At 40.6% G+C, this 57,671-nt stretch carries 51 protein-coding genes and 5 tRNA genes (2 of these 56 cut by a window edge); 26 read left to right on the top strand and 30 right to left on the bottom strand.

The annotated features are described in order from the left end of the window. From R2Q66_RS13670 to R2Q66_RS13725, 12 genes are all read right to left on the bottom strand, one after another. Nucleotides 1-860, bottom strand: partial view of a cysteine desulfurase gene (locus R2Q66_RS13670; RefSeq protein WP_316749859.1) — the 5' portion only. 382 nt of this gene lie to the left of the window's left edge; the window shows 860 of its 1,242 coding nt (coding positions 1-860); its start codon is at nt 858-860; the stop codon falls past the left edge of the window. A gap of 1 nt (nt 861) precedes the next feature. After that, entirely contained in the window at nt 862-2,160 is a 1,299-nt protein-coding gene (gene sufD, locus R2Q66_RS13675) for a Fe-S cluster assembly protein SufD (protein ID WP_316749862.1), read from the bottom strand. Then, the gene (gene sufC, locus R2Q66_RS13680) at nt 2,153-2,914 is read right to left on the bottom strand and encodes a Fe-S cluster assembly ATPase SufC (RefSeq protein ID WP_316749991.1); all 762 of its coding nucleotides are present in this window, start codon (nt 2,912-2,914) and stop codon (nt 2,153-2,155) included. Before sufC ends, sufD begins: the two co-directional genes overlap by 8 nt. Nucleotides 2,915-2,941: 27 nt before the next feature. Next, entirely contained in the window at nt 2,942-4,387 is a 1,446-nt protein-coding gene (gene sufB / locus R2Q66_RS13685) for a Fe-S cluster assembly protein SufB (protein ID WP_316749864.1), read from the bottom strand. A gap of 277 nt (nt 4,388-4,664) precedes the next feature. Further along, nucleotides 4,665-6,347: a PNGase F N-terminal domain-containing protein gene (locus R2Q66_RS13690; protein ID WP_316749866.1), complete on the bottom strand. Its 1,683-nt coding sequence runs from the start codon at nt 6,345-6,347 to the stop codon at nt 4,665-4,667. 119 nt (nt 6,348-6,466) lie between these two features. Continuing rightward, nucleotides 6,467-6,551: transfer RNA gene (locus tag R2Q66_RS13695), tRNA-Leu, on the bottom strand. A 45-nt stretch (nt 6,552-6,596) separates the two neighbouring features. Continuing rightward, nucleotides 6,597-6,672 (bottom strand) — tRNA-Gly (locus R2Q66_RS13700). A 393-nt stretch (nt 6,673-7,065) separates the two neighbouring features. Then, nucleotides 7,066-7,138 (bottom strand) — tRNA-Gly (locus tag R2Q66_RS13705). A gap of 134 nt (nt 7,139-7,272) precedes the next feature. Further along, entirely contained in the window at nt 7,273-8,628 is a 1,356-nt protein-coding gene (locus R2Q66_RS13710) for a hypothetical protein (RefSeq protein ID WP_316749868.1), read from the bottom strand. Nucleotides 8,629-8,708: 80 nt separating this feature from the next. After that, nucleotides 8,709-8,793: transfer RNA gene (locus R2Q66_RS13715), tRNA-Leu, on the bottom strand. 50 nt (nt 8,794-8,843) lie between these two features. Continuing rightward, nucleotides 8,844-8,916, bottom strand: a tRNA-Gly gene (locus tag R2Q66_RS13720). A gap of 137 nt (nt 8,917-9,053) precedes the next feature. Beyond that, on the bottom strand, nt 9,054-9,542 hold the full coding sequence (locus R2Q66_RS13725) for a regulatory protein RecX (protein ID WP_316749871.1): 489 nt from the start codon (nt 9,540-9,542) through the stop codon (nt 9,054-9,056). A 279-nt stretch (nt 9,543-9,821) separates the two neighbouring features. Between R2Q66_RS13725 and R2Q66_RS13730 the strand changes: the two genes are divergently transcribed. Beyond that, the gene (locus R2Q66_RS13730; RefSeq protein ID WP_316749872.1) at nt 9,822-12,281 is read left to right on the top strand and encodes a bifunctional UDP-N-acetylmuramoyl-tripeptide:D-alanyl-D-alanine ligase/alanine racemase; all 2,460 of its coding nucleotides are present in this window, start codon (nt 9,822-9,824) and stop codon (nt 12,279-12,281) included. A gap of 9 nt (nt 12,282-12,290) precedes the next feature. Continuing rightward, nucleotides 12,291-12,881, top strand: coding sequence for a DUF502 domain-containing protein (locus R2Q66_RS13735; protein WP_316749873.1), 591 nt, complete (start codon nt 12,291-12,293; stop codon nt 12,879-12,881). Nucleotides 12,882-13,143: 262 nt separating this feature from the next. Here R2Q66_RS13735 and R2Q66_RS13740 read toward each other — a convergent pair whose 3' ends face one another. Beyond that, nucleotides 13,144-13,851 carry a TIGR00730 family Rossman fold protein gene (locus R2Q66_RS13740; RefSeq protein ID WP_316749875.1) on the bottom strand — a complete coding sequence of 236 codons (708 nt, stop codon included), beginning with the start codon at nt 13,849-13,851 and terminating at the stop codon, nt 13,144-13,146. An 18-nt stretch (nt 13,852-13,869) separates the two neighbouring features. Beyond that, nucleotides 13,870-15,378 (bottom strand): sodium:solute symporter, encoded by a 1,509-nt coding sequence (locus R2Q66_RS13745; RefSeq protein ID WP_316749877.1) that lies wholly within the window; start codon nt 15,376-15,378, stop codon nt 13,870-13,872. 78 nt (nt 15,379-15,456) lie between these two features. On the opposite strand from R2Q66_RS13745, the gene recR reads away from it, so the two are divergent. The 7 genes from recR to trpA all read left to right on the top strand — a co-directional run bounded on the left by recR (nt 15,457) and on the right by trpA (nt 21,765). Continuing rightward, nucleotides 15,457-16,074 carry a recombination mediator RecR gene (recR, locus tag R2Q66_RS13750; protein ID WP_316749879.1) on the top strand — a complete coding sequence of 206 codons (618 nt, stop codon included), beginning with the start codon at nt 15,457-15,459 and terminating at the stop codon, nt 16,072-16,074. Between the two features lie 5 nt (nt 16,075-16,079). After that, nucleotides 16,080-16,895, top strand: coding sequence for an SDR family oxidoreductase (locus tag R2Q66_RS13755; RefSeq protein WP_316749881.1), 816 nt, complete (start codon nt 16,080-16,082; stop codon nt 16,893-16,895). Between the two features lie 28 nt (nt 16,896-16,923). Beyond that, nucleotides 16,924-17,766: an alpha/beta hydrolase gene (locus tag R2Q66_RS13760; RefSeq protein WP_316749883.1), complete on the top strand. Its 843-nt coding sequence runs from the start codon at nt 16,924-16,926 to the stop codon at nt 17,764-17,766. Nucleotides 17,767-18,044: 278 nt separating this feature from the next. Next, nucleotides 18,045-19,031: an anthranilate phosphoribosyltransferase gene (trpD, locus tag R2Q66_RS13765; protein WP_316749885.1), complete on the top strand. Its 987-nt coding sequence runs from the start codon at nt 18,045-18,047 to the stop codon at nt 19,029-19,031. Further along, on the top strand, nt 19,031-19,675 hold the full coding sequence (locus R2Q66_RS13770) for a phosphoribosylanthranilate isomerase (protein ID WP_316749887.1): 645 nt from the start codon (nt 19,031-19,033) through the stop codon (nt 19,673-19,675). Before trpD ends, R2Q66_RS13770 begins: the two co-directional genes overlap by 1 nt. Nucleotides 19,676-19,807: 132 nt before the next feature. Then, on the top strand, nt 19,808-20,989 hold the full coding sequence (trpB, locus tag R2Q66_RS13775) for a tryptophan synthase subunit beta (protein ID WP_316749889.1): 1,182 nt from the start codon (nt 19,808-19,810) through the stop codon (nt 20,987-20,989). An 8-nt stretch (nt 20,990-20,997) separates the two neighbouring features. Next, nucleotides 20,998-21,765 carry a tryptophan synthase subunit alpha gene (trpA, locus tag R2Q66_RS13780; protein WP_316749891.1) on the top strand — a complete coding sequence of 256 codons (768 nt, stop codon included), beginning with the start codon at nt 20,998-21,000 and terminating at the stop codon, nt 21,763-21,765. Here the strand turns inward: trpA and nhaA are convergent. Together nhaA and R2Q66_RS13790 are read right to left on the bottom strand one after the other, a co-directional pair. Continuing rightward, nucleotides 21,755-22,936 carry a Na+/H+ antiporter NhaA gene (gene nhaA, locus R2Q66_RS13785; protein WP_316749893.1) on the bottom strand — a complete coding sequence of 394 codons (1,182 nt, stop codon included), beginning with the start codon at nt 22,934-22,936 and terminating at the stop codon, nt 21,755-21,757. The two genes, trpA and nhaA, sit on opposite strands and share 11 nt — an antisense overlap. A gap of 48 nt (nt 22,937-22,984) precedes the next feature. Continuing rightward, the gene (locus R2Q66_RS13790) at nt 22,985-23,605 is read right to left on the bottom strand and encodes an L-threonylcarbamoyladenylate synthase (protein WP_265841458.1); all 621 of its coding nucleotides are present in this window, start codon (nt 23,603-23,605) and stop codon (nt 22,985-22,987) included. 77 nt (nt 23,606-23,682) lie between these two features. Between R2Q66_RS13790 and R2Q66_RS13795 the strand changes: the two genes are divergently transcribed. Next, nucleotides 23,683-25,347, top strand: coding sequence for an FMN-binding glutamate synthase family protein (locus tag R2Q66_RS13795; protein ID WP_316749896.1), 1,665 nt, complete (start codon nt 23,683-23,685; stop codon nt 25,345-25,347). Nucleotides 25,348-25,493: 146 nt separating this feature from the next. Here the strand turns inward: R2Q66_RS13795 and asnS are convergent, their stop codons facing one another. Further along, entirely contained in the window at nt 25,494-26,942 is a 1,449-nt protein-coding gene (gene asnS / locus R2Q66_RS13800) for an asparagine--tRNA ligase (protein ID WP_316749898.1), read from the bottom strand. A 143-nt stretch (nt 26,943-27,085) separates the two neighbouring features. Between asnS and R2Q66_RS13805 the strand changes: the two genes are divergently transcribed. Then, on the top strand, nt 27,086-28,420 hold the full coding sequence (locus tag R2Q66_RS13805; RefSeq protein WP_316749900.1) for a HAMP domain-containing sensor histidine kinase: 1,335 nt from the start codon (nt 27,086-27,088) through the stop codon (nt 28,418-28,420). 440 nt (nt 28,421-28,860) lie between these two features. On the opposite strand, the gene sucC is transcribed toward R2Q66_RS13805, so the two are convergent. After that, nucleotides 28,861-30,054, bottom strand: a complete 1,194-nt coding sequence (gene sucC, locus R2Q66_RS13810; protein WP_316749903.1) for an ADP-forming succinate--CoA ligase subunit beta — start codon at nt 30,052-30,054, stop codon at nt 28,861-28,863. A gap of 65 nt (nt 30,055-30,119) precedes the next feature. On the opposite strand from sucC, the gene R2Q66_RS13815 reads away from it, so the two are divergent. The 5 genes from R2Q66_RS13815 to R2Q66_RS13835 all read left to right on the top strand — a co-directional run bounded on the left by R2Q66_RS13815 (nt 30,120) and on the right by R2Q66_RS13835 (nt 34,029). Beyond that, the gene (locus tag R2Q66_RS13815) at nt 30,120-30,770 is read left to right on the top strand and encodes an ABC transporter ATP-binding protein (RefSeq protein WP_316749904.1); all 651 of its coding nucleotides are present in this window, start codon (nt 30,120-30,122) and stop codon (nt 30,768-30,770) included. Between the two features lie 9 nt (nt 30,771-30,779). Beyond that, nucleotides 30,780-31,277, top strand: coding sequence for a hypothetical protein (locus tag R2Q66_RS13820; RefSeq protein WP_316749906.1), 498 nt, complete (start codon nt 30,780-30,782; stop codon nt 31,275-31,277). 4 nt (nt 31,278-31,281) lie between these two features. Beyond that, on the top strand, nt 31,282-31,890 hold the full coding sequence (locus R2Q66_RS13825) for an HAD hydrolase-like protein (protein WP_316749908.1): 609 nt from the start codon (nt 31,282-31,284) through the stop codon (nt 31,888-31,890). Nucleotides 31,891-31,969: 79 nt separating this feature from the next. Next, entirely contained in the window at nt 31,970-33,628 is a 1,659-nt protein-coding gene (locus tag R2Q66_RS13830; RefSeq protein WP_316749911.1) for a S41 family peptidase, read from the top strand. 134 nt (nt 33,629-33,762) lie between these two features. Continuing rightward, entirely contained in the window at nt 33,763-34,029 is a 267-nt protein-coding gene (locus R2Q66_RS13835) for a hypothetical protein (RefSeq protein ID WP_316749913.1), read from the top strand. 3 nt (nt 34,030-34,032) lie between these two features. On the opposite strand, the gene R2Q66_RS13840 is transcribed toward R2Q66_RS13835, so the two are convergent. From R2Q66_RS13840 to R2Q66_RS13865, 6 genes are all read right to left on the bottom strand, one after another. Beyond that, on the bottom strand, nt 34,033-35,001 hold the full coding sequence (locus R2Q66_RS13840; protein WP_316749915.1) for a M20/M25/M40 family metallo-hydrolase: 969 nt from the start codon (nt 34,999-35,001) through the stop codon (nt 34,033-34,035). Nucleotides 35,002-35,273: 272 nt separating this feature from the next. Then, on the bottom strand, nt 35,274-35,513 hold the full coding sequence (locus R2Q66_RS13845; protein WP_316749917.1) for a hypothetical protein: 240 nt from the start codon (nt 35,511-35,513) through the stop codon (nt 35,274-35,276). A gap of 31 nt (nt 35,514-35,544) precedes the next feature. Continuing rightward, nucleotides 35,545-35,874: a YegP family protein gene (locus R2Q66_RS13850; protein ID WP_316749919.1), complete on the bottom strand. Its 330-nt coding sequence runs from the start codon at nt 35,872-35,874 to the stop codon at nt 35,545-35,547. A gap of 13 nt (nt 35,875-35,887) precedes the next feature. Then, entirely contained in the window at nt 35,888-36,505 is a 618-nt protein-coding gene (locus tag R2Q66_RS13855) for a HEPN domain-containing protein (RefSeq protein ID WP_316749921.1), read from the bottom strand. A 370-nt stretch (nt 36,506-36,875) separates the two neighbouring features. Next, nucleotides 36,876-38,324, bottom strand: a complete 1,449-nt coding sequence (locus tag R2Q66_RS13860) for a glyceraldehyde-3-phosphate dehydrogenase (RefSeq protein WP_316749923.1) — start codon at nt 38,322-38,324, stop codon at nt 36,876-36,878. A 110-nt stretch (nt 38,325-38,434) separates the two neighbouring features. Next, entirely contained in the window at nt 38,435-39,295 is an 861-nt protein-coding gene (locus tag R2Q66_RS13865) for an RNA polymerase sigma factor RpoD/SigA (protein WP_037444054.1), read from the bottom strand. Between the two features lie 575 nt (nt 39,296-39,870). Between R2Q66_RS13865 and R2Q66_RS13870 the strand changes: the two genes are divergently transcribed. Further along, nucleotides 39,871-40,089 carry a helix-turn-helix transcriptional regulator gene (locus tag R2Q66_RS13870; protein ID WP_316749928.1) on the top strand — a complete coding sequence of 73 codons (219 nt, stop codon included), beginning with the start codon at nt 39,871-39,873 and terminating at the stop codon, nt 40,087-40,089. Nucleotides 40,090-40,211: 122 nt separating this feature from the next. Here R2Q66_RS13870 and R2Q66_RS13875 read toward each other — a convergent pair whose 3' ends face one another. Continuing rightward, nucleotides 40,212-40,544, bottom strand: a complete 333-nt coding sequence (locus R2Q66_RS13875) for a YegP family protein (RefSeq protein WP_410479431.1) — start codon at nt 40,542-40,544, stop codon at nt 40,212-40,214. 516 nt (nt 40,545-41,060) lie between these two features. Here R2Q66_RS13875 and R2Q66_RS13880 point away from each other — a divergent pair. Next, nucleotides 41,061-41,894, top strand: coding sequence for a DUF6266 family protein (locus R2Q66_RS13880; protein ID WP_316749932.1), 834 nt, complete (start codon nt 41,061-41,063; stop codon nt 41,892-41,894). Between the two features lie 156 nt (nt 41,895-42,050). Here the strand turns inward: R2Q66_RS13880 and R2Q66_RS13885 are convergent, their stop codons facing one another. Both R2Q66_RS13885 and lpdA read right to left on the bottom strand, forming a co-directional pair. Then, nucleotides 42,051-42,890 (bottom strand): MBL fold metallo-hydrolase, encoded by an 840-nt coding sequence (locus R2Q66_RS13885; RefSeq protein WP_316749934.1) that lies wholly within the window; start codon nt 42,888-42,890, stop codon nt 42,051-42,053. A gap of 140 nt (nt 42,891-43,030) precedes the next feature. Next, nucleotides 43,031-44,419, bottom strand: coding sequence for a dihydrolipoyl dehydrogenase (lpdA, locus tag R2Q66_RS13890; protein ID WP_316749935.1), 1,389 nt, complete (start codon nt 44,417-44,419; stop codon nt 43,031-43,033). Nucleotides 44,420-44,753: 334 nt separating this feature from the next. Between lpdA and R2Q66_RS13895 the strand changes: the two genes are divergently transcribed. Next, nucleotides 44,754-48,020, top strand: coding sequence for a carboxypeptidase regulatory-like domain-containing protein (locus tag R2Q66_RS13895; protein WP_316749936.1), 3,267 nt, complete (start codon nt 44,754-44,756; stop codon nt 48,018-48,020). Nucleotides 48,021-48,110: 90 nt separating this feature from the next. Here the strand turns inward: R2Q66_RS13895 and R2Q66_RS13900 are convergent, their stop codons facing one another. Next, the gene (locus tag R2Q66_RS13900) at nt 48,111-51,098 is read right to left on the bottom strand and encodes a glycoside hydrolase domain-containing protein (RefSeq protein ID WP_316749937.1); all 2,988 of its coding nucleotides are present in this window, start codon (nt 51,096-51,098) and stop codon (nt 48,111-48,113) included. A gap of 218 nt (nt 51,099-51,316) precedes the next feature. Between R2Q66_RS13900 and R2Q66_RS13905 the strand changes: the two genes are divergently transcribed. From R2Q66_RS13905 to R2Q66_RS13920, 4 genes are all read left to right on the top strand, one after another. Then, the gene (locus R2Q66_RS13905) at nt 51,317-51,553 is read left to right on the top strand and encodes a hypothetical protein (protein ID WP_316749939.1); all 237 of its coding nucleotides are present in this window, start codon (nt 51,317-51,319) and stop codon (nt 51,551-51,553) included. Nucleotides 51,554-51,657: 104 nt separating this feature from the next. Then, a complete protein-coding gene (locus R2Q66_RS13910) occupies nt 51,658-53,526 on the top strand; it encodes an NACHT domain-containing protein (RefSeq protein WP_316749941.1) in 1,869 nt (622 codons plus the stop codon). Between the two features lie 159 nt (nt 53,527-53,685). Further along, on the top strand, nt 53,686-53,904 hold the full coding sequence (locus tag R2Q66_RS13915) for an AAA family ATPase (protein WP_316749943.1): 219 nt from the start codon (nt 53,686-53,688) through the stop codon (nt 53,902-53,904). 7 nt (nt 53,905-53,911) lie between these two features. Then, nucleotides 53,912-54,343 carry a DUF4143 domain-containing protein gene (locus tag R2Q66_RS13920; RefSeq protein WP_316749944.1) on the top strand — a complete coding sequence of 144 codons (432 nt, stop codon included), beginning with the start codon at nt 53,912-53,914 and terminating at the stop codon, nt 54,341-54,343. Between the two features lie 46 nt (nt 54,344-54,389). On the opposite strand, the gene R2Q66_RS13925 is transcribed toward R2Q66_RS13920, so the two are convergent. Both R2Q66_RS13925 and R2Q66_RS13930 read right to left on the bottom strand, forming a co-directional pair. Continuing rightward, complete coding sequence (locus tag R2Q66_RS13925) at nt 54,390-54,974, bottom strand: DUF417 family protein (RefSeq protein WP_316749946.1); 585 nt, start codon at nt 54,972-54,974, stop codon at nt 54,390-54,392. A 67-nt stretch (nt 54,975-55,041) separates the two neighbouring features. Continuing rightward, complete coding sequence (locus tag R2Q66_RS13930; protein ID WP_316749948.1) at nt 55,042-55,908, bottom strand: AraC family transcriptional regulator; 867 nt, start codon at nt 55,906-55,908, stop codon at nt 55,042-55,044. Between the two features lie 32 nt (nt 55,909-55,940). Between R2Q66_RS13930 and R2Q66_RS13935 the strand changes: the two genes are divergently transcribed. The 3 genes from R2Q66_RS13935 to R2Q66_RS13945 form a co-directional block, all read left to right on the top strand. Beyond that, nucleotides 55,941-56,582 carry a Crp/Fnr family transcriptional regulator gene (locus tag R2Q66_RS13935; RefSeq protein ID WP_316749950.1) on the top strand — a complete coding sequence of 214 codons (642 nt, stop codon included), beginning with the start codon at nt 55,941-55,943 and terminating at the stop codon, nt 56,580-56,582. 67 nt (nt 56,583-56,649) lie between these two features. Further along, complete coding sequence (locus R2Q66_RS13940) at nt 56,650-57,450, top strand: sulfite exporter TauE/SafE family protein (protein WP_316749952.1); 801 nt, start codon at nt 56,650-56,652, stop codon at nt 57,448-57,450. Nucleotides 57,451-57,483: 33 nt separating this feature from the next. Next, on the top strand, nt 57,484-57,671 hold the beginning of the coding sequence (locus tag R2Q66_RS13945) for a YeeE/YedE family protein (RefSeq protein ID WP_316749955.1). It continues 370 nt past the right edge of the window; only the first 188 of its 558 coding nucleotides appear in the window; the start codon lies at nt 57,484-57,486; its stop codon lies beyond the right edge, outside the window.

Raw genomic sequence — 57,671 nt, forward strand, 5'->3', positions numbered from 1 at the left:
ATATTCGGTGTTCCTGCTTCATATTTATAGGGTAGGTCGTTATAGGTGGTCCCCTCAAAACTCACCTCTTTGATCATTTCCCCGCCGCCCTGAAAAACCGGCATCTCATCCAGTAGTTTTTGCTTGCCATAGAGGACGCCAATGCCGGTAGGCGCATACAATTTATGGCCCGAAAAAGCAAAGAAATCACAGTCTAAATCCTGTACATCGATGTCCAGGTGTACCGCGGATTGTGCCCCATCTACCAATACTTTCGCACCAAACTGATGTGCCATTGCAATCATATCTTTGACAGGATTTACGGTGCCCAGTGAATTTGAAACCTGCACAATGGCTACCAGCTTAGTTTTTTCATTCAGCAACTGCTGATATTGCTCCATAGAAAGCGTCCCGTCATCCAATACCGGTATGACTTTTAAAACCGCCTTTTTCTCCTGACAAAGGATTTGCCAGGGCACGATATTAGAATGGTGTTCCATTCCGGAGATTAGAATTTCATCACCGGCATTGATGTTTTGCCGGCCCCAGGTATAGGCTACCAGATTGATTCCTTCCGTTGTTCCGCGTGTAAAGATAATTTCTTCCGGTATTGCCGCCCCAATGAACTCCTGAACGGCATTGCGACTAGCTTCATAAGCCAATGTAGCTTCTTCTGCGAGCGTATGTATTCCGCGGTGGATGTTGGCGTTATACCGACTGTAATAGTCGCTTAACGCATCAATTACGCATTGCGGTTTTTGGGAAGTTGCCGCATTATCAAAATAGATCAGATTCTTCTCTTTAACTTTCCTGCTCAGGATAGGGAACTGAGCCCTGATGGCCTGTAGCTCAAAAACCGGTTTTGTGTATGATGTTTTCATTTTAGGAGCTGGCTAGCTGGGCTATAATTAATTGTTCAACGTGTTTACGTAAAGGTTCCAGCTTAATCTGGTTCAGGATATCGGATGCAAATGCCTGTAATAGTAAAGATTCAGCCGTTTTTAAAGGAATTCCTCTGGCTCTTAAATAGAACATGGCTTCTTCATCCAGCTGTCCGACAGTGCAGCCGTGAGAACATTTTACGTCATCAGCAAAGATTTCCAGTTGTGGTTTAGCATTAATAGTTGCCCGTTCTGATAAAATGATATTCTTGCTGGATTGATAAGCATTAGTCTTTTGAGCATCTGGCTGAACAATGATTCTTCCACTGAAAACCCCGGTCGCAGTATCATCTGCAATTCCTTTGTAAAGCTGGTTACTAAAGCAATTTGGCTGTTTATTGTCCACCAAAGTATGGTGATCTACGTGACTGTTCCCTTTCAAAAGAGAAAGACCATACAAATGTGTTTCATTGCCTGATGCGTCTAAAATCAGGTTCAGGTTATTCCGGATTACGCCACCGTTCAGGGAAATCGTTAAGGTTTGCACATTGCTTTTTCCGATTTGATGAATCTGCGTACTGCTCACCTGAGCGGCATTAGGGCCATCATTCTGAAGCTTATAGTAAGCCAGGCAGGCATTTTCCTGCAGCACAATTTCGATCACTTCATTACTGAAACTGTCCATCGTACCCAGTGTGGTATAGGTTTCTACCAGTTGTAAATTCGTGTTTTCGGCTAAATAAACCAGGCTGCGGGGTTGGGAAAGTACGTTTTCTGTTTGTGCCTGATTGATATGGTGTAAATATAAGGGAGTTTCCAATTGTTGCCCTTTGGGAAGGTAAATGAAAACACCTGACTGTATAAATGCGGTGTTTAACGCATGGAGGCCGTCTTTCAGGTATTTACTGCTACTACCCAGATGTTCGGCTACAATCTTCTGATAAGGGCCTCTTGCCGCTTCTTCCAGGGGTAAAATGATCAGCTCTTTTTCAGAAGAGATCATTTTTGATAAACCAGGCATAAAACGTCCGTCTATAAAGTAAAGCTCGTTGGCTTCCTGGTGTCCGGGTAATTGGACTGCTTTCAGCGCGGAAGGGCTGAGGTTATCTTTTGAAAACTGATAATTCTTGTCAAATAAGCTGCTGATATTGGTGTATTTCCATTCTTCCAGCTTATATGTAGGTAATCCGGATTGATTAAAAGTATCAAAGGCGGCTTTACTAAGTTCCCTGATCGTATCAGCAGAGTCAATAGCTGCTAAACCCTCAAATTGATCTTTAAAATAAGCTAGGTTAGTCATGATTCAAATCTCTTTCATCAGTAATAAAATCATATCCTTTTTCTTCCAGTTCCAGGGCAAGCTCCTTAGTACCCGATTTAACAATACGTCCGTTGTAAAGCACATGGACATAATCTGGCTGGATATAGTCCAGTAATCGTTGGTAATGGGTGATCAGTAATATCGCCCGGTTTTCATTTCTCAATTTATTGATGCCATTCGCTACGATACGCAGGGCATCAATGTCCAGCCCGGAATCTGTTTCATCAAGAATGGCGAGTTTCGGTTCCAGCATGGCCATCTGAAATATTTCATTACGTTTCTTTTCTCCCCCAGAAAATCCCTCATTAATCGACCTGCTGAGTAAAGATTGATCAATCTCCACCAGGGCCATTTTCTCTTTCATGATTTTCAAAAACGCGAGTGCATCCAGTGGCTCCTGGCCGTTATATTTCCGCTTTTCATTCACTGCCGCCTTAATGAAATTCGTAGTACTCACCCCGGGGATTTCAACCGGATATTGAAAAGCAAGGAATAAACCCTCCCTTGCGCGGTCTTCAATAGATAAATCCAATAAGTTTTTACCCAAAAAGCTAACCGTACCCGCTGTAACTTCATACTCTTCTCTTCCTGCAAGTACGGAGGCTAAAGTGCTTTTTCCGGAGCCATTGGGGCCCATAATGGCATGGACTTCGCCGGCTTTAATGTCCAGATTGATGCCTTTCAGGATCTCGTTGCTCCCAATATTTGCATGTATATTCTTGATAGATAACATCATATTTGAAATTTAAAGGATTCTAAATTAGCCAACACTACCTTCCATACTGATGGCCAGTAGCTTTTGCGCTTCTATAGCAAACTCCATCGGGAGCTGATTCATCACTTCTTTGGCAAAGCCGTTAACGATCAGCGCTACTGCAGCTTCGGAATCAATACCCCGCTGGCGACAGTAGAAAAGCTGGTCTTCTCCGATTTTTGAAGTGGTGGCTTCATGCTCTATAATGGTGCTTTTGTTTTTTACTTCGATATAAGGGAAGGTATGTGCACCACATTGATCTCCAAGTAGGAGGGAGTCGCATTGCGAATAATTCCGCGCATTCAGTGCCCCTTTAGCCGCCCGAACGAGACCCCGGTAACTGTTCTGACCTTGTCCGGCAGAGATCCCTTTGGCAACAATTCTGCTTCTCGTGTTTTTTCCGAGATGTATCATTTTGGTGCCGGTATCCGCTTGCTGGTGGTGATTGGTAAAGGCCACAGAATAAAATTCACCGATGGTATAATCTCCTTTGAGGATCACACTCGGGTATTTCCAGGTGATCGCAGAACCGGTTTCTACCTGTGTCCAGGAGATCTTTGCGTAGTCGCCCTGACAAATACCACGTTTGGTAACGAAGTTGTAAATTCCTCCCTTTCCTTCTTTATCACCCGGATACCAGTTTTGAACCGTAGAATACTTGATCTCGGCCTTTTTCATGGCAATAAGTTCCACCACTGCTGCGTGTAACTGGTTTTCGTCCCGCATGGGTGCGGTACAACCTTCCAGATAACTCACATAACTCTCTTCTTCAGCAATGATCAAAGTTCTTTCAAATTGTCCGGAGTTTTCGGCGTTGATCCTGAAATAAGTAGAGAGCTCCATCGGGCACCTGACCCCTTTAGGAATATAACAGAAAGATCCATCGGTAAAGACTGCCGAATTTAATGCCGCAAAATAATTGTCGGTCATTGGAACTACCGAACCCAGGTGTTTTTTTACCAGGTCAGGATGCTTTTGAATGGCTTCAGAAATGGAACAAAATATGACCCCGATTTCGGACAACTGTTCTTTAAAAGAGGTCGCAATAGAGACACTATCCATCACCACATCAACCGCCACTCCGGTTAGTCTCTTTTGTTCATTCAGGGAAATTCCTAGTTTTTCAAAAGTGCGCAGCAGTTCCGGGTCAACTTCATCAAGGCTGTTGAGTTGTTCTTTTTGTTTCGGGGCCGCGTAATAAATAATATCCTGGTAATTGATAGGAGGGTGTTTGATGTTGGCCCAGGTAGGTTCTTCCAGCTTTAACCAGTAGGCATAGGCTTTAAGGCGCCAGGCGAGCATCCATTCCGGCTCGTTCTTTTTTTTAGAAATGAGTTCGATAACGCCCTCATTTAATCCCTTAGGGATGGTGTCCGTATCTATTTTTGTAGTAAAGCCGTACTTGTAGTCGTTTAGTGCGGATTGCTCCAACATATCCAAATCTTCATTCATGATATCGGTCTTTGAGGTTATGGTCACAATAACTGTACCTTATAAAGGTACGGCTATGCGATTGTTAGTCCAAAGAAGTATAAACAGATAAATGTAAGATTTAGAGGTGTTTGTCTGTCGGATTCCGGAGTTTCGTTATCGCTTTATTAAGGAAATGGAAAGGCCTGTTTTCTACAGGAGGAAATGGAAATATCCATCATTAAGTTGGAAACAACCATCATAAGAAAGCCCCAAAAAGGTAAATACTTTTTGGGGCTTTACAGAAAATGAGAAAGGGCTACTCCTGGTCGCCGATTAATACGCCGGAAACATTCCAGGAACTAAAGCTGGTGCCTTCTGGTTTTCCCAGAGGGATGGCCACTTGTAAGGTATGTTTACCTGGACTAAGGTTTTCTAATGGGATTTCTACAGGAAGCGTAAGCGTTCCCGGACACCAGTTGGAGCGACTTAAATCCGAAGAAGATAAACCATTTCCGAAATTACCGGAAGAAGGGTTGCTAAAACGGTAAGTTGCACAATCTTCTCTCCATGGAATAAAATGATAAACGCGTTTACCATCTACAAAAATCTCATTCATTTTTGGAACGAATTCATCGCCTTTCCCCCAGCCACCGTGACCGGTTGTCAGGTACCTTAACCTTAAGTTTTTTACACCCTGCGGCACATCAATCGTTACGGTTAGAGAATCTTTTTCAAACATGGTTCCGTACTCTTGTCCAGCCATTTCCATCAGGTTTGTGGTGTTAAACACCGGCATGATAAAAGATTTCTTTTCTTTCTCTTTTTCGCCCTCATAACCTGGATAATAATTCAGGTTTAAGCTTGCGGTATGACCGCCTTTATCATAATTTCCGATAAACACGCCAATCCATACCTCGCCTTGTAATCTTGGCGCAAGGACGGTAATATCTTGTTTGTAAATCACTGAATCTGCCCAGTTGTAACCTTTTATTTTAGCTTGTGCATTGAAATGTTTCACACCAAATGAAGTGAAGAAACGCATCAGTTCTAAAGGTGGCAGGTAATTGTCAGTAGCGGTTACGCCCTGGTATTTTTTGCCATTACGGGCATTGTACACCGGTAAAGCCTGTATTCCGTTTTGTAAGGCATTCAGGAAAGAAACTGATTTATCTACAGGGATCATAAATACCGAACCTGTTCTGTCGTAAGCATCACCATTAGAATTCTGGATCAGCTCTGCAAATACCGACTGTCCCGGTTGTACCGCCGGAAGCTTTACTTTTTTAAGGATTACGGTACCAGCAGAAAAATGATAAGTTACATTGCTTTGATCCGCTACAGGGTTTTCTATTTTGTTTCCAAAACTGATCTTTTCTTTGTTAAAGATGTTAATCGTTTGGTACCGACTTTCGATGATCTGACGCTGATAGGCGGCTTCGTCAAGGAGTGTTCCCCATTGTTTAGGCCAGGCCAGTTCATCCGCCTTTACTTTGCGGTAATCAATTTTTTTCGCGTATGTTTCTGTGTTACCATTGCGAATGGTCTTTAGAATCAGACCAATACCGGGTGCAATAGTAAGATCCGGTGTTCCTTTAATTTTAAGGTCGTTTGTGTACCAGATTTCAATGGTATTGGAGCGTATAAAAACCTTCGCTTTTTTACAGGGAATCCCCATGATCGTGTCTATACCTGCGATTAGTTCTGCGGATACATATTCAGAAAATGGTTTTTTAAAGGTATATGTGGTTCCATTGCTGTTGAGTACCTGGTAGGTTGCTGCTTCAGCAAATTGTAGGAATTGTTCTTGTTTGGCCTGGCGTTCCTGACCAGAGATTCTGGCCTGGTTTCCTTTGATAAAAAGCTTTTTTTCTCCGCCAACATCTTTGCCGTTGCTGCGGGAACCATAGGTGATCACGGCTTCAGTAGCCTGAGTGTTTTTTTGTGCGAATATTGTCGTGCTGATGAAGAGTAGCACAAGGCTAAATAAATAGGTTTTCATGGGAGATAAAGCTAAGAATTATTCTGATAGGGGATAGGATCAGCAAGGCTGATTTCTAATTGTGGTAACCAAGATTTTGGACAAAAAAAAGCCTCTTTACGGGCTGTAAAGAGGCTATGTACTCAGAGCGGGAATCGAACCCGCACGACTTTTAAGGTCACAGGATTTTAAGTCCTGCGTGTCTACCAGTTCCACCATCTGAGCAGGTGTTAAACCTTTTAAAATAAACATCTCCTTTCCGGGAGATATTGGAGCGAAAGACGAGATTCGAACTCGCGACCCCGACCTTGGCAAGGTCGTGCTCTACCAACTGAGCTACTTTCGCGTTGATGACATTACAAATATAGGTATTGTTTTGACTTTTCTATACTCCCCCCGGGAGATTTCACCGAAGAGGCTGGATTTCAAGCAGAAAAATTTCATTTATTTTTTATTGTCCCTCATTTTGCGTGCTAAATGTCGGTTTTTAATGCATAAACAAGCTTTTGATCCCCTTTAAACTGACCTGTTTTTTTAATAAAAAGCTTGATCAGGTCTAAAGACTGATGCAATTTCTAAATTTTAGAGATGTTTTTCTCCATAGAGGTGTTGAAATAACAGGATATACCGGTTCCAATAAAGTTGGTCTGCCATTAACTCCTAAAAAGAGAAGTAAGGGGTGTATGCCTAAGAAATTTTGGTGTAAAAACAGAAAAGCCTTCCGAATGGAAGGCTTTTGAGCGAAAGACGAGATTCGAACTCGCGACCCCGACCTTGGCAAGGTCGTGCTCTACCAACTGAGCTACTTTCGCTGTTAACGTGCCACGAAGATAGGGATAGTTTTCACTTTTCTATAATCTCTTTTTCAAATTTCATCGAAGAAGCTGGATTTCAGGGGATAAAATTTTAATTGAGGCCTATCTAAGCCCGATTAAAGAGCCTTTATCTACTTTTCTGCCGTTTTAAACTTGATAAGGTATGGCTTCAAAGCGATAGAATTGACGTCCGTGAAGCGATCTGAGACAATTATTTCATATTCTTTGCCTGGTAAAAGCGCTATTTCTATCGTTACCGACTTGCCATCTTCCGGAAATCCGGTCACACTTTTCACAAATAACAGCTTACTTTCTCCCGATGGCCCTAATTCAAAACCTGTTCTTCTTTTATTCATAGGCTTCGAAAACTCAATCGTTAGCTGTGTGATAGCGGGATCGACGTCGGTAGCGTAGTTTTTGAGCTGTTTAATGCCGGTCACTCCGGGTCTGTTCCGGTTGTATTCTGCTCTGAGTGTTTCCACCGGTTTCGAAAAGTATCCTGATAAATCTACAAACTTTGCCAATGCGATGCTGTCATTGTAATCCAATTCGATCATTTCTTTGATGGCTAACCTTTTGTTGCTGGCTTTTTCATAGTACTTTTCACAGATCGCATAGCCGACATAATAGCCCAGATCCCGCTGTTCGAATTGGTTTTGCATATTACTATATAACCAGAACCCGTTTGAGGCGTTAAACATTTGCGCAGAAAAGGCGGCATTGATTCTTTCTTCATTTGTTTTTCCTTTTTTATCGCCCGACAGATCTTTTTCAGCTAAAGCTTTGCCATAGGCGATTGCCGGCGTCGGGGAGGTTTTTCCGGTAGCTTTTACAGCAAGAAATTCCGCTACACCTTCCATAGTACATTGCGCAAGTAAGTTGTTGGCTATAGTTGTTTTCTGTTGGGTGTGAACATATTCATGAACATTCAGGAATCCAGTGTTCTGAATTGGTTTACTATCAAAATAGGCCTTAAGGTGGGGAAGGGTAGCCATAAGTTCTTTCGTTTCTGTGTCCGAATCTGTCAGGACAAGCTCCGCGCCAATGAGCACCATTCCATTCAAAGTAGTTCCGCTGGTTCTTAATGCCCCAATCGTGAAATAAACATTGGCAGGCTTTAGTTCCGGGTATAATTTCTTCATTTTGGCTACATCAGTTGCAATCCCTTTAGCAAAGCTCTTTGCTTTAAGTGTGTTTTTTCTGATAGAATTCCAGAATAGGGGGTAGGTATTGATGGCGTCAATATAAGACTTCGCGGTATAGTTACGAGCCTCCATAATGGCTTTTAAACCTGGAGTTCCTTTTTCCAGATACAACTTATTTAAATAATTATACTGCTCTATACTGTCTTTGCTATTGATGATCTTGTCATAAGCAATCCAGAAGTTATCAATATCAGCAGTGATAAAGCCTGCATTATTTTGCTGTGCAAATAAACTTGTAGTGCAAAAGAAAATTAAAGAGAGTAGCGTGTGCAAGGTTTTCATACCCTAAAGGACGCAATTCTTTTCGAACCGTCTCAGTTTTGGGCAAAAAAAAGCCTCTCTACTTTCGTAAAGAGGCTGTGTACTCAGAGCGGGAATCGAACCCGCACGACTTTTAAGGTCACAGGATTTTAAGTCCTGCGTGTCTACCAGTTCCACCATCTGAGCAGGTGTTAACCTTTTAAATTAAATAGCTTCATGATTTTGAAGTTATTTAGAGCGAAAGACGAGATTCGAACTCGCGACCCCGACCTTGGCAAGGTCGTGCTCTACCAACTGAGCTACTTTCGCATGGTTTTTATTTTAACATCATCCGATGTTGCCAAGTTTGTAAAGTGTATTTCTTAATACCCTTTGTTTTGTTTGGGAATGCAAATATAGGGACTTTTATTTATCTGTCAAGTTTTTTTTATAAATAATTCAAGTGATTAATATAAATCATTGTCTTTCAGTACTTCCATGATCAAATTATTTTCAAAACCCTTCGTCATAAGGTACGTAATCAATTTATTCCTCCTTTTATAAGGATCAGATTCCTTGATTAAATTCGACTTTTTCTCCGCAGAAGCGAGGATTGCCTTTAGATAATCATCATAATCAATCGTGTTTAATGCCTTCAAAATCATTTTCTCCGGTACTCTTTTTAATTTAAGTGCCTGCTTGATCTTGATTTTACCCCATTTCTTGATGTTAAACTTGCCGGAAACATAAGCCTGAGCAAATCTTTCCTCATTCAAATAGTTGGTTGTGATCAGTTCAGAAATGTTTTCTTCCACCTCATCCGGCCTCAATCCCCATTCATAAAGCTTATTTCTGACCTCCTGCTGCGCACGTTCCTGATAAGCACAATAATGCTCGGCTTTGAATAAAGCGGTTTTCTTATCGTACTTAACGATTTTTTTCTCTGAATTTTCCAAGTTTACAATAATACACAATCGGTAACTACAGAATTTCATATCCTCAGCACAGAATGTAATATTGACGTTTTTAATACAAACAAAGGGATACGAACAAAAAGGACAATAAATAAAAGATCAGCAAACGTAGTATCAATAACAGAAATCCGGGGGTAGTAGCATGCACAAGCGCATCATCAAACCTAATATGGTATTAAATTGATCTGACACGACATTAAATCGATCAAAAAATCACAGCTTAACTACGGTTATCCCTGCAAATACTTTAATTTTGAAGCTATGAGCAGCACTACCTATACCATTGACCATTTTGCGGAGATTCTTCATGCAAAAGCTTTTAGTCCTCAGCCAGACCTGACCATTACCCGATTGGTAATAGATAGCAGAGCGGTTATCGACCCTGAAAGTTCTTTGTTTTTTGCCTTACAGGCGAAACGTAATGGTCATGATTATATAAAGGAGGCCTATGAAAACGGGATCAGAAGTTTTGTGATCAGCGAGGAACAATACTTTGGCATTTTTCCGGATGCAAACATGCTGCTGGTTCAAAATGTACAGCAGGCCTTGCAAACATTAGCCATTGCACACCGCGACCAATACGATTTAAAAGTGCTGGCCATTACCGGAAGCAACGGAAAAACGATAGTTAAAGAATGGCTATACCAACTTTTAGCTGCCGATTACAACATCGTTCGCAGTCCTAAAAGTTTCAATTCTCAGATCGGCGTGCCTTTGTCGGTCTGGAGTATACAAGAACAGCATACCCTTGGGATTTTCGAAGCTGGAATCTCCAAAGAAAATGAAATGGAAGCACTCCAACGCATTATTAAACCTACAATTGGGATTTTAACCAATATCGGTGAAGCACATGCAGAAGGTTTTCCCTCTCCTAAAGCAAAATTGCTCGAAAAACTAAAGCTCTTTAAGGATACCGAACTTTTCATTTATGCTCCGGAATATACCAGCGGAATACCAACAAAAGAACTACCCGGACAAACAAAATTCTCCTGGAGTTTAACGCAAAAAGCAGATTTACAGATTTCGGTTGTAGAACCAATAGCAGATAAGAGCTATATCCGCGCCCTATATAAAGGTGCAGAAATAGAATGCCTGATTCCTTTCAGTGATAGGGCTTCCATTGAAAATGGCATCATTTGCTGGGCTACGATGCTGGCTGTGGGCTATTCTGCGGAGGTGGCTAACTCCCGACTAGAAAAGCTAAACAAAGTAGGGATGCGATTGGAGTTGAAAAACGGCATCAATCAATGTTCTGTTATCGACGATTCCTATGTTGCAGATATCCCTTCCCTTGCCATTGCGCTCGACTTTCTAAATCTCCAGAATCAGCACCCTAAAAAAACATTAATCCTATCTGATTTACAGGAGACCGGGAAAAAAGAAGCCGTTCTGTATGCAGAAATCGCAGATCTGTTAAAGCAGAAAAACCTGCAACGACTTATCGGTATCGGCCCTAATATCTCTTCGATGGCCTCCTTATTTGATCTGGAAGCCTCATTTTATGAAAGCACACAAGACTTTATAGCTCATTTTCCGGAGATACATTTTTATGATGAGACGATCCTGGTAAAAGGAGCAAGGAAGTTTGAATTTGAACGCATCAGCAAAATGATCGCCCAAAAAGTCCATGATACCGTATTAGAAATCGACCTGAACGGACTAGCCGGCAACCTGCAATTCTATCGCAATAAGCTAAAACCCGGGGTCAAAATCATGGCCATGGTGAAAGCCTTTTCGTATGGAAGCGGAAGCTTTGAAATCGCCAATGTATTACAATACCATAAAGTAGATTATCTGGCAGTGGCCTATACAGATGAGGGTGTCGCACTGAGAAAAGGAGGGATTACGATGCCGATTATGGTGATGAGTCCGGAGCCTTCCGCCTTCGATGCCATCATAAAATATAAACTGGAACCGGAAATCTATAACCTCGATATCCTGAACAGCTTCATCAGATTCCTTCCCGCGGATCGCTATAATTATCCGGTGCACCTTAAAATTGATACCGGTATGCACCGCTTAGGTTTCGAAGAAACGGAGCTAAGTAACTTACTAAACACTATAAAAAACAGTAAAAAGATCAAAGTAGTATCAGCTTTCTCTCATTTAGTAGGTAGTGATGAGGTCCATCATGATGAATTTACCCAATATCAAATTCAAAGCTTCAAGTCATTTGCACAAAAGATAGCAGATGGACTCGGCTACAACTTTATCTGGCATATTTCTAATACCTCCGGAATCTCCCGTCATCCGGAAGCGCAACTGGACATGGTACGACTAGGGATCGGTTTATATGGACACGACGGTGGTTTAAACCACAATAAAGGACTACAAACCGTAGCCGTACTAAAAACTACCATCACCCAGGTCAAAGAAATCAAGGCAAATGAAACCGTTGGTTACGGCCGACAAGGCCTCTTACCTGATGGCGGAACGATTGCAACTGTTAAAATCGGCTATGCGGACGGGTATACCAGAAGATTCGGTAATGGCGTAGGTAAAATGCTGGTAAACGGAAAACTAGTGCCAACAGTTGGCGTCATCTGTATGGATATGTGTATGTTAGATGTAACCGGACTCGATGTGAAAACAGGCGATGAAGTGATAGTTTTCAATGGAAAACTAACCATCGCCATGCTCGCCGAACAAATTGAAACCATTCCCTATGAGATTTTAACTAATATTTCACAAAGGGTGAAACGGATTTATTTTTATGAGTAGTTTTGCAGCATGAACAGAATCGGTAGAGCCTTATTAAGATATATCATCAAAGGACTCTTAATTGTATTGCCTATAGCGCTAAGTATTTTTATTGTGATCGTAGCTGTAACCACTGTAGACAGCTGGTTAAACATCAACAATATTCTGGGCGTTGATCCAAATACTGGTGCAAGCAGGAACATTCCCGGACTAGGTTTAGCCCTTGTCGTAGCCATAACCCTGATTGCTGGCGTGTTCGTTACCAATTTCGTAACCGAACCCATGTACAACTGGTTTGCCAGAATCCTGGACAGACTGCCCATTCTGAAATTCATCTACTCTTCCATAAAAGACCTTACAGAAGCTTTTGTTGGAGACGAAAAGAAATTCAATAACCCCGTCCTCGTAGAAGTAGAAGGCGATTTAAAGCGAATCGGATTTCTAACCCAAAGCGACTTGACAAACATCGGACTCCCGGGAGAATCTATCGTATATTTTCCCTTTTCTTACTCTTTTGCCGGACAAGTTTATGTCGTGAAAAACGAGAAGATCAAACCGCTAAAAATGACCGCAGCAGAAGCCATGAAACTAGTCGTTTCCGGTGGTGTAAGTCATTTCTAAAATCGAACTGAAAATCTAAAGAGAATAGCCAGATCATAATAATCTGGTAATCATCATCATTGACGGATGCTGAAAATGAAAAAAGATAGTTGTGAGCCCGACATTCAAATGTTTCGCCCTTTAGCGAAAGATTTGAGGAGGGGAGCAACTATCTTTTTCATTTTAACAAGCTCTTAAAGCAATCTGCTGATGATCTTGTTCTTAACCTTTAAAACCAGGTGTTTAAACCAATCCAGCCCTTAAGCCAAACCAGCCCATAACCCTAGAAATTCGGTTTCAATACATACTTGTCGTAGAACCTGAAAATATGTTCCGCAGCTTCTTCCGCAGTATCTACTAACCTGAACAAATTCAAATCTTCTGCATGAATATTATGCTCCTGGTGCAACATCGTAGAGGTAATCCAATCTACTAAACCGCCCCAATACTCTTTTCCTACCAAAACAATCGGGAATCTGGCAATTTTACCAGTCTGAATCAAGGTAATCGCCTCGAAAAGCTCATCCATAGTCCCCATACCACCAGGCAACACGACAAACCCTTGCGAGTATTTCATGAACATCACCTTTCTGATGAAGAAATAATCAAATTCCAGCAACTTATTATGGTCAATATATTTATTGTGAAACTGCTCAAAAGGAAGGTCAATATTTAACCCTACAGACTTTCCACCATTCTGGTGCGCGCCTTTATTTCCTGCCTCCATAATCCCCGGACCACCACCGGTGATCACGCCATATCCACGTTCTGTAAGCAACCTGCCACATTCTACAGCAATCTCATAGTACTTATTTGTTTCTGCAGTTCTTGCCGATCCGAAGATGGAAACACAAGGACCGATTTTCGCTAATTTCTCAAAGCCATCTACAAATTCGGCCATTATTTTAAAGATCTGCCAGGAATCTGTAACTTTTATTTCCTGCCAGTCTTTGTTTTCAAATGCACTTCTAATTTTCTCTTCACTTGTCATTCTATAGCTATTTAGGTCTTAAAATCTTGTTTGTGATGCTGTTTTTTTACTGATCAGCAACAGTCCGATAAAGGTGATTAATCCGTTCAAGAGGATCAGTTCCACACTAAATGTGTAGCCGCCTAGTAAAGTGGCGGAGTTCGCATTGAGCAGGTAACACACTGCAGGGGATAGGATACATACTAAAGGTACTAATTTATCATGAAGTCCTCTTTTCTTCACAAAAAGGCCAAAACTATACAAACCAAGTAGAGGCCCATAAGTATAAGAGGCCACCTTAAAGATACCTTTAACGACAGATTCATCATTTAAAGTATTGAAAACAATGATCACGACAAACATTAACAGCGAAAACGCCACATGCACCAGATGTCTTTTCTTTACGGCACCTTCGGCATTGGCCTGATCAGCTTTATCCATGTGCAGGAAATCTACACAGAACGAGGTGGTCAAAGCGGTTAGTGCCGAATCTGTAGTGGCAAAAGTTGCCGCTGTTAATCCGAGCATGAACACAATAGCGGGCACTACACTCAAATGATTCAGTGCGATCTCCGGAAAAAGAAAATCCGTTCTTGGCTTTCCGGTTAAGTGATCCACAGGAATCTCGATGCCATTTTTAGCGGCGTAGATATATAACAAAGCTCCTACACTCAGGAAAAAGATATTCAGGATCACAAAAATCCCTGTGAAAGTGAACATATTTTTCTGTGCTTCGCCAATAGTTTTCATACTCAGGTTTTTTTGCATCAAATCTTGATCCAAACCTGTCATGGCAATCGTCACAAAAACACCACCAATAAACTGCTTACTGAAATGGAAGCTGTTAGTCATAAAGTCCTCGTAGAAGAAGATCTTGGCATAACCACTTGATTTGATGGCTTCAAAGGCTTGCGGGATGTTCATGTCCAGACTGTTGCAAATAAAATACAGTGTCAGGAAGACCGATAATACCAGGAAAAATGTTTGTAAAGTATCCGTGATGATGATGGTTTTCAGGCCACCTTTAAAGGTATAAGACCAGATTAAAGCCAGTGAAATCAATACGGTTACCCAGAAAGGAACCCCATAACTATCGAAGATAAAACGCTGTAACACGATCACGACAAGGTACAAGCGGAAAGCGGAACCTATCGTTCTGCTGATTAAAAATATCGAAGCCGCAGTTTTATAACTGTAAAAGCCGAGTCGTTTTTCGATGTAGCTATAAATGGAAGTGAGCTTCATCCGGTAATAGAGCGGCAGCAGGACGGTCGCAATGATGATAAAGCCTACGGCATTTCCCAGTACAAACTGAAAATATTGAAACTGATTACCGGCGGGTGCACCTACTTCTCCGGGAACGGAGATAAAAGTGACACCGGATAGGGCTGTACCAATCATTCCAAAAGCAACCAGATACCATTTTGAATTCCTGTTGGCGATAAAAAAGGTGGCATTGTCAGATGACTTTTTTGAAGTAGCAAAAGCGATAATGATCAATATCAGGAAGTAACCAATCAAAAAAGACAAAAGTATAGCTGGGCTCATAGTATGTTTTTAGCAGCTAAATGTAAGAAAATCATATTTTAAAAATCAAATAACGGAAGATAAATATAAATTTGTAAAATGAACTTTTCATCCAAGCTTCTTGAAGACGCTGTCAACGAATTTTCAAAGTTACCAGGAGTCGGACAAAAGACCGCATTACGCTTGGTATTGCACCTTTTAAACAAGGAAGAAGAAGAAGTTTCGAACTTCGGAAACTCCATTATTAAGCTTCGTCAGGAGATCAAGCACTGTGCCGTATGTCATAACATTTCTGACCATTTGCACTGTGAAATCTGTACGGCTAACAAGCGCGATAAAGAAGTGATTTGTGTGGTTGAAGATACCAGAGACGTGATGGCGGTAGAGAATACCTCGCAATATTTCGGCGTTTACCATGTGTTGGGCGGATTAATTTCCCCAATGGATGGCATCGGGCCGGCAGATCTTTTTATCGATTCATTAGTGCAACGCGTAGCCACCAGTCCGGTTAAGGAAATTATTCTGGCCTTAAGCGCAACCATGGAAGGCGATACCACGCTGTTCTACCTTTATAAACGCCTTAAAGATTTCCAGATACCAATTACAGCCATTGCCAGAGGAATCGCTTTTGGGGGAGAACTGGAATATGCAGACGAAATCACCCTGGGCCGCTCGATCATTACCAGAGTCCCTTATGAAAACTCATTAATCAAATAATCAGCATGGATTTTAAGAATAAAGTAGTCATCATTACCGGTGCATCTTCCGGTATAGGAAAGGCTTGTGCCGAAGAATTTGCAAAACGTGGCGCAAACCTGGTGCTTGCCGCCAGACAATATGTAACCCTTTGCGAAATTACGGCGGAGTTGGAAAGCAAATATGGCATTCGTGCCGTTGCCGTACAAGCCGATGTGAGCAAAGAACAGGACTGCGAAGAATTGACGAAACAAGCCATCCTCAGCTTCGGTAAAATAGACATTCTGGTCAATAACGCCGGACTATCGATGCGCGCTTTATTCAACGACCTTGATCTTTCTGTATTGAAAAACCTGATGGATGTAAACTTCTGGGGCACCGTATATTGTACAAAATATGCACTACCTGAAATTTTGAAAACCAAAGGCAGTGTAATTGGCGTATCTTCTATTGCCGGCTACCGCGGATTACCGGGACGTACCGGATATTCGGCTTCCAAATTTGCCATGAATGGCTTTATGGAATCGCTAAGAACGGAAATGTTAAAAACAGGGGTACATGTGATGGTGGCTTGTCCTGGTTTCACCGCTTCCAATATCCGCGTTACCGCATTGGCAAAAGATGGTGCTGCCCATGGCGAAACCAGTATGGAAGAGGGTAAAATGATGACTGCTGATGAAGTGGCACATCGAATCGTAAACGGCATTGCCGCAAGAAAGCGTACCCTAATCATGACCGCACAAGGGAAATTAACCGTGTGGCTTAATAAACTCTTCCCTGCATTGACGGATAATCTGGTGTTCAACCATTTTACCAAAGAGAAGAATGCCTTGATTAAGTAAGTAGAATTGATGAAATAAATTAGAATTGATGAAAACCAGGTTATTATTCATGCTATTCGCTTTTGCCGGACAAATATTTACTGCTGCTGCCCAAATTAAAGTAGCGAAGGATATCGACTATGGTAAAGCCGAAGGCAAGATAAGCAACCAACTAAATATCTATTATCCGGAGGATACAATAGCTAAAAAAGGCGTTATTCTGTTCATCCATGGGGGCTCCTGGAGCAGTGGCAAAAAGGAAACGTACTGGTGGTTGGGTAGAAATCTGGCCCGCAAAGGACTGGTTGCTGTGATCATCAATTACGGTCTCGCTCCCGATCAGCAATATCCGCAAATGGCGGCCGATTGTGCGACTGCCCTAGACTGGGTTTCTCAACATATTGGTTCATACGGTGGAAATCCGGAACGGATTTTCCTGATGGGACATTCGGCCGGTGGCCATCTTGCCGAACTCATCAATGCAGATCCACAATACCTCACAGCAACCGGGTTTAAAGGGGAAATCAAAGGAGTCATCTTAAACGATGCCTTCGGACTGGATATGCAGGAATACCTCAGCAAAGCCGAAAAAGACGACAACTACTATAACTTCCTGCGCACTTTCACGGAAAATCCGGTCATCTGGACCAAAGCATCGCCATTAAACTATGTGCAGCAAATTAAAAATCCACACCTGATTTTTTACGGGGCAAAAACCTACCCAGCCATACAAATCCAGTCGGAACGACTTCAAAAGCAGTTAACCGCCCAACATATTCCCAATGAAATCCACATCATCAAGGGTAAAAAACACGTCGGCATGATCAGTCAGATGGTTTTTGGAGGCAACCAGCTTTATCAAAAGATACTGGACTTTGTAGCTCAATATTAAGCTAGAAAACCTTTCAACCGTTTGGTTCCCAGTGTAAGAATTAAAAGATATTTGCAATTTTTACTTAAAAACAAGCTTATATCCTTAATATTTCAAGAAAAATTTTGCAATTATTAAAAACTATTCCATCTTTGCTTCAGATGATACAGACAAACGTACTTAATCTTTGGTGGTGGCACAACGCATTAGCGTAGTGTAACCCCCTATCTGAACGTTTTATTTTACATAAAAATATTTTGAGGGTTGCTTTTTAAAGCAGCCCTTTTTGTTTTATACCCATGAAGAAAATACTCAACCACTTATTTGAAAATAAGACCTTCAGCAGAGCTGAGGCACAAAAAATCTTAACGGCTATTGCTTTAGGTGAGTTCAATACTTCACAGATTGCAGCTTTTATTACCGCCTACGGGATGCGTAATATCACTGTTGAGGAATTGCAGGGATTTAGAGATGCGATGCTCGACCTTTGTGTAAAGCTCGACTTCTCCGATTATGAGCTGATTGATCTTTGCGGTACTGGTGGTGATGGAAAAGATACTTTTAACATCTCTACGCTGGCTTCTTTTGTAGTTGCCGGTGCCGGTCATAAAGTAGCGAAACATGGTAATTACGGGGTGTCTTCGGGCTGCGGTTCTTCTAACGTTATCGAATACCTGGGTTATCAATTTACCAGCGATGCAGATACTTTAAAAAGAAATCTGGATACTGCCGGAATCTGCTTCATCCATGCCCCTTTGTTTAACCCGGCGATGAAAACAGTAGCGCCAATCCGTAAAGAACTGGGCGTAAAAACATTCTTCAACATGCTTGGGCCAATGTGTAATCCGGCACAGCCGAAAAACCAATTGGTAGGGGTGTTTAGTCTGGAACTTGCCCGTTTGTACGCTTATTTATACCAGGATACCGATAAGAACTATACCATTCTTCATGCAGTAAAAGGCTTTGATGAAGTTTCCTTAACCTGCGACTATAAAATCTTCAATAAAAAAGGAGAAGCCTTAGTCAAAGTAGCCGATATCGGTTTCGAAGAAATGGACGAATCCTTAATTAAAGGTGGCGACACAGTTGAGTCTTCAGCGGAAATCTTCATGAACGTATTAAACGCCAATGGGACAGATGCACAGCATAATGTGGTGCTTTGTAACGCGGCTTTAGCCATACAAACCATAGACGATACCAAATCTTTTGCCGATTGTTTCTATGAAGCCGAAGAATCTTTGTTTAGCAAAAACGCATTGAAACGCTTTAAAACCCTGATCGGATAATGAGTACTCCGCTATTGAAAATATGTGGAATGCTACACCCGGAAAATATCAGCCAGGTGGCCGCATTGCAACCCGACTATATGGGTTTCATCTTCTTTAAAGGCTCTAAAAGATATGCCGGTGTAGTATTACCAGAAGTGCTGGATACCTTAAGCGAAAACATCAAAAGAACAGGTGTCTTTGTCAATGAAACACTGGAAACAGTACTTCAACTGGTAGATAAATACCAGTTAGATGCCTTGCAATTGCACGGTGCTGAAAGCCCGGAATTCTGTCAGGTGTTGAAATTAAAGTTAAAATCAGCAATAAAAGAAGTACAAATTATTAAAGCCTTTGGTGTGAATGAAGCGTTCGATTTCAGCAGGCTAAACCCTTACGTAGGTATCGTAGATTACTTTTTGTTTGATACGCAAACTCCGGATCATGGTGGCTCCGGGATGCTGTTCGATTGGCAATTGCTCCAGAAATACAGCCTCGATGTCCCTTATTTTTTAAGTGGCGGAATCGGTGTAGAAAGCGTGGAAATGCTGAACAGAATTACAGATCCGAGACTATTTGCTATCGATGTGAACAGTAAATTTGAAATAGCACCCGGACTAAAAGACCTCGCTAAACTAAAGGAATTTAAAAGCCGTTTAGCTTAAAGAGGATAGCCGGCCAATAAAAAGGCAAACAGAAAAATTAGAATAAACAGTAGCCAGTTGTAAATGTATAAATGATCAAAAGGATAATAACCCCAACAGCCTTAGATCAGGATAAAAAATAAGAACAAGATTATGAACTATTTTGTAAACGAAAAGGGATACTTTGGTGATTTTGGAGGAGCATACATCCCTGAAATGCTGTATCCTAATGTAGAGGAACTGAGAACCAAATACCTGGAGATCATTGCAGAAGAAAGCTTCCAGAAGGAGTTTCATCAACTGTTAAAAGATTACGTAGGCAGGCCTTCGCCATTATACCTGGCCAAACGCCTTTCGGAAAAATACGGTGCGAACATCTTCCTGAAAAGAGAAGATCTGAACCATACCGGAGCGCATAAGATCAACAATACCATTGGTCAGATTCTGGTTGCAGAGCGATTAGGAAAAAAACGCATCATTGCAGAAACCGGTGCAGGACAGCATGGTGTGGCTACAGCTACCGTATGTGCTTTGCGCGGATTAGAATGCGTAGTTTACATGGGCGAAATCGACATCGCTCGTCAGGCACCTAACGTAGCCAGAATGAAAATGCTGGGTGCAACCGTAGTATCCGCAACTTCCGGTAGTAAAACACTGAAAGATGCGACCAATGAGGCCATGCGCGACTGGATCAATAACCCAATCGACACCCATTACATCATCGGTTCCGTAGTTGGTCCACATCCTTACCCGGATATGGTCGCTACTTTTCAATCGATCATTTCAGAAGAAACAAAAAAACAATTAATTGAGCAGACTGGTAACGATCAACCAGATTACGTATTGGCTTGTGTAGGTGGTGGAAGTAATGCCATGGGCATGTTCTATCATTTCATCAACGATGAAAACGTGAAACTTATCGCCATCGAAGCGGCAGGTATGGGGGTAGACAGCGGTCATTCTGCGGCAACCACTGCTTTAGGTAAAGAAGGTGTATTACATGGGAGCAGAAGTATCCTGATGCAAACAGAAGACGGACAGGTGATTGAGCCGTATTCGGTCTCTGCCGGACTGGATTATCCAGGTGTAGGCCCTCAGCACGCGCATTTGTTCAAGACTTTAAGAGCAGAATATGTTTCTGCAACGGATGATGAAGCCTTACAGGCAGGTCTGTTACTGACGCAATTGGAAGGAATTATTCCGGCAATTGAAAGCGCTCACGCCTTAGCGCATTTAGAGAAAATGAAGTTTACAGGTAACGAAAATGTCGTGATTTGTTTGTCCGGAAGGGGAGATAAAGACATGGATACCTATATGAAGTATTTTGGTTTATAAGCACAGCAATGAATAGAATTAATAAGTTATTTCAAGAGAAAAAAAACATACTATCCATCTATTATACCGCGGGTTACCCGAACTTAGGGGATACTGTAGCTATTGCCGAAGAGCTGGAAAGATCTGGTGCAGACCTGTTGGAAATCGGTTTTCCGTATTCTGACCCTGTTGCCGATGGACCAGTGATTCAGGCCAGCAGTAAAACTGCTTTAGATGCTGGTATGACGCTTAAACTGTTGTTTGAACAACTGAAAGACCTGCGTAAAACCGTGAGCATCCCTGTATTATTAATGGGCTATGTGAACCCTTTATTACAATATGGCGTGGCTAACTTTTGCAAATCATGTGCGGAAGTAGGAGTAGACGGATGTATCGTTCCGGATCTTCCAATGGCAGAATACGAGGAGTTCTATGCCAACGATTTTAAACAATACGACCTAACCAATATCTTCCTGGTTACGCCTCAAACGGCTCCGGAAAGAATTCAAAAGATCGATAGTTTAAGTAACGGATTCATTTACCTGCTTTCTTCTTCGGCTACCACCGGACAAAATCTACAGGTATCTGAAGGTACAGAGGCTTACTTCTCGAGAATCGCAGCCTTGAAATTAAAGAACCCAACCATGATTGGTTTCGGGATCAGCAGCAAAGAAACCTTTGATAAAGCTTGTCAGTATGCTAACGGAGCCATCATCGGTAGTGCTTTTGTGAAGAACCTCAAAGCCGATGATGTATCCGGTAGCGTGAAAGAATTTATGAAAACATTTAAGCCGTAACGGCTTTCTTTTTGTTGATTGATTTCAGGTAGATAAAACCTGCTAATCCAGCAATTACAGAGGCGCAAAGGATGGCAAATTTAGCCTCCGTAACATGCATCTCGTCGCTGAAAGACAATAGGGAAATAAAGATCGACATGGTAAAACCAATTCCGGCAAGCATACCTAATCCGATGATGTGCTTCCAACCGGATCTGGAAGGTAAAGTTCCTAATTTGAGCTTTACTGCAATCCATGAAAATAAAGTAACCCCTATTGTTTTTCCGGCAAAAAGCCCGAGAACAATCCCCATTCCTAATGGAGAAACCAGGCCACCCAACATTTCCTTCTGAAAAGTAATGTTCGTATTTGCCAAAGCAAAGATGGGCATGATAAAGTAATTCACCGGGCCGTTTAATAAATGCTCTAGTTTTTCGAGCGGAGATTCAACACTTGTCTTGTTCGTAGGAATCGCAAAAGCCAGTAATACCCCTGCAATCGTGGCATGAATACCAGAATGGTGGATAAAATACCAAAGGAAAACCCCTGGAATCAGGTAGAAAAATAAGGCTTTTAAGTTCAGGTAATTGAATAAGAATAAGACCGCACAGACACCTGCTGCCATCAAAAGATAATCAAAATGTACCTCATTGGTGTAAAATACCGCAATCACGAGGATCGCTCCAAGGTCGTCTACAATGGCCAAAGCCGCTAAAAACACCTTTAAAGAAGTCGGAACACTTTTGCCCAGCATCGAAATGATGGCCAATGCAAAGGCAATATCGGTAGCCATTGGAATTCCCCAGCCACTTGCCGAAGGCGTACCATGGTTGAAAGCAAAGTAAATTCCTGCAGGAACCAGCATACCACCCAATGCCGCAATAACCGGCAGGGAAGCTTTTTTCATGGAAGACAGTTCCCCTTCCAGCAGTTCTCTTTTGATTTCGAGACCAACCAGCAGGAAAAATACCGCCATTAAAGCATCATTAATCCAGGCAGAAACAGTGAAAGATAAATTGGTTTCCCCAAAGGTGAGGCCTAGATTGGTGTTTAGTAAGTTTGCAAATCCAGCACTAAAAGAAGAGTTTGCGATAAATAAAGAGATTGCCACACAGGCCAGAAGGATGATACCCCCAATTTGTCCGGAACGGAAAAAATCCCTGAATGCTTGTAAATTTAAAAGTTTCGCCATGTGCTAAAGATAAGGAATATGAGATTAAAGGGGGAATTAGGCAAGTGATTAAAGGAAACTTTCGAGGTCTCCTTTTCCTTCACGGATAATTTCAAATGATCCGGAAGTACAATCTACCACGGTAGAAGGTTCATTGTCACCAAATCCGCCATCAATCACCAGGTCTACGCTGTCTTCATATTTCTCATGAATCAACTCAGGGTCCGTAGAATACTCAATCACATCATCGTCGTCTCTGATGGAAGTCGATAAGATCGGGTTTCCCAATAGCTTTACAATTTCTCTGGCAATGTCATTATCCGGCACCCTGATACCCACTGTTTTCTTTTTAGAGCTCAACAGCTTGGGTACATTATTACTCGCATTAAAAATGAAAGTAAAAGGACCGGGAAGGGCTTTTTTCAAGACCCTGAAAGTAGTCGTGTCAATCGGTTTGATAAAATCTGAGATGTGTCTCAAATCCGAGCAGATGAAAGAGAAATTGGCCTTTTCAGGTTTAATGCCGCGCAGGCGACAAATTTTCTCTACTGCCTTTTGGTTGGTAATGTCGCAACCTAATCCGTAAATGGTATCGGTAGGGTAGATGATGATGCCTCCTTTTTTCAAGACTTCAACAACTTCTTCAATTGCCTTAGGATTTGGGTTTTCAGGATAGATTTTTATGAGCATGTGTAAATTTACACAATCTTTGTACCGAAACGGGTTTATTGTTGTTGTATTGATATGTTTTCATTAATTTATCTTTTATGAGAAAAGCTTTTATTGCAATTGCTGCATTTTTGGTCGCTGCGACGCTGATGATCAGCTTCGCCTGGCCACCCTTTTATTGGGCATTTATTTTTATCGGCCCAATCATTCTGCTCGGAATTTATGATTTGTATCAACCGAAGCACAGTATTGTCAGAAACTATCCGGTAATCGGGAGGTTAAGGTATCTGGCGGAAGACCTCCGCCCAAAAGTGTACCAGTATTTTGTAGAAAGTGATACCAATGGAAAACCTTTCAGCAGGTTAAACCGCTCGCTGATTTACCAGCGTGCTAAACGCGAAAACGATACCATTCCTTTTGGAACCCAGCTCGATGTATATGAGAATGGCTACGAATGGTTGAGTCACAGCATCGCGGCAATCAGTCACACCGAACTCAACGAAGATCCAAGAGTGCTGGTAGGCGGCCCGGAATGTAAGCAGCCTTATTCAGCAAGTATCTATAATATTTCAGCGATGAGTTTTGGTTCATTGAGTCAGAACGCGATTCTGGCCTTAAACGGCGGTGCAAAACTCGGAAACTTCGCACACAATACCGGAGAAGGTGGAATCAGTGATTACCATGCCGGTCCGGGAGGTGATTTAATCTGGCAGATCGGTACCGGTTATTTCGGATGCCGTCACCATGATGGAACGTTCAACTTCGAAGCATTCGGAGAAAAAGCAAGGACAGAACACGTGAAAATGATAGAGATCAAGTTATCTCAGGGGGCTAAACCCGGCCATGGCGGGATCTTACCGGCTAAGAAAGTATCCGCAGAAATTGCCAGAATCCGTTTGGTGAAAGAAGGATTTGATGTGATTTCTCCACCTTCACATTCGGCTTTCAAAACCCCACTGGAAATGGTAGATTTTGTACAAAAACTCAGGGAACTATCCGGCGGAAAACCGATTGGTTTTAAACTCTGTATTGGCCGCAGAAGCGAGTTTTTTGCGATCTGTAAAGCCATGTCGGAAACCGGTATCTATGTTGATTTTATCACGGTAGACGGGGGAGAAGGCGGTACCGGAGCAGCTCCACAGGAATTTTCTAATGCCGTCGGGATGCCATTGAGAGAAGGTATAGCCTTTGTTTATGACGTGCTTACCGGTTTCGATTTAAAACAACACATTAAAATCATTGCTTCAGGGAAAGTGGCTTCGGGCTTTGATCTGGTGAAGAACATTGCATTAGGTGCAGATTTGTGTAATTCCGCAAGAGGAATGATGTTTGCCTTAGGTTGTATCCAGGCTTTGGAGTGTAACAGCAATACTTGTCCAACAGGAGTGGCCACTCAGGATGCCAGTTTGATGAAAGGGCTGGTTGTAGAGGACAAAAAGGTGCGGGTGCATAACTTCCATAAACTTACCGTTGGTAGTGCTGTAGAGCTCCTTGGAGCGGCTGGCTTACACCATACTTATCAATTGACAAGAGCTTATATCAATAGAAGAATTGCACCGAATGTGATGCAGTCGTATATGGAGACTTTTCCTTATATCCCGACAGGGAGTTTATTGAAAACGCCTTACCCGCTGCGGTTTGAGCTGGGCATGGCATTAAGTACTTCCAGCAGTTTTAATCCAACAGATTACAAGATTTCTGCGGTAGATTATGCTCATGCAAATTCTTACCATGATAACCTGCCACCAGCTGCGCAAAGTTAAGCCAGCAGCTGCGCAATGCTAAAGCGGACAGGGAAATAAAACACCTAAAAAGAAAAGGCCGGAATTTCACAATTCCGGCCTTTTCTTTTATATCAAACCGCTTAAAGCGCGGCTAAATCTGTAGCTTAAAACGTTAAGCTTTGTATTTAAAACTCTGCGTTTTTTGGGAAACGAGGGAAAGCGATTACGTCTCTGATGTTCGTCATACCACTCACAAAAAGAACCAGTCTTTCGAAACCTAATCCGAAACCGGCATGTGGCGCTGAACCAAAACGTCTCGTGTCTAAATACCACCAAAGTTCTTCCTGAGGGATATTCAACTCTTCCATTCTCTGAGTCAGTTTATCTAAACGTTCTTCTCTTTGAGAACCACCGATCATTTCACCGATACCAGGGAAAAGAATGTCCATTGCGGCCACTGTTTTTCTACCTTGAGCATCTGGCTCATTCTGACGCATATAGAAAGATTTAATATCTGCCGGGTAATCTGTTAAGATCACTGGTTTCTTGAAATGTTTCTCTACCAGGAAACGCTCATGTTCTGATTGTAAATCTGCACCCCACTCATCAATAAGATACTTAAATTGTTTCTTTTGATTTGGTTTAGAAGACCTTAAAATCGCGATCGCTTCGGTATAAGTTAAACGCTCGAAATCATTGTCTAAGCAGAAGTTTAACTTGTCAATCAGCGACAATTCACTACGCTCATTCTGAGGTTTAGTTTTCTCTTCTTCCAGTAAACGGTTGTTTAAGAAATCAATTTCCTCTTTACAGTTATCTAAAGCATATTTGATGACATATTTCATCATATCCTCAGCCAGCTGCATGTTATCTTCCAGGTCTGCAAAAGCAACCTCTGGTTCAATCATCCAGAATTCGGCAAGGTGACGGGTAGTATTGGAGTTTTCAGCTCTGAAAGTAGGGCCAAAAGTATAAATCTGTCCAAAAGCCATCGCTGCTAATTCCCCTTCTAACTGTCCGGAAACAGTAAGGTTGGTAGCGCGGGCAAAGAAATCCTGAGAGAAATCTACTTTACCATCATCTGTTCTTGGCGTATTGTCGAAATCTAAAGTAGTTACTTTAAACATTTCACCAGCACCTTCTGCATCAGAAGCGGTAATGATTGGGGTATGCATATACGTAAACCCTTTTTCATTATAAAACTGGTGTATTGCAAAAGATAAAGCATGACGCAATTTGAAAACCGCATTGAACGTATTGGTACGGAAACGTAAATGCGCGATTTCTCTTAAAAACTCTAAACTATGTTTCTTAGGTTGTAATGGGAATTTTTCCGGATCACTATCTCCTAAAATTTCAATAGTAGTCGCTTTTACATCAACACGCTGTCCTTTACCAACAGATTCTACGATTGTACCGGTTACTGCGATAGCAGCACCTGTAGTAATGCGTTTCAATAAATCTTCAGGCGTATTATTAAAGTCAACAACAATCTGGATATTTCCCATGCAGGAACCATCATTAATTGCAATAAACTGGTTGTTACGGAAAGTACGTACCCAACCCATTACTGTTACTTCTCTGTCGAACTGCTCTGTCTCTAACAGGCTTTTTACTTTTTCTCTTTTGATCATGATTTTGTTGTGGAGAGGTTCAAAAATAAGGATTTAATCAATAAATCGGGAAGAACCAGGCGCTTATCTTCAATTGTTAATTGATTTTTTTAATGATTCTTAATATATTAAGTTTGCATGGCAACATCTCAATCTCAATTAACGTGCAATCAAAACCTAAAAAGTATTTCTGGCAAAATCCTATTGGCGGAATAGGGGAGTTTTCTCTGGAAGAACGCATTTTTAATACCATGTGTATTTTTGCGTTTTTCGCGATGCTGATCGAAGCCCCTTATAATTATTTCGCGAAACTCGATGTGCTCGCCTGGTTATGCTGTGCGTGTATGGTGTTTATTGTGGGATTGTACTACCTATCCAGGATTAAGCGGAAATCTTCCCTGGCCATTACCCTGTTCTGTATCGCGAGTAACCTGACTTTTATCTATTGTTATTTTTACAACTCCGGGATACTGGGCCCGAACATCCTGCTTTTTGCACTTTCATTTTTCTACATCATTGCCATTATCCCAAAAGCGCAATACAAGTTCTGGGTTCCGGTAAATATGCTGGTGGTGTTATCCGTGCTGGCTGTAGAGTATCACTGGCCGCAACTGGCGCCCGAACTTTACCTCAATTCCTTGCTAAAAACCATTGATTTTGCCGTTACCTACATAATAGCTGTGATTTTAATCTTTCTGTCCATAGCCTATATGCGGAAAAACTATGAATATGAACGCTTGTCTGTAGAGCAGCGCAACCGCGAGATAGAAGCCCAAAAGGATGAAATTCTATTGCAAAAAGCGAAGCTGGAGCATTTAAACCAGGAAAAAGACCGGCTATTGTCTATCGTGGCCCATGATGTCAGGATGCCCCTCAGTTCTATTCAAGGGTATCTGGAGATATTAACCACCATCGGATTGGATGAGGAAGAGAAACAAGTGATCAAAGGGCAGCTGTTGAAAATTACCAGAGACAGTTCCGAAATGCTTCTGAACCTGTTGTCCTGGTCTAAAACACAACTCAAAGGGAGTCAGGTGACGCTTAAGGCTATGGATGTCAATGAAGCATTGCAAGGCTGGTTGAGAGTAGAACATGCTATTGCGCTTAGAAAAGGAATCCGCTTGCGGATGCTTACTGCCGGACAACTTTATGTGATGGCTGATCACGATATGTTGCAGCTGGTGATACGGAATCTGGTCTCTAATGCGCTAAAATTCACTCCGGAAGGAGGGGAGGTAGTCATTTCTACCCGTTATCGCGACAACATGGGTCTGATCATTATATCCGACAATGGAATCGGTATTACGCCCGAAAAGCAGGAACGTCTGTTCCAGCTTCATGCTTCCCCAACTTATGGCACCAATAACGAAAAGGGGATCGGCCTCGGCTTACTCTTGTGTAAGGAGTTTACCGAAAAGCAACAAGGAAATATCTGGTTCGAAACAGAAATCAATAAAGGTTCTGTTTTTTATGTTTCTTTAAAACTGGAGCTTATTTAGGGCTTATTTTTGGTCTTTTCTGATGTTTGCTGATTTTAAATGGATATTAACCTTGTTTTTTCATGTGATTTGTAGTTTTAAGCGATTAAAAATCAAAATATTGCTTTTTTATAAAATAATTAATGCTTTTTTGTGCTAATTATTGATGTTATTTTGGTGTTTTTGATGTAATCATCCTCTTTAATTGTTATTTAAGCAGTTGTTTTGCTATTACATCAGATTTATCCCCATTTATTTTTAAATAAATTGTGAATTGTCTCTTTAAATTCTATATTTGTGTCAGCTCGTTTAATTTATATTTGGTTAAAGCGGCCTACAGTTGGATGACTGTAGGCCGCTTTTGTATTTAACCCTAAAAAACTGTCAGATCAAAATATAGCGCATAAAAAAAAGCCAGTTGAATGAACAACTGACTTTTATAACTGATAAAGATATTGAGCTTATAAAGCCAATACTTTAGTTACTAAATCTGCGGCATCTTTCAATGCGATTGCAGAATATACTTTTAATCCTGATTCGTCGATTAACTGTTTCGCTTCAGCGGCATTAGTACCTTGTAAACGACAGATAATTGGTACAGGGATATCACCGATTTCTTTGTAAGCATCGATTACACCTTGAGCAACACGGTCGCAACGAACGATACCACCAAAGATATTGATCAGAATAGCTTTAACATTTGGATCTTTAAGGATGATGTTGAAACCTGCTTTTACAGTTTGTGCATTTGCAGTTCCACCAACGTCTAAGAAGTTAGCCGGCTCGCCACCTGCGATTTTGATGATGTCCATAGTCGCCATAGCTAAACCAGCACCGTTAACCATACAGCCAACATTACCATCTAATTTCACATAGTTTAAGTTAGACTCACTTGCTTCCACATCTGTTGGATCTTCTTCCAGTTTATCACGCATTGCTGCATAATCAGGATGACGGAACAAAGCATTCTCATCTAAATCAACTTTAGCATCAACAGCGATGATTTTGTCATCAGAAGTTTTCAATACCGGGTTGATTTCAAACATTGCAGAGTCAGTAGCATCATAAGCTTTGTAAAGCGCAGTGATAAATTTCACCATGTCTTTGTGAGCAGCACCACTTAATCCTAGATTGAAGGCAATTTTACGAGCCTGGAATCCTTGAAGACCAACTTTAGGGTCAATCTCTTCTTTGAATATTAAATGAGGAGTTTTTTCTGCAACTTCTTCAATATCCATTCCACCTTCGGTAGAATACATAATGATATTAGTTCCAGTTGAACGGTTTAAAAGCACGCTCACATAGAATTCTTTAGTTTCAGACGCTCCAGGATAGTAAACATCCTGTGCTACTAAAATCTTGTTAACTTTCTTACCTTCCGGGCCAGTCTGAGGAGTAACCAATTGCATACCTAAAATATCGGTAGCTCTTTGGGCAACTTCTTCCAGGTTTTTCGCCAGCTTTACGCCACCGCCTTTACCTCTTCCGCCTGCATGGATTTGTGCTTTAATCACAACCCAATCAGAATTGTAGTCGGTTTTCATTTTTTTAGCCGCTTCTACAGCCTGCTCAACCGTATGGGCAACGACGCCTTCTTGTACGGCTACACCAAAACTTTTAAGTATTTCTTTACCTTGATATTCGTGGATATTCATTTGCTGAAAAAATTTGTCCAAATCTACAATTTCAGATTGGTTTTAAAAACAGTAAGTTTGCATTTATGCTAAAAGCAACAGGTATAAAGAAAGCTTATGGAAATTTACCCATCCTTAAAGGGGTAGATTTTGAGGTCGAAAAGGGAGAAATTGTCAGCATTATCGGCGCTTCCGGTGCGGGAAAAAGCACCCTGCTGCATATTTTGGGCACTTTAGACAAGCCAGACGAAGGAATTGTAGAATTAAACGGAGCGAAAGTAAATCAGCTTTCCGGAGAACTACTTAGTGTATTTCGTAACAAAAACATAGGCTTTGTTTTTCAGTTCCACCACCTGTTGCCGGAGTTTAGCGCCCTGGAGAACATTTGTATCCCTGCATTTATCGCTAAAACCAGCAAAAAAGAGGCAGAGCATCGCGCAATGGAGCTTTTAGACCTCTTAGGATTGAAAGATCGCGCCTCGCATAAACCAAATGAATTGTCGGGTGGAGAACAACAACGAATTGCCGTAGCCAGAGCCCTTGTAAATCGTCCTGCCATTATCCTGGCGGATGAACCTTCCGGAAATCTGGACTCGGCCAATGCCAACGCTTTACACGAATTTTTTATCACCCTGCGCGATAACTTTAAACAAACCTTTGTGATCGTTACCCACAACGAAGGACTAGCAGAAATCAGTGACAGGGTAGTGACCATGAAAGACGGATTAATCATATAATATTTTATTTTGAGAATACTAATTACAGGCGGTAAATCTGCCTCAGCATTAAAGCTGCTGAAAGCTTTTGCCAGCCACCATATACTACTTGCTGATTACGGAGATATGCCTGCATTCTCTTCGCCAGCGTATCAAATGCATTCTTTAGGCATCAGAAACGACGATACTACAGCGCATGCTTTATTGAACAACTGTTTGGATGAAGAAATAGAAGTACTCTTGCCAATTCACGATTTTGAAATTGAAGCGGTCGCTAAATCTATGGTCTTGTTTGAAGAATTCGGGATTCGCGTATTGCTTCCGGAACCTGCTGATCTGCCAAAATATTTAAGCACAGCAAAGCAATCCGGCGATTGGGCATTGTACCAGGAAGGTATATTGCAATTCCCTGAAAATGCCAGCGAAGCACAAAAAGAACTGGGCTTAAAAGAAAAATTGAATGGCGTGTTTTATACCTTAGACAGTCCTGAAGGCCTGAAACCAGTTTTATTTACCATCAATTCTTAACCTCATGACACCAGAACAATTCTTAAAAGACAAAAAAGCATTCGTTTTTGAGCTGGACAATGTAATCTATCCTGAAAAGGATTATCTATTGCAGGTTTACTACCTGTTTGCGCAGTTTATTGAATATGGCGAACAATTAAACTCATCGGATATTGTAAAATATATGCAGGAGCAATATCTTGCTGAAGGGCCGGAAAACCTATTTGAAAAAACGGCTGCGGAGTTCAAAATTCCAGAGAAGTATAAAGTTAATTTTGATTTGGTGATGCAAAATGCAAAGTTGCCATTGAAGTTGCTTATTTATAATAAAGCGCTTACTTTCTTGCAGGAAATTGTTGCTGCCGGTAAACAAGTGTTTTTATTTGTAGATGGCGATCCTTTGATGCAGTTAAATAAAATCAGACAGGTAGAATGGAATGGTTTAGAAAAGAACCTGGTACTTTATTTTTCTGAAGAATCTGAGCCTAAACCGAGCACCCTGGGGATCGAAATGATCATGGAACGACATAATTTAAAGCCGGAAGAAGTAGTATTGATCGGAGCGAAATCTGCAGATCAGAAATGTGCGGTAAACGCCAAAATCGGATACCTGTCCGCAGACCTGATTCAGTAATAGAAAACACATAAAATCACCTGATTATCACCAGGATATGCGGAATTTTCGCAATCTTTGTGTATTAAAAAATTTAGGGATGATAAAATACGCAACCTCCAAAGCGCTAATTTTAGCTTCTGCATTAGTTCTATCGATTGGATTTAGTTCTTGTAGAAAAAATAAAGTTATTCCAGAGGCGCTGGCTGCACCAGCATCAGTGCCTACTGGAGGGAATACCAAACAAACGCCTACCACAAACAGGCTGGAACTCAGCAATGATTCCTTGTTTCTGTATGCACAGCAAATTTATCTGTGGAATACAACACTCCCAACCTACGATGATTTCAATCCAAGGATGTACAAGAATTTTGGGACAGACCTGGATAACCTCAATACAGAGTTGTTTAACATCACCAAATATTCGGGCTTTGAAACTGTGCCAAACGCAAACTATTCTAAATTTGCCTTTATCGCTGAGGAAAACTTGTCAGCGGGCAACCTGAGCATTGCGCAGAACCAGCAGGCTAACCTGGGATATCAGGAAATTGGAAATGATCTGGGTATTCTGGATCTTCGTGGTTTTGGTACCTCAACTAATTATAAAATGTATGTCATGGCGGTGTACCGCAATTCGCCCGCTGATCTGGCAGGAATCACGAGGGGGACAAGAATCACCAGCATTAACGGCCGGGCGATAGGTACAAATGTGGCTGCCGAATCTGGTGTCATCAATGTGCTGGTAGATGGCCTGTCTACAACTACCGTTTCCTGTGAAAGTACCGATGGTCGAGCTTTTGAGGTTACCTTAAACGTAGCCCGCTATACCGGAAACCCTATTTTTAAAGCCAAAGTGATTGATCAGGGCGGAAAAAAGATTGGTTATCTGGCTTATGCACATTTCGGCGTGTTAACCAATGCGAATAATGCAAATCCCTCAGACAGTAGACTGGACCCTGTATTTGCCAGTTTTGCAGCTAGTGGTGTGACGGATTTAGTGATCGATTTGAGGTACAACGGAGGTGGTTTAGTGCAGAGTGCGGAGTATATACTTAATCAGATCGTTCCTGCAAACAGTGCTGGAATCCTGTATCAGGAGGTTTATAATGCGACTATGAAAAATGGTCAGGCCACAATTCTTAAGAATCAACCTTTAACCGATGCGAATGGGAAAATTGTTTACAAGAACAATGGACAAATGGCGACGTATAACGATGTTGATTTCAGGGACGCAGCTAATGTAAGGCAGGTTAATAAGAAAGGGCCCCTGACTGGTGTAAAGAATATTGTGTTTCTGGTTACTGAATTTACAGCCTCTGCCAGTGAATTGCTGATCAACGGTATTAAACCTTATGTTCAAAGTGTACAACTCATCGGGAGGAAGACTTATGGTAAACCTGTGGGATTCTTTCCCATAGTTATTGCCAATAGATATTCAGTCTATCTGCCTAGTTTTGAAATTAAAAACAAAAACGGAGATGGTGGTTATTATAACGGGATAACACCTAATTATATTGAGGACCCAAATATTGGCCTTATTGACGACAACAGGTATGATTTTGGGGATCCCCGCGAGTCGTATCTGAATAAAGCACTTTCCCTGTTGGCACCAGTTGCTCCGGCAGCATTGTCCAGCCTTTCTACTTTATCAGGCCCTACAGCCAGGGTAGCTGCGGCGAAATCAATGCCAATGAACCGAACGCATGCTAATATCAGCGGTACAGGTATGATTGAAACGCGTTATCAGTTGAAAAACTAACCTACTGCTAATCAATGTTTTCACATAAGTGTAAAATCCTATTTACATAACTGTGTAAATAGGATTTTGATCTACGGCTTTTTATTGCGATTTTAAATTTTGAAACGAATATTCATTAGAAAAAGCTAAGTATCATGATCGGGGAATTAATCGAAAAAGAATCAATAGACATCAGCCAGATTATACCTGCTGAACAGAACCATACAGAAGAATTAAGAGACAAGTTGAATTCTGCACAACGCCTTGGGAATGAGTTTAAATCAAAAGCAGATATTTCCTTTAATACCAAAGAAGGGCCAAAAACAGTATCTACTACCGTATGGCAGGTGACAGAAAAATACCTGCAATTAAAAAATGGGATTCATATCCCTTTAAACTGCCTTTTAGCCATAGAATACTAAATACTATTGCTTTTTCATCTGGAGTTTTTCCCTGTAAATAGATTGGGTAGTACGTTCTTTATCGATGTTGTCAATGATTTCCTGAATGGAAGCAGCAGCATCGGTAAAGAACTTTTTATTGATGTTCTGATACTCATCTGAGGCTTGGTGATAGTCTTTATGATCTTCTACACCAAAATAGATAAAAGGAATGTTTTTCGCATTAAAAGGACCCTGATCACTCTGATTGGTCCAGTCGTTACTGCCGGTTTTCGGATCATCATGCCCCAATATCACTTTGATTGTTGGTCTGGTACTGATGAAATACTTCTTTAATTCCGGATATTTAAAGGTGCCACAGGCATAAAGCTCGCCTTTGTCATTGTGACTGATCATATCCATATTCACATTTAACCGGATCTTATCTAAAGGAACAATAGCTTGATCAATAAAGGCTTTTGAACCTTTTAATCCCATTTCTTCAGCATCAAAAGCCGCAAATACTAAGGTATGATTGGGTTTATTCTTTTTAAAATGCTCCGCAAATTTCAATAAGGCCGCAACACCAGAAGCATTGTCGTCTGCACCATTGTAAACCTCGCCTTTCATGACGCCTACATGGTCGTAATGTGCAGAGATCACGATAATCTTATCCGTTTTCCCGGGGATATAAGCCAGCATATTCTTCCCTGTTATACTTTTCGCTCCGGAACGGTCCGTAAAAGAAAATTCCTGTTCATAGCCAGTGTGATCAGGGAGTGGTTTTAAGCCGATCTCTTTGAAACGACCCTCAATGTACGCCCTTGCCATTTCGGCCCCTTTAGTGCCTGTCTTACGGCCTTCATAGGCGTCAGAAGATAAGATCTCTACGTCTTTCAGTAATTGCTGGTCAGTTTTTGAAAAGGAAGCGCTGGTTTGCTGCGCCTGACTTTGATTCTTAACAGAATTACAACTTAGCAGGGCGATTAAGGGAAGTAGCAGTAAGGTTCTCATGATGGGGTTTATTGAGGTTGTTTTTTGTATGTTAACCAGGGTGTTTGTAACCATAAAGGTAAAATATTTTCGGTTAGGTTTTACAAATAGTCAATGCAACAGCATAGCGCAATTCATCAGGGGAAAGGTACATGGTCTCCATCAGAATAAGGATTCAATTTGGCTTGTTCATAAATATCTGCTGTTCATGTATCATGAACAGCAGATATTTATGAACATAATTTAATGTATGTTATTGAAATACAGTTCATGTACATTATTTTGTTATTTCATTAGAATTTAAGGTCTTTATTCCTGAAAATTCTGGATACTTTGATTTCTTCGTTAATACCTTCAGCAGATTTGCCTTCGGGAAATGCACCAAAGGATTTAAAAAACGCTTTTTTCTTCGTGATCTTTTCCTTCTTTAGTGATTTTGAGAAATATTCTATTAATTCCAGTCTGGTAAATGAATCTAAACCTTCGAACAAGGAAGAATAGGTGTTTATGATGTTTTTTGATGCAAATGTCATAATCTGATGGATGTCAGTAAAGTTATTGAATCTATTCGTTGTCTATTATCTCCGCATTGGCTGCATTCAACTTAACAGAATAAATTCCGTTTTCTCTTGCTGCCAGGCTGTAGTACTTCTCACTCGTCCCAATGATGTGTCCATTTGGTACTTTTAAGGTGAAGTAATGCTTACGATTAGTGGCGGTTTTTCTTTCAAAGTTGTTCATGTCAGCAGAATTTTTAATTACTAATGAAATTCCATCAATGCAACTGCTTTTAGTTTTAAAACCATTCCGAGTCAGGGTGGGTTGATCATAGCCACCTGTTAAATGAAATTTATAAGATCCGTTTTTTCTTTTTGTAATTATAAAATTTCCCATAATACAGTAATAATTAATATACTTTACTTACAACTTCCAGCATAAAGCCCTCCACTGAGGTTTGCCAGCTTTGAACTAATTCAATACTAATTGACTTTATCTTATGGAGTCTGCTTCCATGTATGAAATCCCGATCCGCTTGATGAACGATGTTATGTCTACGCTTAATCATCTCGTCTAAATTAGCAAAATAGCTCCTCATGCCTTCGGTTGTGTTAATTTGAATATCGCTTAGGTTTTTGACAAGGTCTGATGTATTATTAAAACTAACAGAATTGAGATATTCTCTAACCGACAATTCAACGATTTCTTGCACTGTCCTACCAGAATGCTCCAATAATTCCCCAAGCTCAAATTTCGTTTTTCTTGGATCATAAGAACTCGTAAATAGCGGGACTTTATTGATTTTTTCTTTGCTTGAATCAGGAAGTTTCCAATTCATTAGGTTTCTGATAAAGTCCTCCATCGTGGAATGCAACAATACAACACTTACTCTTAGTAAATCTAGCTGTTCAGTAGTTCTTCTACCTCTTTTTACAGCGGTTAAAGTAGTGTACAACTCTATCAAACTGGTGGTTCGTCCTAAATTCCTGTCATAAATAAACATGATATCATCTAAATTACTGCGCATCTATTATTATTTAAACAAAATGAGAATTACGTTGCTATGATGACTGTAAATATATAGTTTAAATATTGATTAGAAATTACTTTGTGATAATTATTTATTTCTCTAAGTTTAAATATTTCGTTTTTTAATGAGATTTGTCAGTAATTCAAAAGGCGTTTTATCGTATTGAATAAAAAATCTGATTTGATCCTTAGTTTTCCAGATCAATAGTTGAAACTGGTGTTTGGGTTTGTTTTTTCTATTTTTTATGGGAAATAACTTGTAATAATGATTGAATCATCAAAGTTTGATTTTCATTACAGGTTTTAAATCAAAAAAAGAGGTCGCCCCCTTTTAAGGAGACGACCTCTATTACCTATCGTTGAAACGCTTAGTAGTAAGTTAACCTCACTACACCAGCCAGTTTCTTCGCCAGGCGGATCACTTGTCTGGTATACCCATACTCGTTATCATACCAGGCGTATAACACTACCGATTTATTGTCTTTTGCCATAATCGTAGCCGGTCCGTCAATAATTGAGGCGTGACTGTTACCGATCAGGTCTGTACTCACTAATTCGTTAGAAATCGAGTATTCGATCTGCTCCGATAAATCTCCGAAAAGCGAAGCTTGTCTTAAAATCTCCGATACTTCTTCTTTGGAAGTGACCGTGTTTAAAGATAAGTTTAAGATCGCCAGGGAAACATTTGGTGTAGGAACACGCACGGCATTTCCGGTCAGTTTGCCACCTAAATGAGGGATTACTTTCGCCACCGCTTTATCCGCGCCGGTTTCAGTGATCACTAAGTTTAGTGCAGCAGCTCTGCCTCTTCTATATTTTTTATGGTAATTGTCTAGTAAATTCTGGTCGTTCGTATACGAGTGAACCGTTTCGATATGTCCTTTTTCAATACCAAAAGCATCGTCAATCAGTTTCAATACCGGTACAATGGCATTGGTGGTACAAGAAGCATTCGATAAAATGGTTTCCGATTCATAATCAATTCCCGAATCGTTAATTCCGGCTACCACATTCAGGATATCTCCTTTTGCAGGGGCGGTTAACAATACTTTGCTGATTCCTTTGGCGTTCAGGTGTCTGCTCAGACCTTCACGATCGCGGAAAATACCCGTATTGTCGATCAGTAAGGCATCCTGAATATCATACTCCGTATAATCTACATCTTCCGGTTCTTTGGCGACAATAAAATAGATGGTCTGACCATTAATAATCAGCGCTTTATTCTCGAAATCTTCGGTAATGGTGCCGTTGAATGGACCATGCACAGAATCCGTACGTAGAAGTTCTGCTCTTTTGATCAGTTCTTCATCGCTATAACTACGGGTTACGATAGCTCTTAATCGCAATTGTTCCCCTTTACCAGCTTGTAAAATCAACTCACGGGCAGCGATTCTGCCAATACGGCCGAAACCAAAAAGTACCACGTCCTTAGGAACCAGGTTTCTTTTGTCTTTACCGATGTGTTTGCTGAGTTTACTCACCACAAAATCGTGGATCGTAGGGTAGTGGTCATTGTCTTCCAGCCATTCTGAAGCTAGTCGGCCGATGTCAATACGGGAAGGGGCAAGGTTACATTTTGAAATGGTTAACGCAAGCTCCAGTGTTTCATAGATACTGATGTCTTTTCCGCTGATTTGTTTCGCATATTGATGATGGGAAAGAATTTCGCTACTTCCAACATCAAATAAAGGTTTGCGGAACAATACAAGTTCAATGGATCTGTCGAACCAGAGCTGGCCTACGACGTTAATCAGCTCGATGGCTTTTTTTTCTTTTTCAATCCAACTTTGGAATTCGGATTGGTACTTCTTTAGCATGTGGCAATATTTTTGGTTAGAATGCCACAAAAGTAAAAAAGATTGAGCGAGATACCCAACCTTTTTACTTTATAAATTTATCACACAAGGTGTTAAATGGAACTAATAGACTAGCCCAGATAAGATTTTAAGATTTTACTTCTTGAAGTATGACGTAAACGTTGTAACGCTTTGTCTTTAATCTGACGTACACGCTCACGTGTCAGGTTAAACTTCTCACCGATCTCTTCTAAAGATAGTGGGTGGTTAGTACTTAATCCGAAGAAAAGTACGATAATTTCGCGCTCACGTTCTGTTAAGGTAGAAAGAGAACGTTTGATCTCTTCAGAAAGAGACTCATTGATCAAACTACTATCCGTATTTGGCTCATGATTTTCCAATACATCTAACAATGTATTTTCTTCACCTTGTACGAATGGCGCATCCATAGATACGTGACGGCCAGAGTTACTTAAAGTATCAGAGATTTTATCAACCGTAGTTTCTAAAATTTCAGCTAATTCTTCCGGAGAAGGTTCACGCTCAAATTCCTGCTCAAGTTTAGAGAAAGCCTTACTGATTTTGCTCAATGAACCAACCTGGTTTAATGGTAAACGTACAATACGACTTTGTTCCGCAATCGCCTGTAAGATCGATTGACGAATCCACCAAACAGCATAAGAGATAAATTTGAAACCTTTAGTCTCGTCAAAACGCTTTGCAGCCTTAATTAAACCAAGGTTACCTTCGTTGATTAAATCTCCAAGTGTTAAACCTTGATTTTGATACTGCTTCGCTACTGAAACTACGAAACGTAAATTGGTCTTGGTTAAACGCTCTAATGCGGCCTGATCCCCCTCGCGTATTTTTCTTGCTAAAATTACTTCTTCTTCGGCGGTGATTAAATCTACTTTACCAATTTCGTGAAGGTACTTGTCTAAAGATTGACTTTCGCGATTGGTAATGGATTGCGTGATTTTGAGTTGTCTCATTTATATGCTTTGGTACTCGTTATGTGTTTGAACTTGCAAAAGTAAGAATTTTAAGGCAATTTGTAAACTTAAATTCCTGAAAATGTTACAGTTTACAACTGCTATTTCTACGAAAATTAAGTAGCAATAATTATTCCAAAATACTTTTGTCAGTATTTTAAGGTGGTATTGTGAATTAGTCTATATTTATTGTTTATCAATAAATATATCTTGATTTGCAGTAATAAATCTGTTATGTTTGTTGAGAAATTTGATTTGTCTAGCAGAAGTCAGAATGCAAAATTCTTTATTCCTGAATGTTAATTTCAGGAATGACAGGGAATCTGTCAGCTGACAAAAAACAAAAAGAACCGAAATAAACTACAAAAAACTGTCAAAATGCGAAAAGATCTTAAATTTATCCGGATAATCAGGGGAATATTGGGGGTGATTCTGCAAAATGGGACTATCAGGTAACCTATAATTTTGACTTTGATAATACTTTATTTGCCGCAGGAATGTTCACTTTGGTGATCATGTATGTTTTCAAAAAAGGATATACGTTGCAGCAAGAACAGGATTTAACGATATAACAGATGGCAATAGTGGTAAATTTAGATGTGGTGTTGGCCCAGCGGAAAATGTCATTAACAGAATTAACAGAGCAGGTGGGCATTACCATGTCTAACCTGTCGATTTTGAAAACAGGCAAGGCAAAAGCAATTCGCTTTGAAACCCTGGACGCGATTTGTCTGGCATTGAACTGCCAACCCGGTGATATACTGGAATTCCGTAAGGATGATCCTGAAAGATAAATAAGTAATAAAAATAAAGCCTGTCAGCTTTTTTAATAAAACTGACAGGCCTTTGTATATCTATAATTGAAATGCGATGAGCTGATGCTACCTCGCAGGTTAGCCGATGTGGTATCCCGGCCTTAGCTCAGGTCTGAAACTTCCGCATCCGGTGCATTCTTTTTGACGGATTCAATGCCGTTATCGCGACTTGCTTCCGATTCATACATTTCACTGGTGCCAATAATTTGTCCATTGGTGGCTTTCAGATTAAAATAAGGCTTTCCATTGGTAGAGGTCTTTCTGTCGAACTTACTATCATCTTTGGAGTTCTTTTTAACGGATTCAATTCCGTTCTGACAATTGGCTTTGGTCGTATAGCCTTCACTGGTTAAAATAACCTGGCCGTTACCTGCTTTCAAATCGAATTGAAATTCGCCGTTTTTTCTTGTTTTGATTTCGAATTTTCCCATAATCGTTTTTGTTGTTTTTTTGTTCTCAGGTTTAGGTTTTTATTTCAATTTATAAAAAAATTAATATCTAAACAATCTTTTGATAATGAGCATTTTATTCATTTTAAATTGAAAGAGATAAAAACACGCTTAAACAGGTGGATTTCCCCCTTTCATTTGTAGAAACATACCTGCTCAAATAGAAATAAGAGTTGCCAGGGGAAGGAGACGACAAGGGGAGGAGTAACCGTGGAAGCAGGGCTTGCTTAGGGGTAAGTCTTGTAGCGGATACACTGCCTATAGATTGTGTTCTTATTGACATTAAAATTATCAGGGTATTGCTCCTGTGTTGATGCGTAGTTGATAGGGCCCTGTAGGGCAAATAGCCCTGTCAACATCTTGAAGAACAGCGATTAACTTTCCTATAAGGCTTAAATAAATAAGGGCTCAATAAGAGAACAATCCAAAGTTTATGACTACCTTTCTAAGGTTCATACCGGACAATACCTTACTCAACCTCAAACCTTTAACCTTACTAATATGGGAATAGCTTCAAACGGTCCGCATGGCCATCTTCATGGAAAAGTGGGTAATCTTGTTTTTTATATGCTCAATGGGCAGCCTGTAGTACGTTTAATCGGCAGAAAGGGCAAACCGAGCACGCTCCAACTGGCCAATTATCAGGAAATGGCCGTCACCACCAAATTACTCAGTAACATGGGCGGTTTTATTAAACTGGGTTACGGTTTACAGGCCAGAGGGACGGTTCATAATGCGCATAATTTAGCCACATCCTACCATAAGAAACATGCTTTAACCGGCCAATACCCTAATATCAGCATCGATTATAGCAAAGTAATCCTGAGCCAGGGCCAGTTGCCGGAAACCGCAGATTTAAAGATCGAAAAATTAGCTGGCGGAGTAGAAATCAGCTGGGATCCAAAAGATGATAACGTTTTAAAGTACAATGACAGCGTTATGGTCATGATTTTCTTTCCGGAAAGCGGAAAAGATAAGGAATACCTGAATATCGCCAGAAGATCAGAAGGAAAATGCTTTATTCCGTTGAATGAGCAGCAATTGAAGGAGCAGATGGAGCCTTATATTTCCTTTATTGCTGCGGATGGCGAAAAGGTGTCCGATAGTAGGTATCTTGGTAATTTGAACGGTAAAGGGCTAAATGAGGCAGAAAAGCAACAACAGAAGAAATACGAACAGGTAAAAACGCGGTTTGATCAGCTGGAAGCTAGTTATTCAAAGCAGATGATTGCCAATTATGGCGAGAAACCAAAAGATAAAGCCTTTAAATACCTGGAAAAAGAGTACCAGACGCTTAAAAAGCAATTGGAACACTTGCCCGGAAAGCCAGGTTGATTTAACAGCCCTTAATTATTTTTAAAATGAAGGCGGTACGAAAAGCTAAAACCGGAGCCCTCCACAAAAAAAGCTGTAAAATAAAAAGCTAAAAAAAGCCTTTTTATTTTACAGCCGCCAGGTTATGTCCTTTAAAAAATCAAAAAAATCAGCGAATTACAGGCTGGCCAGGTCGAAGGTACGATCGAGCCTGATGCCTTTTTTCGTCTGCTGAAGCGTACAACATTCGTTCACTGCATCATGTTCCAGCATCAGGATATAGTTGTTTTCAGCAGCTTCCTGTAGAAAAGATTTTTTTTCTGTCAGGGTTTGCAAAGGAAACATGTCATAAGCCATTACATAAGGCAAAGGAATGTGTCCTACCGAAGGTAGTAAATCGGCCATATACACGATGGTATGGCCCTTATATTGAATCTGTGGCAGCATCATGGCATCGGTATGTCCGTAAGCAAAGCGGATATTGATACCCTCATGAAACTGAACACCTTCAATGTCTTCAATGAAACGCAATTGTCCGCTTTCCTGGATAGGGAGGATGTTCTCTTTCAGGAAGGAAGCCTTTTCCCTGTCGTTGGGATTTACCGCCCAGTCCCAGTGTTTGGCATTGCTCCAGTAAAAAGCATTTTTAAAAGCCGGACGAAGTTTATCACCTTCGCGGACAATAGAACCTCCGCAATGGTCGAAATGCAGGTGGGTTAAAAACACATCGGTAATGTCTGCTCTGGAAAAACCTTTGGCTGCTAAAGAGCGATCCAGGGTGTCCTCGCCATGCAGGTAATAATGACCTAAAAACTTCTCGTCTTGTTTGTCGCCAATGCCATTATCTACCAGAATCAAGCGGTCTCCATCTTCAATAAGCAGGCAACGCATGGCCCAGGTACACATATTATTGGCATCGGCAGGGGTAGTTTTTTGCCAGATGGATTTTGGGACTACCCCAAACATGGCTCCGCCGTCTAATTTAAATAAACCGGTATCGATGGTATGTAAGTTCATGAGGAGATGGAATTAGGTAAGGATAAAATATACGGTGGTAAAAATATAAATGTAAAAAAAAACCTGTTGAAAAGCTCAACAGGTTTTTTGAAACAATTGGAAAGAATCCGCCTGATCAAAAGAAAAGGCGATTTTATAATTTACAAGTGAATTACTTCACCGTAAGCATCAGCCGTAGCTTCCATAATGGCTTCGCTCATGGTTGGATGCGGGTGTACTGCTTTTAACATTTCGTGTCCTGTAGTTTCCAGTTTACGGGCAACTACGATTTCCGCGATCAGTTCAGTTACATTGGCACCAATCATGTGTGCGCCTAGTAATTCACCGTATTTTGCGTCATAGATCATTTTAACAAAACCATCTTTAGCACCTGCTGCACTAGCTTTACCTGAAGCTGAGAATGGGAATTTACCAATTTTCACTTCATATCCGGCAGCTTTAGCTGCTTTCTCAGTATAACCAACAGAAGCGATCTCCGGACTGCAATACGTACATCCAGGGATGTTATTGTAGTCTAAAGGCTCTGGTTTCTGACCAGCGATTTTCTCTACACAGATAATTCCTTCTGCTGAAGCTACGTGTGCTAAAGCTTGTCCCGGAACGATATCACCGATTGCATAGTAACCTTTAACGTTAGTGTTGTAGAATTCATCCACGATCACTTTACCTTTTTCAGTTTTAATGCCGGTTTCTTCTAAACCTATGTTTTCAATATTTGCAACTACACCAGCAGCAGAAAGAACGATATCGCATTCTAAAGTGATCATACCTGCAGCAGTTTTAACCTGAACTTTACAGCCAGCACCGCTTGTATCTACAGATTCAACGCTCGAAGAAGTCATTACTTCGATACCTGCTTTTTTGAAGCTGCGTAATAGTTGTTTAGAGATGTCTTCATCTTCTACCGGAACAATGTTGTCCATGAATTCTACCACTGTTACTTTAGTACCTAAAGTAGCGTAGAAGTAAGCAAATTCAACACCAATAGCGCCAGAACCTACTACTACCATAGATTTTGGTTGCTCAGGTAATACCATTGCCTGTCTGTAACCGATGATTTTTTTACCATCTTGTTTCAGGTTTGGCAATTCTCTTGATCTACCACCGGTAGCTAAGATAATACTGGTTGCAGTATATTCTTTTTGAGTACCATCAGCCGCTTTAACTTCTACCTTGTTACCAGGTTTAGCTTTACCGGTTCCCATGATCACGTCAATTTTGTTCTTCTTCATTAAGAATTGAACACCCTTGCTCATGCCATCAGCAACACCACGACTACGTTTGATCACCGCTGCGAAATCAGCCTCAGCCTCCGCAGTTTTAATACCGTATTCAGCAGCATGGTTGATGTATTCAAAAACCTGTGCACTTTTTAATAAAGCTTTGGTTGGGATACATCCCCAGTTCAGGCAGATACCGCCTAAAGATTCACGTTCTACTACCGCAGTTTTCAAACCTAACTGAGAAGCTCTTATTGCAGCTACATATCCACCAGGACCGCTGCCTATTACAATTACATCGTAGTTCATATCTTATATAAAGGAATTTCAAATTAAGTAATTGCCAAAATTAAAAAAATTGTTCAGTAATACCGCCTGTTAGATTTTTGTTGTTGCGTTTCAGGGCTTTAATTTAAAAATTGCGCATCAGAAAGCCCCTTATTGTGATTCCTTTAGAATTTAACAGTTTGATGACCAATTGTACGTTAGATATGTTAAAGAAGATGTTAAATGTTGAAAATTATTGTGATATTTAATAATAATTTAACATTGAGAGCATGCTGCTGGATGATTTAATTTTTACCTTTGTGCCGATATTTTGTATTGCAGTATCATAAAAAAACAAACATCAATTAAAAAAAGTATGAAGAAATCTTTACTATTTAAGATTACAGTAATCATTTTTGCGTTCATTGGATTAATTTCCAACGTAAATGCTCAGGTTACTACATCATCCATGACAGGGAGTATCAGCGATAAGCAGGGTCCTTTGCCAGGTGCAAGCATCAAAGTTGTACACGTACCTACAGGTACTGTATATGGTTCTACAAGTAATACTAACGGACGTTTTACCATTGCAAACATGCGCGTTGGTGGTCCTTACAGTGTAGTAGTATCATTTATTGGATTTGAGCCTAAAAAATTCAATGATATTTATCTAAAATTAGGTGGTTCTTACGTACTTAATGTAGTCTTGAGCGACAATTCTCAGGATTTATCTGAAGTTGTAATTGCTGGTACTAAAGACAAAATCATCAACAGCTCACGTACTGGTGCTGCAACGAACGTGTCTAAGAAACAATTAGAGCAACTTCCTGCAATCTCAAGAGCTTTAAAGGATTTAACAAAACTTACACCTCAGGCCAATACAACAGGTTCTGACGGTTTATCTTTTGCAGGTAGAAACAGTTTGTTCAACTCACTATCTTTAGATGGTGCGCAAATGAACAATGCCTTTGGTATTGGCGCTTTGCCAGGTGGTTCTACAGGAGCACAGCCTTTCTCACTAGATGCAATTGAAGAGATTCAAATCAACTTAGCACCTTATGATGTGAAACAAAGTGGTTTCACTGGTGCTGGTATCAATGCAATTACTAAAGCAGGAACAAACAAATTCTCAGGATCTGTTTACACGTATTACAAAGATCAAAACCTTCAGGGTTATGATGTTGGTGATTTCAAAGTTCCTCAAAACAAAGACAATGCCTTCGTTAACAAACAATTTGGTTTCAGATTAGGTGGTCCGATCATCAAGGATAAATTATTCTTCTTTGTGAACGGTGAAATCAGTCGCCGTACAGCGCCTGGTACTACTTTTGCACCTAACAGAGGTGAAGCGCCAAATACTCCGGGTATTTCCAGAGTTACTGCTTCGGATATGTTAAGGGTTAAAAACCTGTTAATGTCTAAATATGGTTATGATGTTGGAGAATTGGATGGTTATAGCAACCTGACTGAATCTGATAACATTACTGCGCGTTTAGACTGGAATATCAATGCTTCAAACCGTTTCACAGTACGTTACAACTACCTGAACTCTTTCGATGATAAATCGCCAAGTGGTTCTAACTCTAATTCAGGTCGTGGTCCGAATCAGAATAGCATGATTTTCTCTAACATGAGATACAAGCAAATTCAGAATATCAACTCGGTAACAGCTGAATTAAACTCTAGATTCGGTAATAAATTTGCAAATAATTTACAATTGGTATACTCTGCTTTCCGTGATAAACGTGAGCAATCAGGTGCTTTCCCAACGGTAGATATCGAAGATGGTACGGGTAGAAACTACATCTCTTTAGGTACTGAGCCTTTCAGCGGATTAAATGCTGCAAATCAGGATATCTATACCTTAAATGAAAACTTTAATATTTTCGCAGGTGATCACACGATTACTGTTGGTGGATCTATTGGATACCAGAAATTCGGAAATGCTTTCGCTCAGTTCTATAACGGACAGTTCAGATATAAAAATCTAACTGATTTTGAAAATGCTGTAAACGGAATCGCCACTAATCCATTACTTTATCAGTTGACTTATTCAGCTGATCCGAAAAACCCAAGACCATTCGCTACATTCGAGCAAATGCCGGTTTCTGTATATATTCAGGATGAATGGTTCGTGAAACCTAATTTCAAATTAACTTACGGTGTGAGAGCTGATATTCCTTTCTTTACAGGTAAAATCGCTTCTAACCCAAGAGTTACAGACTTAACTTTCAGAGATGGCGAAAGATTAGACGTAGGTCAATTACCTAAAACCAGAATTTTACTTGCACCACGTGTAGGCTTTAACTGGGATGTAATGGGTGATGCTACTTTCCAAATCCGTGGTGGTTCTGGTATCTTCACAGGTGCAGTTCCGGGAGTTTGGTTTACTAACCAGGCTGGAAATACAGGCTTAATGTTCGGAAATGATAACTTAGTTAATCCAGGAAACAGACCATTTAGCCCTAATCCGGGAGAATATATCCCTGCTAACCCAACGGTTCCAACTTCATTCGCGATCAACTTAACGTCTAAAGATTTCAAAATGCCTCAGATCTGGCGTTCAAATCTAGCATTTGATTACAAATTGCCAGGTGGTGTATTAGCTACGATTGAAGGTATGTACACTAAATCTATTAATGAAGTTTACCACCGTAATGCAAATCTTGTATTACCTTCAGGAAGCTTCTCAGGAACTGGTGATACTCGTCCTTACTTCCCTGGTATTGGTGCAGGCCCTGTTGCAGCGGCTGATCCTAACAGAATCAACAAATTTATTACTAATGCTATTGTTCTTGATAACACGAACAAAGGTTACGCTTACAACATTACTGCTCAATTACAGAAGAAATTCGGTACGTTCATTGATGCAACAGTAGCTTATACCAGAAGTGATGCACGTGACATTACTTCTAACCCTGGTTCTCAGGCGAACTCTGCATTTGCTGGTAACCCGGTGATCGGTGATCCAAATACTCCGGTTTTAGCTTACAGTAGTTTTGTAGTTAAAAACAGAGTAATTGCAGCTGTTAACTTTAACTTCAACATTGCTCGTAACATGCCAAGTTCAATTGGTGTAGTTTATGAAGGTAGCCCTTACGGAGATAACTTTGGTAACACAAGATTCTCTTACATGGCTTCAGGTGATGTAAACGGTGACAACAATGGTAATGATTTAATGTATGTTCCAAGAGATAAAGCAGATGCTGGTTTGATTCCTATTACAGGTGCTAAAGCAGAGAGCGTTGATTCTCAATGGGCAAGATTAGATGCATACATCAATCAGGATGATTATCTTAAAACAAGAAGAGGTCAGTATGCTGAAAGAAATGGTGCTGAATATCCTTGGGTGAATCGTTTTGACATCAGATTCATGCAAGAAATCAAAACTGTATTCAACAAGGATAATGACAACAGATTCCAGATCACTTTTGACATTATCAATTTCGGTAACTTGTTAAATAAAAACTGGGGTATCACTCAAACACCTAACTTAACTAACTTCATGGTATATAAAGGTAGAGTAGGTAATGCACCTTCTTATACTGTATCTTCGGATTTACCTGAGAAAACGTTCAGAGACAACACTGGTATTGCTTCAAGATGGCAAGGTCAGGTTGGTATCAGATATTTATTCAACTAGTCTGATTTCAATTGATATAGAAAATCCCCGCCCTTGTAAAAGGAGCGGGGATTTTTTTGTTAAGGTTGTTTTAGTAAAATCTCAGGGGCTTTAGTTTTCTTTAATCACTAACATCCAGCCTTTACCTGCCGGAACCGGAATCTCCTGATCTGGTGTAAAGCTTGCTGCGGGTTGAAAGTTCTTAATCTCCGCTGCTTTGATGCTTGCTTTAGCAGGATCAATACCTAAGGCTTTCCAGTCTATCGTTAACTTAATATTGACATCCGTTGGCGCCCAGCTGGCCAGGGCTACCAATGCCGTTTTATCTTTCTTGTAAATGGTAACCGGCACGTTGGCGTTATTGCTCTTTACCGGATTATTTTCGACCCAGTAACCGATCATTTTGCTGCCTTGCATACCAAAAGTATCCCATGCTTTCCAGATCGGACGTGGGTCTGCACCATCACTCCATGGCATCCTGTTGGTCATGCCGTAGATCATGCCTCTCCAGGCATTTCCGCCATCCTGTAGCATTTCGCCCATCAGGCCGAATGGAATACCAGAAACCTCCGTCAGGAAGAAATCAGGACTGTTTTTGTCGTAGAAGAAGTACTCTCCAAACCACAACCTGTTCAGGTATGGGAAATGTTCCATATACAGGTTGGCGCTGTTGTTAAATCCATCGCTTTTATTGTATTGGTTAGCAGAGTGTAAATCGATGATCCCCGGATGTCCGTCTTTCGTCAATACTCTTTTTATTCTCTTCATCGTGGTACGATCAAAGGCCACATCATCCAGGTAAATTCCGTCTATTCCCACGTTTTGTACCAGCCAGTTCATGCCTTCTACATAGTAGTTGTGCCACCTGCTCATGCCAGAGTTGACCACTGCGGCATCCTTGATTTCCGGTACGTACCAGGCTGCGATATAGTCCTTACCCAGGTGTTCCTGCAACCAGGAATAACCTCCGCCATTGCCAGGGGAGTAAATCTCATGGCCCAGACTTCTGAGTGGGAAGGTCTCGTAAGCACTGTTCGATAATTCCCTGACGGTATTGTAGATCTTCACTTTTAAACCTTTCAAATGCGCTTCATTGATGTAAGATTTCATCTCTTTATGCGCGATGAAAGGGTAGTTGATGTATGGGTTTATCGGGGTAGCATGGTGGATATTGATCAGGTTTGCACCGGTTGCTTTAATCGTATCCAGGTTGTCATACTTATGGTAAAACCGGTTGCTCCATTGAAAATCAGTATTGATCGGGTGGAAAGGGGTGATCAGTAAATTGAAGTTGTAATATAAGGTATCACCCTTTTTCATGTTTTGAGCGCCACTGTAGTTGTCCGACAAAATAGATTTCCCTTTTTTAAACACATCGATACCGCCTTTGCCTTCATTTCCCCAGGAAGTTGGGAGTAACAATGGTTTTTGCAGGTAGAAATTGGTGTTTAGCGGACGCACGTAATGGTTGTCTTTTAAGGTGTATTGTAAACCTGCATTGACATCGCCAATCCAGGCACCATCCTGGTTTTTATGCGCTACATCCCATTTCCATTTTAAGGTATCCGGTCTGTTGCCGCCTTTTAAGCCAAGGCCCATCATGTATTTTGCCGACTGTTCCGAGAAAGGAATGTGTAAGCGGACATCATCCAGATTGAGGTCTTGTAAGGCGATCAGTTTTACAGTATAGTTCATAAAACCATCAAACTCTATGGCACCCTCCACTTCCATTTTCAGGTTGTCGGAGGTGTTGGTGGTACTCCATTTTACCGTTCCCGGTTGTTTTTCTGTAAAGGTTAAAGGGCCGTTTTTCCAAACGAGGTCTTTGCCTTTTTTAACATGGAAGTGAATCGGTTCGGTTAAGATGTCTTTTCCGGTGGTCGAGAATTCCGTCATTTCAGGCGTAAAGAACGTTTGGATCTGTGCCGGAAAACCGTCTTTGTTTAACATCACTTTTCTACCCAGTAAAGAGATGGTCTGGTCATTTACCTGTAATGGAATATAAGGAGCGATGACTTCGTTTTTCTGCGCGAGGGTAGAGTTTAACCAGGTTAAACGGGTTTGTTTCCAGGGTTCGCTGATGCCGCCGTCGGCTAAGGTTTTAGGACTAACGGTCAGGTTAAGCAGGATTGGGGTGTTTGGAACGCCATTGGCAGTAACGGTAACTGTTCCTGTATAAACGCCCGGATTGGTGTTTTTAGGCAGGTTGGCCAATATCCACAGGGCTTGAACCTGTGCTTTCGGGACGTTCACCGTTTTATGTAAGGCTTGCGTATCCCAGTTAACCCCGTCGGTGTTTAGACAGGAAAGGATGCTGGCCGGAATTTTAGCTCCGCTCTTCGTTTTAAGGTCGGTAAATTTGATTTGTACGTTTTGTAAGTCCTGCTTAACCGGGTAGATGCCCAGTTGAAAGGCGTAGTTTTCGCCTTTTGCCGCAGTGCCCGAAAACTGGTTTTTCATCGGTTTTAAGATCCAGCGCTGCGGAAGATCGTCCGTCATTTTGATCGGATTTAAGCGGTCTTCCGGAAATACGAGGTAGCTGGCGTTTGGATGTGCTTTGATCAGGTCTTTGGTTTCTTTTGCGGTGGCGATGATTTCCATCGGGTAATTGCTGTTCATCGCATTAACCGATTCAATTTCCTGCACTTTTACCGTAGCAGTTTTGGCAGTTGCCGATGGCCAATTTGGGTTGTTGTTGACTTTCCCTGACCGGTAAATGGCATTCGGGTAATTCGAACGGCCATCGATGGTGTAGGGATGGTAATAAACGTAGTAAGTGCCGGGGCCGGAAGTAGGCTCAAAATAAATGACGCCCTGTTCTCTGTTGATTTCGCCTGACTTAACTTGCCTGACCATTTTATTGGTCTTCGCATCTACGATCCAGATTTCTTTTAATTCGGGTTGCAGGTCTCTTCTGCGCCAGGGGATGATGGCTTTGGCTACGGTGCCTTCAGTGGTTACCTGGAGGACTACGCGGTGGTTGCCCAGAGAATCCGGGTTCCAGGCATCTTTACCATTGGTATATTTTAGCTCCTGTGCTGTTGCCCCTCCGGCCCCCGCAAGGAATACCAAAATAAATGGTACAAAGTATTTTTTCATAAAAACGGTTTTGTTGATTGTTGACTAAATTTAAGTGTTATTCATCAGTAGATAAATAAAAAATCAACGCAACCGTTTGATCTGGTTTTTAAGCAGGATAAAAGGCGTTTTTTTATGGAAATCTGGTTCTATAAAACAATGTTTCTGCCATTGATGTTGTACCGATAAGGCTTGACCGCTAAAAAGCTTCTAATGATGGACTTAATCCTGGGATTCTAATGAAAAAAACAAGTATAGTGCTCGTCGTATTGGGAATTGTAATGACAATTGCCGGAGTTTTGATGTTTCGTGATTTGAACTATGTAAATGCCGTGGATGGCCATGCCAGGCCGATATATATCAATGGCGCAAAATCGTTCCCTTGGCTCGCCTTTTTAGGAGGTGTGTTTATTGTAGTTGGCGTGATTTTTTATATTTCCGATTCGAGAAAAAACCCCAGAGATATAGAAAGATAGTTGAGGCCCGCGTGATGCGGGCCTTTTTTTTACTTAGCAAGAAGATAATCTCCGATACAATTAAATTTAAAATGCTACTTTACAGCGCATAAATTTTAAATTAAATGGCTCTTCTTACTACAGCATCAACGGTTTCTCTTATAGGAGTTTTTAAAGATTCAATAATCAACACTTGTAAAGACATCAACAAAGAAGTAAAGTTTTTTTTAGATGATGGTCTTCCTGATTATTTAAACAGCATTACGGATAAGTTTCAGCATACAAAGACCTTTCTTTATCGACAGGAGAATGTAGGCTTTTACGATGTTTTTTTTCCAGTATCTATAAGAATTCGATCGGGCTCAAAAACAGTAACTTCCTGTGAAGACCTTTTTAATGCGTCCAATTTTGTAAGTATAATTGGGTCTGCCGGTTCTGGAAAAACAATGTTGATGAAACATTTTTTTCTCGAAAGCATTAAGGTTTGTTATAAAATTCCTTTGTTTATTGAACTTCGTAACCTAAATGATTTTAATGGAAGTTTTACTGACCTTATTTATGATGTGATTTTAAATAACCGCCTGTCTCCTGATAAAAAGATATTGGAGCGGTTATTAGAAAGTGGGAGTTTTATACTTCTTCTCGATGGTTATGATGAAATATTTTCTGATAAAAAAAATGTGGTTACGAATGATCTTGATAGATTCATAGATCGATATTCGAAAAACAAATATATTATTTCTTCAAGGCCTGGAAGCGGTGTAGATGCTATGCCAAGGTTTAATAATTATCCGGTAGTTCCATTAGAAAAAAATGAAATTGAGGAATTTATTGACCTTGTCTTAAAAGGTAATGATGATGTCGATCTGGCAGAGAATATAAAAATAGTTATTAATAAAGAAGAGAATAAGGATTATTTAACTTTTTTAAGTAGCCCACTCTTGCTTTCCATGTTTATACTAACCTTCAAACTATATCCTTTTCTTCCAAAGAAGAAAAGTAAGTTCTATTGGAATGTCTTTGATACACTTGCGGTTAAACATGATAGCTTCACAAAAAAAGGAGGGTATCAGCATGAACGGAAATCGGGATTACAAAATGAAGATTTTGAAAAAATTCTAAAATGGTTTTCCTATAAATCTTTGTTTGAGGGAAAGATTAGTTTTGATGCTGAATATCTTCATACGGCGTTAAATCAAATCAAAACCGAGCTTTCAATGACGTTTGATGTAAAGCTGCTCATTGATGATTTAACAGTTGCCATATCGATTCTTATCATTGATGGAATCGAATACAGGTTCCCACACAAATCACTTCAGGAATACTTTGCAGTGATGTTAATCAAAGACTTAAAAATTGAGGTAAAAGAAAAGATTTATCAGGTTAAGCTTAGGGGATTAGAACGATCGACAGGAGGATCAAGTAATCTATGGGGCCTGGCATTAGAAGTGGACAATCAAGATTTTAATAAATTTTTCATCATACATTTTTTGAAAGACTTTATCGGAAATTTTTCCGGGCTTAATGAGATGGAAAAGCTTAAACAGCTATATGAGGTTTGGAATATAAGGGAGGGATTTCAAGATGATGATGGCGAATTTATCTTTGATGGTTCAATTTCGTATAGCGCAACGGTAAGCATTTACAGTTCTATTTTTTCATTTTTAGATCTTGATGACTCAAATATTTTTAAAGTAGTTTCAGGCAGCTATGATAAGCTTAAGGATCAATTTATACCGTATCTGGATAAAAAAGCTTATGACACTAATATTTGGCAGACCCATTATGAAATTGGAGGGGATATTGCAGAATCAGGTATGTATTTTTCACCTAAGTATTTTTGGGATGATGAATTGGAGGAGTTGTTTGATAAATCAGGGGCTCATATAGAATTTTCTAAGTTTTTAAGTAAGATAGAGGAAAAAATACTTGACCTGGAAAATGGAATTAAGAAAGAAGAAGCCGCTAGCATGAGCCTTCTAGGTATTGAATAATTTGTTTTTTAGTTAAAGTCATGATTTTTCCGTCTTTTAATCAAGTTCCTTAGGAAAAGTGTAATGACTAACAAAAGTTCCTTCGAATAAATGTAACATATTACATAAACTCGTACGAGTTTATGTGTATTTGAATTTGTAAATCTAAATAGGAGCGGTATGAAACGGATTGAATTTGAGGATTTGTTAAGGTGGCGGTTGAAGAAAAATCGAAAACCGATAATTATTCGTGGAGCAAGGCAGGTAGGTAAAACGTGGTTGATGAAAGCTTTTGGAAAAAAGGAATATGAACAAACTGCCTATGTCAATTTTGAAAGTAATAAATTGTTAAAAGGGGTATTTGAACAAGACTTTGATATCAAAAGAATCATCATGTAAGCCGGCTATGCCACTTAAAGCATACGAAGATCATAGTGCATTTAAACTATTCTTGCTTGATGTTGGCCTGTTGGCTGCTATGGGAGATATTGATGTGAAAACATTGTTGGAAGGAAATGCGATATTCGAAGAATTTAAAGGTGCACTTACAGAACAGTATGTACTGCAACAATTGAAAACGAATAAAGAAATCACCGTTTATTACTGGTCGGCGGAGAATGCCACTGCGGAGATTGACTTCCTGGTTCAGCATGGCGGTAATGTTATTCCGATAGAAGTAAAAGCTGAAGAAAATCTTCGCGCTAAAAGCTTGAGAAACTTTACAGAAAAATATAATCCTCGGCTCGCGATAAGAACTTCTATGTCTGATTTTAGAAAAGAAGACTGGCTAACCAATCTTCCTTTATATGCTATAAGTGAGTTGACTCATATTTTATAGCCTGTTATAAATCTTAATGCAATGAATTACCTCAACATCTGATCTATTACTGTGTTTTCAGCAGGTATTGTCTGGCGGAATCACATAAAGCGAAAAAAGCGCCAGCCATCATAATGATGTCTTTTACAACCAATCTGCCACGACCGGAAAGTAAGGGGAAACCATGGTTCGGATCTCCGAGGTCGGGAACCCAGTTGTCTTTGGTGGTGATTAAAAAGGAAAGGGTAACTACCGACATGATGATGACCATCGCTGCTCCAGCCATACCAATGGCGGGGTTATAGGTGTTTAGCAATAACATGAGGCCCAAAACAACCAACACCGTACCTAATCCATAAGAAAACAGATAAGTGTTGTTGGCGGTATGCCATTTTATTTTATCGGGATTGGCTTCACCCTCTTTTTGCATGTAAGGTTTGTATTCGGTAGGATGCGCGTAAAAAAACGACATTACCGGAGAGTTTGCTACAAAAGGAACAATGCCTTCCGCTTCGTAATTGTAGACTTTTAGTCCGCCAATCCAGATCAGCACAATGGCGATCGCAATGCGGGTTAAACGGATACTCAGCGTAGATAAACCAGCAAGGGTTTGAAGGATAGGGCGTAGAAAAGAAGAAAATTGACCGGACATAAGCTTAAATATTAAGCTTCAAAGGACGGGATCTTCTCCGGTTTACACCATGGACAATACCTGTGTATTAGATGGACAAATCAGCCACAATGGAAATTCCGGTCTTTTCCCGGAAGATTTGTGGAGATACGCCTGTCATCTTTTTGAAAAACCGGCTGAAATAGTATTCATCTTCGAAATTTAGCTGGTAGGCCACTTCCTTTATACTTTTTCTTGTGAGGTGCAGGAGTTTTTTAGCTTCTAATACCAGTCTTTCCTGAATAAGGGTAGTGGGTGTTTTGCCGAAATACTTTTTACAACGCTTGCTAAAGGTGTTGGGGTTGAGGTGCAGCAGATTGGCATAGTCGGCGGGCTTACGCAGGTTGAGGAAGTTTTCTTCCAGTGCGCTTTGAAAAGCTTCCATTAAGGCTTCTTTAGGAGGCTGCAATTTAGAGGGCATTGCTTTCAGTTTAATGCGGCTGGATTGTGCCAGAAACAATTGCAGGTAGGCAGTAAGGACGGCTTCATTTGGATGTTCGCTAGTCAATTCTGCTTTTAACTGGCTTAATATCGACTCAAATGAGACTGCTTCTGCCGGATTTAAGGAAATTGAAGGTTCCAAAAAGATGTTATTGAACAAAAGGCCATTACAGGCCACTTCGGCTTTATGGTAAGCAATGCAGTAAAAATCGCCATGAAACTGCAACATCATCAGCTTTCCTTTCGGGACTTCCTTGAAATGAATGGTCTGGAATGGGGTTGCAAAAAAGATGACCGGGCCTTCAAAAGAGAAGTTTCCGAAATCAGCCTGAAAAGAACCCTTTCCTTTCGGAATAAACAGAATGGTATAGACCGGATAGGATACAGGTTCAGTAAGCTGCTTCGCAGATAGCTGTTGAAGGGATAGCAATGGATCGCCTGAAACCGAAATGATCTTTTTTTCTGTATATTTCAATTGTTGGGGTTTTGGTCAATAACTATAAAAATATGAATTCATCTAGCATTAGCAATTATATAAATACGCTTTTTCCACAGTTTGAACCTGCTTTGAGAGAAAAACTAATCGAACAGGTCACCATTAAGAGTTTTAAAGCCGGGGAATACCTGATGCAAACCGGACAATTTTTTCGTTCTACGGTCTTAATTGTGGAAGGTAGGGTGAAACTTTATAGAGAAGGTACGGATGGGAACGAGTTCTTTATGTATTACCTGCAACCCGGTGAAGCCTGTGCGCTATCCATGATTTGTGCAGCGAAACAGGAGTCCAGCAAAATTATGGGGAAGGCCATTGAAGACAGTACGATTTTGATGGTGCCCATCGCTTTAATGGACAACCTGATGAAGGATTTTCCCAGCTGGTATTATTTTGTCATGGAAACTTACCGCTCCAGATTTGAAGAATTATTGATGGTAATTGATAGTATTGCTTTCAACGGGCTAGACCAAAGGTTGAGCTTTTACCTGGAGAAACAACAGGAGCAATTGCAAACAAATCAGCTCCAGCTGACTCATCAGGAGATTGCTGCGGATTTGAATTCTTCCAGAGAAGTGATCTCCAGATTACTCAAGAAAATGGAGCAAAAGGGCGAAATAAAGTTGCACAGGAGCTTTATTGAGCTGAAAAAATAAAACCTGGTGACAAAAGTCACCGTAAGTCAGGGGCAGAATTTACATCTTTGTCCTAAAGGAATTAAATATGGAAGTTGTTGCATACCTGGCCTCGGCGCTGATCGGTATTTCATTGGGATTAGTAGGTGGTGGTGGATCCATTTTAACTGTTCCGGTTTTGGTGTATTTGTTTGGTATTGCCCCATTGATGGCCACCTCTTATTCGCTGTTTATCGTAGGAAGTACCAGCCTGGTTGGCGCGTATCAGAATTATAAAAACGGTCAGGTACAAGTTAAAACGGCTTTGTTGTTCGGATTAAGCTCGGTAACAACGGTTTGGCTCAGTAGAAAGTTTCTGATTCCTGCGATTCCTCCTCATATTGCCTCTTTTGAGCATTTCGAGCTGACTGAAAATATGTTGATGATGAGCCTTTTTGCCATATTGATGCTCATCGCTGCAATTGCCATGATCAGAAGTGGTAAAAATAAGGTGGAAGAACCTCAGGTTTCGAAAGACCTGAACCTACCTAAGTTGTTGTGTTATGGTGTCGGTATTGGCTTTATAACCGGTTTGTTAGGTGCGGGAGGTGGTTTTTTGCTGATCCCTACGCTGGTCGTCCTGTTAGGCTTACCGATGAAAGAGGCGATAGGAACTTCTCTTTTCATTATCGCACTGAACTCCTTAATCGGGTTCTCCGGAGATTTCGGTCATTTTGATATCGATTGGGTGTTTCTATTGAAAATCACGTTTATTGCGATTGTCGGGATTTTTATTGGGGGTAACCTGAGTAGAAAGGTCGATGGTAAGAAATTGAAGATCGGTTTCGGTTGGTTTGTATTGGTGATGGGGGTTTACATCCTGACGAAAGAGCTGCTGTTTAAATCATAGAATTTTTGTTAAAGAATATATAAAATGAATACAATGATAGAATTTATAAGACAACCATGGCCCTGGTATTTCTCGGGCTTTATGATTGTAGTGATTATGTTGCTGCTGAATTTCTGGGGTAAGTCTTTTGGCTTTTCTTCCAATTTAAGAACGATGTGCAGCATTGCCGGTGCAGGGAAAAAAGTAAAGTTTTTTGACTTTGACTGGAAATCGCAACGCTG

It is taken from the genome of Pedobacter gandavensis (assembly GCF_032677645.1).
GTDB lineage: Bacteria > Bacteroidota > Bacteroidia > Sphingobacteriales > Sphingobacteriaceae > Pedobacter > Pedobacter gandavensis_A.

Excerpts from the sequence above, each read along its gene's own strand:
- sufD (WP_316749862.1), bottom strand. The coding sequence starts at position 2,160 with ATGACTAACCTAGCTTATTTTAAAGATCAATTTGAGGGTTTAGCAGCT.
- sufC (WP_316749991.1), bottom strand. The coding sequence starts at position 2,914 with ATGTTATCTATCAAGAATATACATGCAAATATTGGGAGCAACGAGATC.
- sufB (WP_316749864.1), bottom strand. The coding sequence starts at position 4,387 with ATGAATGAAGATTTGGATATGTTGGAGCAATCCGCACTAAACGACTAC.
- R2Q66_RS13690 (WP_316749866.1), bottom strand. The coding sequence starts at position 6,347 with ATGAAAACCTATTTATTTAGCCTTGTGCTACTCTTCATCAGCACGACA.
- R2Q66_RS13710 (WP_316749868.1), bottom strand. The coding sequence starts at position 8,628 with ATGAAAACCTTGCACACGCTACTCTCTTTAATTTTCTTTTGCACTACA.
- R2Q66_RS13730 (WP_316749872.1), top strand. The coding sequence starts at position 9,822 with ATGAGCAGCACTACCTATACCATTGACCATTTTGCGGAGATTCTTCAT.
- R2Q66_RS13735 (WP_316749873.1), top strand. The coding sequence starts at position 12,291 with ATGAACAGAATCGGTAGAGCCTTATTAAGATATATCATCAAAGGACTC.
- R2Q66_RS13740 (WP_316749875.1), bottom strand. The coding sequence starts at position 13,851 with ATGACAAGTGAAGAGAAAATTAGAAGTGCATTTGAAAACAAAGACTGG.
- R2Q66_RS13745 (WP_316749877.1), bottom strand. The coding sequence starts at position 15,378 with ATGAGCCCAGCTATACTTTTGTCTTTTTTGATTGGTTACTTCCTGATA.
- recR (WP_316749879.1), top strand. The coding sequence starts at position 15,457 with ATGAACTTTTCATCCAAGCTTCTTGAAGACGCTGTCAACGAATTTTCA.
- R2Q66_RS13755 (WP_316749881.1), top strand. The coding sequence starts at position 16,080 with ATGGATTTTAAGAATAAAGTAGTCATCATTACCGGTGCATCTTCCGGT.
- R2Q66_RS13760 (WP_316749883.1), top strand. The coding sequence starts at position 16,924 with ATGAAAACCAGGTTATTATTCATGCTATTCGCTTTTGCCGGACAAATA.
- trpD (WP_316749885.1), top strand. The coding sequence starts at position 18,045 with ATGAAGAAAATACTCAACCACTTATTTGAAAATAAGACCTTCAGCAGA.
- R2Q66_RS13770 (WP_316749887.1), top strand. The coding sequence starts at position 19,031 with ATGAGTACTCCGCTATTGAAAATATGTGGAATGCTACACCCGGAAAAT.
- trpB (WP_316749889.1), top strand. The coding sequence starts at position 19,808 with ATGAACTATTTTGTAAACGAAAAGGGATACTTTGGTGATTTTGGAGGA.
- trpA (WP_316749891.1), top strand. The coding sequence starts at position 20,998 with ATGAATAGAATTAATAAGTTATTTCAAGAGAAAAAAAACATACTATCC.
- nhaA (WP_316749893.1), bottom strand. The coding sequence starts at position 22,936 with ATGGCGAAACTTTTAAATTTACAAGCATTCAGGGATTTTTTCCGTTCC.
- R2Q66_RS13790 (WP_265841458.1), bottom strand. The coding sequence starts at position 23,605 with ATGCTCATAAAAATCTATCCTGAAAACCCAAATCCTAAGGCAATTGAA.
- R2Q66_RS13795 (WP_316749896.1), top strand. The coding sequence starts at position 23,683 with ATGAGAAAAGCTTTTATTGCAATTGCTGCATTTTTGGTCGCTGCGACG.
- asnS (WP_316749898.1), bottom strand. The coding sequence starts at position 26,942 with ATGATCAAAAGAGAAAAAGTAAAAAGCCTGTTAGAGACAGAGCAGTTC.
- sucC (WP_316749903.1), bottom strand. The coding sequence starts at position 30,054 with ATGAATATCCACGAATATCAAGGTAAAGAAATACTTAAAAGTTTTGGT.
- R2Q66_RS13815 (WP_316749904.1), top strand. The coding sequence starts at position 30,120 with ATGCTAAAAGCAACAGGTATAAAGAAAGCTTATGGAAATTTACCCATC.
- R2Q66_RS13825 (WP_316749908.1), top strand. The coding sequence starts at position 31,282 with ATGACACCAGAACAATTCTTAAAAGACAAAAAAGCATTCGTTTTTGAG.
- R2Q66_RS13830 (WP_316749911.1), top strand. The coding sequence starts at position 31,970 with ATGATAAAATACGCAACCTCCAAAGCGCTAATTTTAGCTTCTGCATTA.
- R2Q66_RS13835 (WP_316749913.1), top strand. The coding sequence starts at position 33,763 with ATGATCGGGGAATTAATCGAAAAAGAATCAATAGACATCAGCCAGATT.
- R2Q66_RS13840 (WP_316749915.1), bottom strand. The coding sequence starts at position 35,001 with ATGAGAACCTTACTGCTACTTCCCTTAATCGCCCTGCTAAGTTGTAAT.
- R2Q66_RS13845 (WP_316749917.1), bottom strand. The coding sequence starts at position 35,513 with ATGACATTTGCATCAAAAAACATCATAAACACCTATTCTTCCTTGTTC.
- R2Q66_RS13850 (WP_316749919.1), bottom strand. The coding sequence starts at position 35,874 with ATGGGAAATTTTATAATTACAAAAAGAAAAAACGGATCTTATAAATTT.
- R2Q66_RS13855 (WP_316749921.1), bottom strand. The coding sequence starts at position 36,505 with ATGCGCAGTAATTTAGATGATATCATGTTTATTTATGACAGGAATTTA.
- R2Q66_RS13860 (WP_316749923.1), bottom strand. The coding sequence starts at position 38,324 with ATGCTAAAGAAGTACCAATCCGAATTCCAAAGTTGGATTGAAAAAGAA.
- R2Q66_RS13865 (WP_037444054.1), bottom strand. The coding sequence starts at position 39,295 with ATGAGACAACTCAAAATCACGCAATCCATTACCAATCGCGAAAGTCAA.
- R2Q66_RS13870 (WP_316749928.1), top strand. The coding sequence starts at position 39,871 with ATGGCAATAGTGGTAAATTTAGATGTGGTGTTGGCCCAGCGGAAAATG.
- R2Q66_RS13880 (WP_316749932.1), top strand. The coding sequence starts at position 41,061 with ATGGGAATAGCTTCAAACGGTCCGCATGGCCATCTTCATGGAAAAGTG.
- R2Q66_RS13885 (WP_316749934.1), bottom strand. The coding sequence starts at position 42,890 with ATGAACTTACATACCATCGATACCGGTTTATTTAAATTAGACGGCGGA.
- lpdA (WP_316749935.1), bottom strand. The coding sequence starts at position 44,419 with ATGAACTACGATGTAATTGTAATAGGCAGCGGTCCTGGTGGATATGTA.
- R2Q66_RS13895 (WP_316749936.1), top strand. The coding sequence starts at position 44,754 with ATGAAGAAATCTTTACTATTTAAGATTACAGTAATCATTTTTGCGTTC.
- R2Q66_RS13900 (WP_316749937.1), bottom strand. The coding sequence starts at position 51,098 with ATGAAAAAATACTTTGTACCATTTATTTTGGTATTCCTTGCGGGGGCC.
- R2Q66_RS13905 (WP_316749939.1), top strand. The coding sequence starts at position 51,317 with ATGAAAAAAACAAGTATAGTGCTCGTCGTATTGGGAATTGTAATGACA.
- R2Q66_RS13910 (WP_316749941.1), top strand. The coding sequence starts at position 51,658 with ATGGCTCTTCTTACTACAGCATCAACGGTTTCTCTTATAGGAGTTTTT.
- R2Q66_RS13915 (WP_316749943.1), top strand. The coding sequence starts at position 53,686 with ATGAAACGGATTGAATTTGAGGATTTGTTAAGGTGGCGGTTGAAGAAA.
- R2Q66_RS13920 (WP_316749944.1), top strand. The coding sequence starts at position 53,912 with ATGCCACTTAAAGCATACGAAGATCATAGTGCATTTAAACTATTCTTG.
- R2Q66_RS13925 (WP_316749946.1), bottom strand. The coding sequence starts at position 54,974 with ATGTCCGGTCAATTTTCTTCTTTTCTACGCCCTATCCTTCAAACCCTT.
- R2Q66_RS13935 (WP_316749950.1), top strand. The coding sequence starts at position 55,941 with ATGAATTCATCTAGCATTAGCAATTATATAAATACGCTTTTTCCACAG.
- R2Q66_RS13940 (WP_316749952.1), top strand. The coding sequence starts at position 56,650 with ATGGAAGTTGTTGCATACCTGGCCTCGGCGCTGATCGGTATTTCATTG.